Here is a 42,935-nt window from a genome sequence, read left to right as displayed (position 1 = left end):
TTCAACCCTGGGGTATCTCACCCCGGTTGAATACGAGCGACGTCGCTTAGTGCTGAGTGCATAACCCGCTGTCCACGGAGAGCGGGACAGACCATTTTGTGTAGTCGTAAGCTTGATTATTTTAGTTGATTTCTTCTCGCGGTGTAAGACTATTTAGATATCGTGGTATAGGCAAGATCAAAAGGCCAAACCCAATTGCTGACCGACTGATTGTCAGCTGTCTTCTTTCAATAGCCACAGACTGAAGTACTCCAACCAATAGTGGCTCCCGAGCTTCGCGAGACGCAGCTGATCTGTTGCTGGACCTGTAACAAACTATTGAAGAAACCATTTCTAATGGGTCAGGGCGATAGATCAGTTACAATTCGCTCGTAACTCTCCTTCTCACATGCAGACCACTTCAGCCGATCTACAGCCAAACTGGTTATCTAATGGAGTACCTACAGGCATGAAAAATAAATAAGCCGGTCATTGACCGGCTTATTTATTAATTAACTCCTGCTTTTACTTTCTTTATCAATTCAGACTTCAGCAAAGCAACTATTTATTTTAGCTGTTTTTCTCATAGACATCCAAAGTCTTACTCATTATCATCTCAGCTTTTTCTTTACACCGAACAGTCATTTGCTCTACCATGTCCGCAGGAATATCATTCTCAGTTGCAATAAAGTACCCTTCGTACAATATTGATGATAGGTTTTTCCCATCAACTTTCGGCAAATTGAGATGCTCCAAGATATCAACCGCCGCCTTGGAGGAAGCATCTCCATATTTGGCCAATAGAAAATCATAATTTTTCAGAATCATTTTAATTCTTGCAATTCTTTCCTCGTGAAATTTCTCTAGAATCCACGCAACCGCTGACTTTTCGTAACTCGAATGATTAGCACTTTTACTTTTCTTCAACTCGGCATGTGAAATATCCATATTCTCTTGCCATTCAGCGCGATTCAATCCATCAAGAACTTGAATATTTTTTTCTTTACCCTTACGGCCACCAATTAATTTCGGATAAAAAATTAACGCCACCCCTAAAACAATAAATAATAGACCTTTGACGTAACCAGAAATCAACAACAGAACAGCAATTGCAAAAGCAATTCCAGAAAAAATTTTCACAAGTAATCCACCCCTAAAAATTTTAAAAACCATTCGAAGCCCAGATTGAATTTACCAATCAAAGCCAAGAAAAGCCATATATAAACTCGACACAACCAAGGCACTATTGGCAGTACCAAGTATTTTCACTGCACCATCAAATTTTTCGCCCACACCCACTGCCACATTCACAAATTACAGAAATTAGCTAATGAATAACTGTCTAAGATTTTATGGGCCGACCCGCCTTTACTGTTTTTTCAGCCTCTTTATTACCTAATGCAGCACTCTCCTTCCATTCCTGAAGAGCCTTCTTGTGGTTTGGTCTTGAAATTCCAAGACCATACCAATCAAGATTCCCTAACGCATACAATGAATCCGAATCATGTTGAGCCGCGGCCCTCTCGAACCACTTCCGTGCCTGGATAATATTGCTCTGACTCACATGCTTTCCCTTGAGGGCATACTGACCTGCCATATACATAGCAGGGACCAACCCTCCTTCTGCGGCACTTTCTAATAATTCAGTCCCTTTTGAGATATCACGTGGCACTTCACGGCCTTCGAGTAGCAAGGTGGCTTGTGCAGTTTTAGCCCACAAGTCATTTTTATTCACTTCAAATGCCCTATCAATCCAAGTTTGTGCAGCATCAGGATCGTTCACTACCGCATCACCAGCTTGTACACCGACATCAGCAGCTATCAACCAAGCATAAAATCCAAATACGGATGAATCCCCTCGTTGTGCAAAATCCTTGGCCAATGCTCTGGCCTTGATGACTTCACCTTGTTGCCATGCCTGTACCGATTGCGTAATCCCATTACCTGACGATTTTGTTGTTGTCTGAATAGCTTGTTCTGGATTTATGTGGGCTGGTAGCCATATCGTTGCGGCGATAGCCAAAACAACTGCAGGTGCTACAAGAAAGCAGATTGGGCCAAGCAATTTTTTTTGCTGCCAGAGCAGGCTCCATGACTTTTTTGCGGCTTCGGTTGATGGATAGGTTGATTTGAAAATTCGGAGGGTCTGGAACCTATAGATCAGTAAACCAGAGCTAACCAGCAGAAAGCAGACTAACCAAGTAGCGGCCATACCACCCATGATTGCAGCTGCTGCTTCCAGTACCACCGCTGCCCCAACCAACCAAGGCCAAAGGACTCTAGCATTAGCCTTCGCCAGCCAGTGCACTGCAGTTTGTGAACGGGCATGAATACGCTGTGCGAATTCGGATGATACGATTTGATTTCCGCTATTATTCCCGGCTCCATCCAGCGCAAGTTGCTCATGAAGACTAGCTTGTAAAGCATTTCTTAGTGCCTGCTGCACAGGGAGCCGGTTTGGTTTAAAAAATGTGTCCCGATCTACATCCAGCAGTGCTTTTTCCAGAAGGGTTAGATCTCCGGTAAGCAATCGCTCAACCAGATTATCTTGCTCTACCCATTCAATCTGCTTACCAAAAGCAGAAAGGGAAAAGTCTTGCTCTGCGCATCGAATACCAATACGTATAATTTCTAATTGGCCGGTAAAACGCGCATGCAGTTGGAAACAACTGCCTTGCGAAGATCCCTTCAGTTCTTGAAGGGCTTGCTTGTCAAGTGTCTGGGGCAGCATTTCCAGTGGATGTATTTGTTGAATAAGTGGCATCAACGGGTCTGCATCCGGAGGAAGTTCAGCGTTGCTGTGACACTCTACTGCGATATTTCCTGCTGCCAGTATTCCATACTGACCACTACCATCACAGCGCGGGCAGGCATGTGCACCTTTGCCATTGCAGAATTGGCATTCAAGACGTCGAGCCCCATGACAGGTCCGGCATTGGACTCTTCCGTGGCGGTTACATGTGGGACAATCAGTACGACCAAAACTACATGATGGGCATTGACGCTGAACGTTATGATATTCGGTTCTGTATTCGTTATGACTTTGGCCGTCGATATAAACAGTGTGCGTTACGGAAACCTGTTCGGTTGAGGTAATGGTGCCCAACCCTCCGCATTGCATGCAGGAGATGGTGCACGCACCAAAGCACTGTGGGCAGCTTTCCTCTGCACTGCCATGGCAGGAAGAACAAGCAGTTGTGCCTCCATCACAATGGATACAGCGAATGGTGCGATTTCCATTACAGTTATCGCAAGTTCCCAAAGACCAGAACCGTGTACCTCTGACCAGACTAGTGTTGCCATTGACAGCGGTATAACGTGCTTGGGGCTTATTCAGAATATCTTGCGCTGCTTGTGAAGCGCCTTGCAGCAAAGATGGCAACTCAGAAGCCGCGGCCTTTTCCGGCGCGGCATGCTGCTGATCCTGCTCGGTCGGGCTGAAATGACCTGTTATATGTTTGGTCTGAACCTTAGGTGTCAGTCTGTAGTGTGCATTAATCAAGATTGATTGCTGATTGATGCGAGAGGTTTGGAGCTCAACATCGCTCGGCAGAAAGCGAGTGCAGCTAGCCACTAGCTCCTGCGTCTGGTGGAACATGCGTTGGACTAGCGGGTCCTGGGCCAATTTTAGATCTTGGTTTTGGCCCGGTTCAGATGAGCCAGCAAATTGTTGTTCCATCTTGTTTTTCTTCATTATTTTTGCTTGATCAATCCCAAACCATCGAAAGATCAAGAGCAGTTGGGTGTAAGTCCTGTATACCAGAACAGCCTATTGTTTATTGCGCAGGACACTCGGTCTTGGAATCGTCGATATGCTCGGCAATGGGTGACAAGGCTGCTTGCGCTGCCGCTGTCTTCTCTGCGGGGAGGCTGATCGCATACACACCTTGCCCATCCGGGCCATCCACGATGTGACCATCCACCTGCAGCAGCACACGCCGGATCTGCTCTTCACTTACGCCATTGGCAAATCTCACCTTGAGTGCAGGACAACTATTCACCACGACTCCCCGATAGGCTGCCAATCCTTGCTCATCACGGCTCATCAGCCAGGCGATAGAGGTTGTCTGTAGCAATAGAACAGATAGATAGGCAAGCGCATGACGTGTCATGTGTGTCTGCAAACGCACCAGCCAAGCATGACGCTGCTGACTTGGCAGAGCGCGGGCAAATTGAGCAAAGGCATCCGACTGACGCCGCTCCCAATGGCTAAGCGTGCGGTGTGCGTTCAAAATTTCCAGCACACGGGCATCCGCGGCGGCCTCAGGATCTGTTGCCAGCTCCGCCTGCACTTGCTGCTGCTCTTGCGGTTCCAGTGGCCTGCTCAAGGCTTCAAGCAGCAGGTCTGCATGTGACGGCAGCGGGTTTTGCTCATCCTGTGGCTGTTCAGACATCACACACCTCTTCCTTGCCCTGGCTCATCCCCATGCAATGCTTGAGTCGTTGCATTGCCGTCCATACCCGGCTCTTGACGGTTCCAGTGCTGGCGAGGCTCATTGCATCGGCAATCTGGTCGTAACTAAGGTCTTGCAGTACCAGTCGGATCACACCTCCCAGCTTCTGGTTCAGCCTGGAAATGCACTCATACAGTTGGTGTCGTAGCTGGGTTTGCTCTGCAGGGACGATGGGATCAAGGGGTTGTGCCAACAGTGGCAAAGCTGACAAAGCAATCTCGATATCCTGGTTTTCAAAATTGGCAATCAGGTCTGGATGCACACGATTCTTGCGCCAGATGCCAATCAGCTTGCGCGGCGCAATGCGGCGAGCGATAAAGCTGATTAGTTCCGCCCGATAATCCGCCGATGTGGGGGGCGCATCGCAGACAAAACCCTTTACCTTACCCTCTGCCAGTGCCAGCAGGCTTTCAGCGACTGCGTCTGCAGCATCTTCCGCCCGGACAAACGGGTAGGCGCGTGTCAGCACTTGAATGCAGAGCCTGCTGCATTCAGCATGAAACTTTTGTTGTACCTCGGTAGAGGCTGCTGACAAAGTCTGCAGGAAAGCCGTCAGAGACATGTTGATAACCGAAATGAGCAGGCTAAGTATTTAATGATGAGGTATTGAAACAAAATCCAGTTACCGATTCAATATGATAATTAAGTTAAATATTTCATTTTGATGTTTTCTGCCATATACACTACAGCTGCTGATCAATGAAAAATCCTTACTGCACCTTTCTGCTGGCAAGTGCTGTAGCACTGCATTCGCTGAGTAGCTTTGCCAGCCCAGCCACTACCGTACGCAAGATTGCACTGGTGGTGGGCAATGCAAACTACAGTGGTACTGACCGGCTGCAGACCCCAACTGCAGATGCCGACATGGTGGCATCTGCTTTGCGCCAGCGTGGCTTTACTGTGCAAACCAGCATGAACCGGACACTGGCACAATTGCGCCAGGACATCCGCTCTTTCGGCGTACTGGCCCGGCAAGCCGATATCAGTCTGCTCTACTATGCCGGGCATGGCACTGCTGTCGAGAACATCAACTACCTAATCCCGGTGGATCAGTCGCTGGCCCGGCTAAATAGCGCCCTGCTTCGGCAGGATGGCCTGTCCCTGCGCTTTGTCGAGTCAGAAATGCGCGGCCCAAGCAGCAAGGTAAGCGTGCTGGTGATTGATGCCTGCCGCAATACCATGACTCGAGGCGCACCTGGACAAGGGCTGGTCAAGTCCACAGCAGCCAAGGGCATACTGCAGATTTTTTCCACCATGCCAGGGGCACGCGCTCTCGACACGCTTCCTGGTAGCACTCACAGCCCGTTTGCCACCGCCTTTGTCCGTAACCTGGCACAACCTTCACTTGGCCTGAAAGGTATTGCCGAACAGACCCAGCGCGATGTCGATGCCATGACCGGTGGCACGCAGATTCCCTGGATTGCCAGTGGACTGGTGGGTGATGTCCGTTTGCAGGCTGAATCTGTTGCACCACTCGTTAGCCAGGCACCTGCAACAGGACTGGCACATGGACAAACCCGTGGTCAGGCTGAACCTCCCATTCCCGGTTTTTGGCAAACACAGCTAAGCCAGCGCGAACAGGAAATCCGCATTAGCAGCGACATGTTGGATATCAATACCCTGCCACTGCTGCAGGAGCGTGCCCGTAGTGGCGACATCATCGCCCTGACGACGCTGGGCATGGCCTATAGCGACATTCATCCTTATGTGCGAACAAACCGCCAACTGGCTGCCCGCTATCTGCAACAAGCCGCCAACCGCCACTTCCCCATTGCCGAAACCCTGCTCGCCGAATTGCTTTATGACGGTCGGGGGGGCGTACGGCGGGATCTGCACAAAGCCGGCAATCTGTTGAACAGCGCAGCAGCAAGTGGTTATTCCCGCGCGCAGCTAGACCTGATCAGCTTGCAGGGCCTGAGTGGACGTATTGATCCGAAGGCACTGCAGCAAGGTCTGCAGTCTCTGGGGCCGGCAATTCAAGGCTATCAGTCGGCGTCACCACACTAAGTTAATCAATTCAGCCAGCGGGATGGGCTTGATTCGGAGCGCATCTCACGCATGCGGCGGCCAAACTCATTGGCTGCCGTACGCAGCTGGTTCAAATAACGAATCAACAATCCACGCGACAGGCAGGCCCGCACCAGAGGATTTGTGGCCTCCATGTCCAGTTGTCCGTTGGCATCCTGCACTACAGGCAGCAGCAGTTCGATGCTGATGCATACCTTTTCCCGCTCATGCGCCAGGATGAACAGTTTCACCATCTTGCCGACACCGGTTACCGCTTCGCAGCAGCGTACGGCCTGCTCGCGCTCCACCGCATCATCAATCCCCCAGAACCAGAAGGAAAAGCGCATAAACTGCGGGTCCTTGTCCTCATCGAACTGCACCAGATAGTGCCTATCCTCACGTTCATCCCAGAACAACAAGTCCCCATCTTCATCACAAGCCTGGATAATGCTGCATCCCAACGCTTGCAACTCTTCCTGCAAGGTGGCGCGGATGGCGCTGATATAAGTCGCTGCAGTGTGCTCAGTGAAGTTAACCGACATGTGAATTCCTTTTCTTTGAGGGAATGAAAATCCGGATCTTGCTTTGCTTTTGCATGCAGCAAGTCGCCCGGATATCCCTTCTTCGCCGGCAGGTCGCAGAAGGTTCAAATTATTTTTCCCGTTCCGACTGCAGGCCTCTTCCCCCACCGCAGGACATGCTTTCTTGCGCCCCCGCTTCCGGGGAAAACACGATGAAAAGCACCGACTGAAAATAAATTGAAAATTTTTTGAACCGATTCATGCGTCCTTGCGAAGAAGGGCTAACTGCCGAAGAAAAGCGCATCTGCCCGGCAGGCTAAGCAAACTCACAAGAATGGGAAAACGCATGACAAAGCTGAAGTTTCAATTAGTGGCGCTGGCTGTGGCCACCCTCTGCTCCGGATTGGCCATGGCGGCAAACAATGATGGCAGCCAGATCAAACAACTGCTGGACGCCGGCAAACATGCCGAAGCCTACGCCGTGGGTCAGCAACACCCGGAATGGCTGAACAACACGGATGCAGCTTTGTTTTATGGCATCGCAGCACTGGATAGTGGACACGTGCAGGAGGCCCTGACCGTGCTGCGCACCTATGCAGATACCCACCCCAAGCACCGTACCGCCCAGTTTCACTTGGCACGCGCCAGGATGCTGAGTGGTGAACTGGTAGCGGCTGAAGCCGGCTACACCGAGCTGGATGGCAATGCCAGTCCGCAAGAAAAGATCCTGCTGGCAGGCTTTCTCAATGCCCTGCAAAGCCAGAAAGTCTTATACAAGCCGACTCTCAGCGGCTTTGCCGAGCTGGGCCTTGGGCGTGACAGCAATGTAAACACCGGGGTGAATGTCGGCGGCGTGGCGGGACTGCCCAGTGGCTTCGTGGTGGCCCAAGGTGCCTCCAACCAGAAAGTAGCTGACAACTTTGCCACGCTGGGTGGCAACCTGAACGGAACCTATCCGCTCCTGCCCGGTAAGCTGATTGGCTATGCCGGCATCAATACCAATGCACGCTGGAATGAAACCGCCCAGAACCGCCAGTTCGATACTGAGAGCTATGGCATCAACAGTGGCGTGACTTGGCTACACGGGCGCTATGCCTTGCGTGGCGGAATCGACTACAACCGGGTCAATCTGGACAATGCCAATTATCTGTCCACTCCCTCCTTCACTCTGGAAGGACAGTACCAACGCGATGCAGCCAACCGGTTTGCGCTGGCTGCACAGTATGGGCGCCTGTCCTACAACAATGTGCAGGTTTGTGCCGACCTTGCTTGCAGCAGCAACATGGCGTCGGGTGCTGACTGGCTCAATAGCAATCTGAGCACACTGGGCTTTTCTTGGCAGCACAACTTTGCCGGAGCGCTGGAACCACAACTGTCGCTTTCGCTGATTGGTGGTGAAGAGAAGAACCGGCTTGGCCGCGCCGACCTGTCGCGCAATCTTTATGGAATCAACAGCCAGTTCAGTCTGAAACCGACTACCCGCCTGCAACTGACGCTGGGGCTGGGCTATCTGGACAGCCATTATCAAGCGGCTTTTGCAGATGGCCTGAACAGCCGGCAAGACCAGCTCATCTCCCTGAGTACGTCGGCGGCCTATCAGCTCGATACCCACTGGTCCGGCCGGCTGGAATATGGCTATTCCCGCCAGCTTTCAAATATCGGTCTATTTGACTACAGCCGCCACACCCTCGCGGCGAAGCTGCGCTATGCCTTCTGACGCCACGCCGTCAGCAAACTGCTATCGAAAGGAAAACCATGAATTACCATTCTCGTACTGTCATCGCTCTGGCACTGACACTGATCAGCCCTTGGGCATTGAGTGCTTCCCTGCCACAGATCGACACTAACCACGACGTCGTCATTCCAGCTGGACAAAGCATCAGCCCGTTGCAGGCTGGCGAAAAACTGTACTTGTCAGTTCCTGCCAGTGAGATCGACAGTCATGGCAATATCTCCACCAAACTGACCAAATTGCTGAACGTGCTGTTTAAGGGTGGCTTCTTCATGGATGCCAGCAATAACCAAGCCTTGCTAGCTTACGGCAAGCTCGGTACCGGTACTGGCATCAGTAACGCAGCTATCGTGCTGACTCCTGTTGCCAACGCTCCGTTTCCGCAGCTGGCTCCGCTGAATAACAGTGGCGATCGTGTATCAGCCAATGACAGCACTGGCCAGATTCAGTATGGAACACCCATTCACAGCAGTGGCAGCAATAGCGGAAATGGCTCTAGTAACAACAGTAATGGTGGTAACACCAACGGTGGCTCCAGCAATGGCAGCTGGACTCTCAGCTTTGACCCCCACAGCGTCAACAGCAATATTGCTGCCGTTCAGGACAGTAATGGCATCATCACCGGAATCAATGGCCTGACGCAACAGTTGCCGGATGTCACCTCCGGACCAGCCAATGCCACACCGGACAATACCCCCAGCGTGGTGGTGGTGCATGCCGCTGGCTATGTTTCCGGAGGGGCCTACGGCAACAGCAATGTTTCAACCAACATCATCCATGGCAGCAGTGCCGATGCCATCAGCTACCCGCTGGCCGTGGTCAATCAGGCACTGGAGATTCCCTCCTCCGTCACGATCAACAGTGCCGCTGACACCTATAACTACGCCTTGCAGAATCCTGAAAACGGCAGTGCCGGCCATGACCCCGCTACCGGGATTTACTGGGTGTACGCACCAACGCAAAGCAATGCCGCAACAGGCGACCATTTCTTGTTCGGCCCGGCATTGAGCAATATGCCCACCAGTGGTACTGCAACCTATGTATACGCTGGCGGCACGCAACCAACTCTGACCGTAGCCGGCAACAATGCCTACGGCAGCAGCACTGGTGCCAGCTTCGCCGCCAGTAATCTGGTTGCCAATTTCAGTGCACAAACCCTCACCAATACCAACACCATGGTGATGAGTTTCCCAGCCACCAGCAGTACCCCCGCCACAAGTTTCACTATTGCCGCAGGCCAGACCTTTGCCTACGGCAGCAGTGCAAACCTGAATGTGAGTTGCACCGGTGCATGTACTGGCATGGCTGGTGGTGTCATCAATAGCCGCTTTACCGGCAACGGCGCATCCGGACTGGGAGTGGCCATTAACACTTGGGGGTCAAATGGCGTAGCTCCGGTTGCCAATGGGCAGCCAGTGGTCAATATGAATGCATCCGTAGTTGCAGCTTATCGCAAGCAATAATTACGGAGTACCCTGGCCGGGTGGTTTGCATGAACCCGGCCAATCAGATAAACCGAGCACACACCGGATGCTGTGAAGGCCCTTCAGAACATCAATAAACAAGTAGAAGATGTGCAGGTAGAAAATTTATCGCCAGCTAATCGAGAGCACTTAATGAAAGAGATCACTTTTTTTGATGGATACTGCCCGCCAGGGTTTGAGCCAAACACCCGCAACCAGATTTCAAGTATTCCTTCCGGCACCTATCAAATTGTCGGAGTGTGTGGCGGACCCTTTAATGAAATTTTAGTCGCGATCACCAAGGACAAATTCACTTACCTAATTAATGACCGCGAACTAGACTGGACACAGAACCCGCCGGTTATCTGTTGAAAAATAATGAAAAATCCAGTCATCTGACTGGCTTTTCACTCACCGACGCCCATTTTTTCTTTTAATAATCAAATCCGCTATCGCACCTGCAGTCGCCTTATCCTCCAAATCAGAAGCCACAATTACTGTAGTACCCTGCGCGGAGAACTGCACGCCATGTGAATTTCCATAGCCAAATAAATTCTGCGTTGTAAAAGACTGATCAATATCTTTAAAAGCAAGTCGTTTACGCCCACCCGCCCACAGAATACCCTCATCCGTCACCGTGATCGTATGCGTAGTTTTAAAAGCCAATTTAAAAAGAACAATTTCAATAAAAATCGCTACGAACAGTAGCAAAGTCATCCCGCCAGCATAAAGGCCCACAGAAAGAAAACCAACAACAATCATTACCAAAAACAAGACAAGACGAATCCCCATACCAAACCTGAAAGATCTATATTCAATATTAAAAGATCCATCATCCTTATTAATTATATTTATTTTCTTCTTAAAAGTACTTTCCATTACCTTACCTTTCCCATGAATGATTTAAATTATTTATTTTCATCTCTACATACCAGAGCCGACCAGACCGGTGAAATAATTATCAGCCTGTACTAGCCAGCACATCATCAACCACCAAAACCTACTTTACCTCAAAAACCAGATGTTTAAATCTAAAAAACAGGACCTAGCCAATAAATCAAAACCTGTTATATTCAATTGAAAATTGAATACCTAACTTTACTATCCATCAGTGTAAAACCACGCTGCCGAATAGCTTCATTTTGTTTGAACCACGCATTAAATGTCAACAAGAAGCATGCTAAATCTTCATCTCAAGGTGCTCGGCATGAATATAGTAAATACAGAAGCCGACGTCGAGAGTCTGACTATGGTTGACTGCTTCGTCCGAAATCAAACCACAAGTACCACCCCGCAAAGCGGGGTGGTTGGAGAATGAGTGAATACAGAGCAACGTATCCACCCGGGTTTACCTTCATCAATATGCCTACTTTGCTCGCTGACCGGCCAAGATCAGCATTCATCCCACTCGCTGCCAGGCGAGCAGGATGGCACATCGCTACAACGGGCTGCCAAGCCCAACCACACACTTCGCAAAACGCTCCAACCTTTCGGAACACGGTGCCGCCGTGCCGCTGCTTGCGCAGCTCCTCATACGTTTCGGTCGTATCACGTATAAGTCAAACCCTACTCAGTCAGTCTCCCTCTCTCTTTGCTTTGCCTGTGCGGTGCCACCCGACACAGCACAAAGAGAGGCTCCCACGTTAGTAACCAGCTACTGCGCAACGCAGCGCCACTGTCTCCACATTCCCTTAGTCTTTCGACTCCCCGCAGGTTTCCCTGGCCCGATGTTCATAGCGGCTCAGGTACTCAGTTCATGCTTCATCGACTACGAACCACGGCTCAATGCCTATGGCTCTACGTTGCTCCGCACAGCACCCTCGTGGGTGCCGTTACAGGTTTGAGCTATGCATCGACCCCTGATTTCTCAAGGTGCCAGCTGCGCCAAGTTTCCCCTTGCAGCCCTCGTATGTCGCCATACGCTCAGAAGCCATCCTGTGCGGTACAGGTTACGCCCTTCCGGTACGTCCCCCGAGTCGGCCTTGCACCGACTTTCACATAGTTACAGGTCAACAGGCCATTTCCTGCCTGCCGCCGTTTCCGTGTCGCCCAACCTCATACAACTCCACCGGTTGCATGGATTGGGTCGAAGAAGGGAGTTTCACCCTCCAGCTCCCATCGCAGCCGCACCAGCCCTATTAGAGGCATGCAGCTACAGCGTTTGCTCAATTCCAGACTGGCGATCTGGAATCTTCCGGGGTGGCGCCCCGGCGTGTCCTTTCGGACGTGTGTGTTTGCAGTTGGCAGCCTGCTCAGTACGCCCTCCTCGCCCGAAGGCGCACTGGGCAGGCTGCCGTGCGTGCAAATCACCTCGGTTTTCACCGAGTCCATTTCCTGCATTTTTGAATGTTCTGAAGCTGTATAGCGAAAAGTGCTGAAAATCTTGGAACATCATTACGTACGAGTCGTAGCTACCGAATCACATTGCACCGATATACGTTTTCTTCGCTATACAGCGCATCAACAACTGAATGTGAGAACTTGTATGTCTGCTTCAACACCGATTGCACGCAGTAAATCCGCCGCCCTGGCCCGCATCCTGGATAACGTCCCCAAGGGCTATCACCGCTATACCTGCGGCACCGTGGCAGCGCGGAAAGCCGAGGCCCTGGCGCAGAAATTTCATACCTTATATGGCATAGGCTGCTCACCCGCTCAGCGACTCATCCGAAAGGGTAAAGGGCTGGCCAATGTGGTGTTGGTCATGCACTGGCCGGTGGATGCAGAAAAAGTGGAGTGGCTACTGCTGGCCACGGATGGCAAAGGGCTTGAAACGGAAACCTTGCGGGATGTCGGCGATAAACAGCGCTTGAAATGGCTTGGGTATGAATTGGCGCGTCATACCAACCGGGCGAAAGTGATGTGGACGTGGAGACGGACAAAAGAGGAAATGACAGAACTGCATGCGCTGATTGCCATGCAAGCCAACCAGCACAACACTGCGGCAATTTCTGAAACGCTGGAACGCATCGCGAGACAACCTGGATTTCGCGGTGTACGAACGCAGTCGTGGGCACTATGTGAGGCAGCGCTACAGCGTGGATATGATGGCCCCCTGCCGCATCTGTATTTTGTGCAAAAGACCAATCATGGTGAACGGCTGGCGCTGGACTAGCCTGACGGTGCTTCACTGAGCCCCCAAGGCAGGAAAGCATTGTCTTGGGGCTCTGGAGCAAAGCGCATCTGCACTTGAGCGGTATCCGTCTTGTACGCCAGCAGCAGGTGCGTGACACATGGCCATTCTCTGGCTGCAAAAATGGAGTTCACGCACAAATAGGTCAAAGCTGCGGGTTTCAACGGTGACTGACCATTGCGTCTGAAAATCCGCCGGTGAGCACCCTGCTCCAGCCTTGAAATCAGTTACAGCAGTGCTTCGGTGTCGGCTCTGGCACTGCTTGCAACTGAATCAGCAATACACAGGCGAGGCATTGCATCGTCAGATACCAGGATGAATCTGCGGTCAGGGTTGGCTATCTGCTTTGGCTGCCAATTGCTCGGCTTCCTGTAGCAGTGCTGAGGCAGGTACGCCCAGCGCATCTGCAATCTGCCAAAGCGTACCCACAGACATGGCGACATCATTTCGTTCAATGCGCCCCATGGCGTTCCTGTGCAGCAATACAGTCAGCGTGATGATGGCTCAAAGGTGCAGTGAATGCGCTTTCCGGCGCGTAGCACCATATCAACCAGCTTATCAATCGTGAAGTAACTGGTCTGCTGCTGCAGAATCGCTAGTCTTTGTTGAGCGGTGATACCGAGGTTTATCGCCTCGTTTTCCGTTGAGACAAATTGTTTGAGCTCGGCTATCAGTGATTTCTTGATGTCTTCTGAAAGACTAGGGATGCAGGGGTCTGGGCTATGGTGCATAACATTTCCTTTCGACTCACCTCTCCCAACCGTATTGGTTGGTTTGGAGCACCTGATATCCCGATTTTCAAGCGGCAGGGCTGTGTATCTGCTTGTACTTGAGTATGGCTCGCAGCGCGGCATCTGCGTACGACACACCTTCCGCTACTACATCGCTCACGACACAAATTACTTTGTCGCCGCATACATTGAAACTTGCACCTTCTTCTTGCGCGCTCTTGAGTACCCAAAAAAGAGAGTCTGTTTGATGAGCGACCATATGGACCCTGTCGGGAGATTCCGCAAAGATGTACAAGGCTTTCTTATCAGCATGATAGGTGGCAAATGCATGCGCGGGGTCTCCGACTACGGCCACACCATCCAGTTGGTGCATGTGGTACAGCATTTCTAACGTGGTCAGGTCGAGATTATCAATATCGAGTGTGTTTTCCATCGCAAAATTCAGTCCTGAAGTATGTGGCTTGGCCATGCCGTAACCACCAGTGGCTGTTGATGTATCTACAGGCGGGCAGAGGCAAGTTTGGTTGGATGTCTCATTCAATAGTCGATTTTGGACTATTCGATTTTGGACTGCAAGCTGACTGACCAAACTATTTTCAGTCCTGAGATGGAAAAGTCGATTTACACGCGGGAGTACACGCTCTTGCTTGAAGTCCTTCGGACTGCACGTGAGCGCGCTGGGCTTACTCAAGTTGAGCTTGCGTCGAAGCTAGAGGAAACGCAGACGTTCGTCAGTAAGTGTGAGCGTGGCGAGCGACGCCTGGACATTATTGAGGTGCGCAACTGGTGTGGTGCGCTTGGCATCACGCTGGATGAGTTGATTCGTAGCCTGGAGTCGGCTATCTCAGGTGCTCCGGCAAGCTAACAATTTGGCACTAAGAGAAAGAGCTCTCACCATCGCTGCCATTGTCATCGCCAAATGTATGGAACTGACAGTCATGGTGGACTCACTTGTAGCGCACATAAGCAAGCTTGGCTTTTGCGGCCAGTGGTGTCCTCAATGAAAAATGGCCGATTCTAAATACAGACCGGCCATTTGCGTTTTGAAAATACTAAAGATAGCTTTCGGCTACCTGCTATATAGCTCGATAGATCATCACTGTACTGGAGCATCAACTGCTCTTGGTTTTTGCAGAGCAATGCCATCAAAGAAGTAGTCCAGGACATACCTGTCGAACGAATCAAGTCCTTCCACTTGTTCAAGTATCTCGGACTGTATCGCCCTCAGCAACTCAATTGCCGAATGAAGATCTAGCTCTTCGTCCTCGAAATTGACGAGACCAGAAGCGTGAATTTTCTTTGCCAACATACGTGGCAACCCATACTCTTCTAGCTCCATTACGCAAGACGGCAGAAAAGCCTTGGAGAGCCTCGCGATGAACGGAGAGATGTCTATCTTGTGCTCAGGAACGATTTCCATCTGAATGACGTTAACATCACTCAACAATGCAGTCAGTTTGTACGTGGCATTGCGTTCCATCTTGAAGAACTCTTCGATGGTTACATCATACTCGGAAAGTTGATCCAAGAGTTCGGGAATCGAAAAAGCCCAATTCGACGACATGACTCTGACGAACTCAGCAAATTTTGTGTAGGTGGCATCCCAGCCAGCGGGGACCAACTTGATGACTTTGCGGAGTATCCAAGCCCAATACTCGTTAGTGGATGCGTTGAGAGTGGCAAGGCCTCTCCACACCTTTTTATCACTGTTAATAGCCAAAGCGATCTCGGATATCAACTCTGTGTCGCCGGAAATCAACACTCCTTCGCCTCGCAGGCGATCAAACGACTCCCGCCCCAATATCTGCGCCATGTCCTCCTTGTACTGCAGGAGTTTAGCCAACTGCTCTTTGGTGAGTTCCTTCTTGTATTGCTCTTCGTCCACATCTGCGAGCAATTCATCAGGGAAGGTCAATTCCAATTGGGTATCAGCAGGAGAAGGCGGCTCTTCGAGAATGTATATGTTGCCAACAAAATGTCTGAACATCCGACCACCACGACCGATGATGTTTCGGTACGTGAAATCGTTCAGTTTTAGCTTCCCGTTCTTGTTGCTCCAGACGATGACGTTTTCCGCCGATGTATTTACCCCCTCAATGATGGAAGATGTCGACACGAGGGTTTGCAACCCACCTTTCTCCTCCTCGAAAAGTCGAACCTGTATTTGGCTCAGGGAACGGTGAAGCTGACCTGTGTGAAAGCCAACGCCTCGCTTTACCAAAGCGGTCAATTTCCAGTTCGGATGGTAGTTCGCTGCGAGCCACGCGGAGAAAGCCGATAGCAACTCACTGTGTTCCCTTTCTGTGTTTTCGATGAGCAAGGTAGCCACACTATCGACATTCGAATAAGTGCCAGCGTATATCAACGACTTAGTCTCTTGCTTTCCAAGAATCTGCAACAGCGCATCGTTCTTCTTCTGCGCATCCTTGTTGATCTCCTTGTATAGCTCATGCTTTTCAAGGAACACCGTATTGAAATCCAGCCGCAAGAACAGCATATCCTTCGTGAATGGATTGTCATTCAGGTCTGAAATATTGGGAGCCAGATAGTATTTCTGAGTAGCCTTTTGCCCCAGCTTCATCATGGCCTTCAGAAGCGCAGGCGACCGCTCCTTGTCAAAATTCTGGCTCGCCTTGTAGAACTCGTCGACGACCAGCAAATCAAGCTTCTCTATCTTGTCGCAATACTGAATCCCTCGCTCTTGCGGGAAGATGAGTATATTCTTCTCTCCGAGCTCGACCTCCGTTGTCGTGACAATTTTGTATTCGGCAGAAAATTTCTTGCTCAATCTACGCCTGGTTTCATCAGTCAACGCGATGGTAGGAACCAGTATCAGGACGTTATTAGGCTTCTTGACTGCGATGTAGGCATCAATGATCAAGCTTTTGCCAAAGCTTGTCGGAGCGCTGATTGCAAGATTGTCGCCATCCAGAAGGTGCTTCAAGACCAATGACTGTTCGCGGTGCAGCGTGACAGGAGTCTCCTGCCCGATGTCCACCTTGAAGGACTCGAAGATGAATCTATCTTGCCAACTCGACGTCTCAGGGTCGAGATAAGGGAATAGTCCCGACTCCCTTATTAGGTGATTGACGAGCGGGGAATACGGAATCCCTTCTCTAGCGTGCTGGTCGAGCAATCGAATCAGGCGATTTCTAGCCTCTGTGCCGTCGTTGGCTTGAAGCAGGTCATTTATGACCGCACATTCCTCGAAGATTTCCATTGATCTCTAAGCCTTGTGAAACGCCACTTCTTTTGAGAACTGTTCGATCAGCTTTTCTCTGTCTGGAATCGGGAAAAGGATGATGTGAAATTTGACTTCCGCGTATTTCGCGACCGTGCCAGACAGAGAGTCAATCTGCTTTTCAAAATATGAAGACGCCCGTTCGAGATGATATTTCCTGACGCTTTCTCTGTACGCATCATTCATTTCCTTAGTCGAAGCAGTGATGGAACACTCGTGTAACAGAAGGATGGGGACGTGAATTTTCGGCTTGATTTGGTCTATCGAGTGTTTCGCAGCTAGTACATCCTTGATCCTTGCAGCCAACTCTGGATTGGCGACTAGTCTGTCGATGTCTGAAGCATTGGTGATTATGCTGTTTTCCTTTTTTAGCTTGGCGGTGTCCAACGAATTCCCAACGGATTTGACGACTGCTGGAAGCCTCGCGTCTTCGATGCTATTGAAGAACTTCGCCTCCCCGAACCAAAGAGAGAAGTCATCGTCCCCTTCAAGAACGACATGAACGCTGTCAGCTCCCTTCGCGTTATCCTGTGCGTTCTGCTTGTAAAAAATCTTCGGAACCACTGGCAACGCGCCGTAGTGGTGATGCATGATTCCATACAGGACGATTTCAGCCAGTTCGCTGCCCTGCCCTATGTCGCCAGCTTTGTCCGTTAGACGAAGGTTCTTTGCCGATTCCCGCAGCGTCGATCTACTTTGGCCAATGAGCTTTTCCCGCTCTTGAGCCGACAGAGCAGTCAGAGCGACGTTATCCCAGATAAAATTCTCGAACTTCTCATATCGCCACTTCTCATCTTCGAAGTCGTTGACAAGGCTTAGAACCCGCTTGTTCTCGACGGGAGTAAGCGCCGTATCCGAGAAAATCTTCAGGTAGAGGTCATCGACAAGTATTTCGAAGTCCATCGGTTCAATCCAATCAAATGGTCAATCATCTCTTTGTGTCACGCATTTCGGGTAGGAGAAGCCTTCCTTTGTTCCGTCCTGGAGAACCGCACAAAAACACTGAGTACCGAATTTCTCAGGCATAACCTCGAAATAATTGATGCCAGAACCAATTTTTGTTGGATAGCTCGGATGTCTCTTGAACAGTTCTGCAAGGTGAATCGAATCCTCATTCGAAACGATTTCACCAGGAACATAGCGATTCAGCATTTCCTTGAAAAAGGCATGAGCCTGACTTTGATTGTCGAAGCTGATTGTTTCGAGAACCACTGGTTTTGCCCTTGCCATTCCGTCCTCCACTAAGCAAATTTAAAGACCCATCTGGGATATGTTACCCCGAATCGTTCGTCATGGCGTTGTTGCACAAGCTGAGTACACAGGTTACTAGGCAATAGGTTTGTGATTGAACAAACTTTGAAGATGCGGAAACCTGCAGCGAAGCGATATCGAACTAAGAAATGGAAAGCGTATAACGCTAGGCCGAAATCCCAAGGCACCATGAGTGTTAAGTGGCAGCAAATTGGCGCATTGACGCCTGACCCTGACTAGAGGCCCTATATCGACTTTGGCCGACTTACTGCCATTTGTTTTGATGCCCGCAGTCATGGAAGCACTGACCTTGGTACACTCCTTCACCAAGGAGAGCGGACCATGCAGTTGCAAATCGAGAAGTACATAGACGGGGAGTGGTGGCTTGCTGCCACGCTGCACATTGACCAGCCGGCCAAGGGGCTGGCGTCGAGCTGCACGCTGGAGTATCTGCCCGACTATGTTCTTGAGCATCTCGATTGCGGCGACGAAGCCAGTCTGGATTTCCTTCACCCTCTTTCCTTCAACCACTATCGTTGCGATGGGTTGCCTGCTTTTTTCCTGGATTTGCTGCCGAGCGGCTATGGCAGGGATACCCTTCTCGCTTTGCTGAATGGCAGTGCCCGCGATGGTGCGCAGTACGACACCAGTGTGCTGATGCATGGGGCCAGTCAGCCGCCTGGCTGCATGCGCATCCGTGAGGCACATCGGTATTTGGCTGGTACGATGCCACAAGGCTTTGGTGGTTGGTCTGAGGTTGAACTGACTGAGGTCAGCACCAGCTTTGAATCCCTGCTGCAAGCACATGGTGTCTTGCATGCCGTCACCTGCATGCTGGGGCAAGCGCCAAAGCTATGGATGAGCCGTGCCAGGGATGGCCGGTTTTACCCGGACGCCTGTCTGGCCGAAGACGATAGCGTTGAGCGCTTTCTGGTCAAATTTCCGCGCAACCGTGAAGAGCAGGTTTTGCTGGAACATGAGTTTGTCTGGCTGAAACTGGCCAAGACTGCGGGGCTGGACGTGCATGGCCAGCCTTTCATGCTGGGCAGCCTGCTTTTCATCCCGCGCTTTGATTGCGCGTTGGTGCAGGGTCAGTGGCAGCGTCATCATCTGATGAGCATGTACACCCTGCAGGGTGCGCAGCAGCATGGGCTGAAGCTGTTTCATGAGGACGTGCTGACGAGCTGGCAGCCCCATGCCGAGCCGGAAGAATTCCTGCAGCAAGTGGCTGAGTATTTGCGCCGTGACGTGCTGTCCTATTGCCTGAAGGCGGAAGACAACCACGGCCGTAATACCGCCTTTTTGAAACATGGCAGCCGCTTGCAGCTCAGTCCCCTGTTCGACTTCTCCCCGATGTTCCTGACACATGACCCACCTAACCGGCTCACCAGCTGGCGTAGCTTCCCGGTGGGTCAGCATCAACAATGGCCGCTGCTGTTTGACGCATTCCTGCCCGCGCTACTTGGCGAGGCTGCATGCCATACCCTGCGCTCCTCTATGCGTGACTGGTGCCCAACGCTGGCGACAGTGCTGCAGCAGTTCGAGGCACTGGAGCTGGATGAGCGTACCGGTGCTTGTCGCGCCCGTTTTGCGACGGCATTGGCGGCGCTGGACTCGCTGTAAGCACTGAGCACCTGCATCACATCAAAATTCAGTATGGGCACCTCCCTGCTCTGTCTGAACACGTCGGTTACGGCTTGTCTGCCCGAATGAAGTCGACTTCCGGGAAGGTGATGCGCGACAGGATTTCCAGTTTCTTGTCGACTGGCAGTTCACCACGGTATTTCTTCACCACTGCCGACGCTTCCTGATTCACCTGTCCGTTCTGAATGGTCTCGATGCTGGTGATATTGCTGGCATGGCCGGTGATGGTTTCGGCGCTCACCACGCCCAGCACCATCGCGCGGTGCAGGAAAGTGGAGCGGAAGGCATGCATACCGACAATGCGGGCATTCGGGGTTTCGTCGCGCAGCCCGATTTCTTGCAGGAACTCGGTGAACCATTTCATCGCCTTGGGCGAGGCGCGGCCTGCGGCGGTCGGGAAGGCCTGGAACAGCAAGGTGTCGCCCCGTTTCTTGGCTGCTGCCACATAGTCGAGGAAGCCCAGTTCAATCAGTTTGGGATGGATGGGCAGCTTGCGTTTGGAGCCACCGGTTTTGACCGATTTGTCGATACGGGCATCGCCTTCGGATTCGTCAGTAATGTCCATATACCAGGTGCCGGTCTGCGTATCCTGTGTGATATCGACTTGCGGGTTGAGTTGGCACAGCTCATTGACCCGCGCTCCGGTGAACAGGCCCAAATGGGGAAGCCAGTATTTGTGTGCCATGGCCGGGCGTCGGGCAAAGCGTGCCATTTCCGGTCCCTCGAACAGCCGCTTCAGTTCTGCCGATTCAAAGGCACGTTGCCCGCCTTCGGGGTCGCGGCGGGAACCAAGGTATTGCACCCCTTCGGTGGTCAGCGTCATCGGCCAGCCGTGGTCCTGCCACTTGCGGCGGCAGTATTTGATGAACGGTGTCATCACCGCGAGGTAGGTGCCGTCGAACGTCCCCTTGCTCATCTCGCCACGTTGCTGTTTGGCCAGTTCCAGTGGGCGCAGTTTTTCCTGACGGCAGATGTCTTTCCAGCGCGGTGGTAGGGTTTGCACCGCCTCGAAATAGGCTTCAAGGTCAGTTTGCTTAAGCAGGCCGATGGGCTTGTCGCCGATGATGTCGACCAGCAGTGGCATGACCGCCGTCACCTTGCGCAGCATCGCTACCTTGTCCAGCTTCTGGTAGTAGGCCAGATAGCTTTGGGTCACCTCGGACAGCATCGGCGTTTCCAGCCGCTGCGCCATGACTGGTGTCGGTACTTCCTTGCCGTCATAGCGACTGAGCAGTTTCTCGTTGGTGCGGATGGCCATGCGGCCATAGGCCAGTGCCAGGCGGCGCATTTCCGGTTCAATGGCTTTGAGCTGGTAGCGGTAGAGGCGCAGGAATTGTTCCAGCGGGCCACGCAAAAGCTCGTAGTCACCAATGGCTACCGCGCCCTTGAGAATGCGGTTGGCCTCGGTATAGCCAGCCTGGTATTCCTCGACTTCGTCCAGCGTGTAGTGGCCATTTTCGCGGCGCGCTTCATCCCCAGCCAGGCTGGCCGACTCTGCATGCAGACAGATGGCGTCGATGACTTCGGGGGTGAGTGCGTCGATGTGGGTGATGGCTGCGAGTTGCGTACGCGCGTAACGCTCCGCCTGCCGCTGTCGTTTTTCCTCCCACTCGGAGGTCAGACGGGCTTCTTCCGCGCGATGGCGCTCGACAGCCGTGCGGTAGTCCTTGGTGCGTAGCGAAAACGTGATTTCTTTTTTGCCGGGATAGCAAACAAGAACGTCAGTTGGGATACGACGATGAAGATAGTAGGTGCCGGATTGGGGGTGGCGTTGCAGGCCTGTGGGTAACATTGGCATCGTTCATTGAGTTCCGATCCAGAGTATAGGAAGCCAAGAAAAAAACTGAACTCTTATCGCCAATGTGTAGGAGTGTTGTGCAGAACTCAGGGGCAAAAAAGCCTTACGGAACCTGAATTTACTGTAAAAACAACACTCTAGGGGTGTTTGGCGGAGAGGGGGGGATTCGAACCCCCGTTAGGGTATTACCCTAAACACGCTTTCCAGGCGTGCGACTTAAACCACTCATCCACCTCTCCAGATGGCTGCTGCAGTGCTGCAACAGAGAGGGCGATAATACAGGTACTGTGTGCTTTTGGCAAGATCCCAACAAAAAAACTGCAGACCCGGCCAGGCGCTGCGGTGCTTGCTGCGCTGCTGAGCGGCATAGTGCCGGAATTGATAGCCGCGTGCAGCGCATGCAGTAAACTGGCCTACTCCTTGTCCGGATGCAAACTTCATCATGTTACCCATTCTTACTTCCCGCTTGCGGCTGCGCGAATTCAACCTGCAGGATGCACCGCTGGTGCTGGCCCTGCTGACCGACCCGGATTTCATCCGCAATGTGACGGATCGTGGCGTGCATACGCTGGAAGATGCCGGCAACTACATCAGCCGTGGTCCGCTGGCGAGCTATGCACAGCACGGCATCGGGCTGTGGTGCATGGAGCGGCTGGAGGATGGCCAGCCAGTCGGCATGTGCGGGCTGATCCGGCGCGAGGGGCTGGCTGATGTCGATGTGGGCTATACCCTGCTGCCGGCATGGCGTGGGCTGGGTTATGCCAGCGAGGCTGCAACGGCCTGCGTGCAGTATGGTTTGCAGCAACTGCGGCTGCCGCGGGTAGTGGCCTATACCAATGCCGACAATCAGGCATCGGCGCGCGTATTGCAAAAGGCTGGGCTGCATGGCTGCGGACCTTTCGATTTCCCTGGCAGCAGCGCGCCCACCCTGTTATTCAGCAGCGATGCGGCCATGGCACAGTCATAGCGGCCAGCGCTGACGATTTCCTGCAATATTTAGCAACAATTGGCATGATTGTCGGACACTCGGCGGTAACCGGCATGGGCTATCATCGCAACAGGCCGGGCAGTCCGGGGGAGAAGCCGCAGGCACCGCGTTGCGGCAGCTTGTCTGGTTTGCGGCTCTCCGGCCATGTTCAGCCTGGCCCGGCTGCAGCACGCGGCAAGGCCGTGCCTACAGACTTTTTTCCATCTTGATGTGCGCCAACCGGCTCGAATTGCCGGCAGTTTGCATGGAAGGCAACACTACCCGATGTGGATCGTCGAAACTGCATTACGCAGGCCCTACACCTTTATCGTGATGGCGATTGCCATCCTGCTGGCCACCGCATTGGCGCTGTTTCGCACGCCGGTGGATGTATTGCCGGAAATCGACATTCCGGTGATCAGTGTCATCTGGGGCTATAACGGCCTGGCACCGCAGCAGATGGCGGACCGCATCACCCAGTCCCACGAGCGCATTCTCACCACCACGGTGAACGACATCGAGCATATCGAGTCGCAGTCGCTCAACGGTATTGCGGTGATCAAGATCTTTTTCCAGCCCAATGTGAATATCCAGACGGCGATTGCCCAGGTGGTGTCGGTCTCGCAAGCGGTGGTACGCCAGATGCCACCCGGCACCACGGCACCGCTGGTGATCAAGTACACCGCATCCAGCGTGCCGGTGATTCAGCTGGGGATGTCGAGCAAGGAGTTGTCGGAACAGGATGTGTTCGATGCCGCGGTCAACACCCTGCGTCCGCAGCTGGTGACCATTCCCGGCGTGGCCATCCCCTACCCTTATGGTGGCAAGGTGCGGCTGCTATCGGTCGATCTGGACATGGCGGCCATTACCGCCAAGGGCATGACACCAGCCAGCGTGGTGAATGCCATCAGCAGCCAGAACCTGATCCTGCCATCCGGCACCGCCAAGATTGGCGACACTGAATACAATATCGGCCTGAACGGCTCGCCCACCACCATTGCCGGGCTGAATAACTTGCCGGTGCGCAGCAGCAATGGCGCCATCACCTATCTGGGCGAGGTGGCGCATGTGCGCGACGGCTTCTCGCCGCAAACCAATATCGTGCGCCAGAACGGCCAGCGCGGGCTGCTGCTGTCGGTGTACAAGAACGGCGGCGCCTCCACCCTCAGCGTGGTGGACAATCTGAAAAGCCTGCTGCCCACGGTGACGCCCTTGCTGCCCAAGGGCATTGAGGTGTCGCTGCTGGCCGACCAGTCGGTATTCGTGAAAACCGCGGTGGAGGGGGTGGTGCACGAGGCGCTGATTGCCGCCGTGCTCACCGCCATCATGCTGCTGCTATTTCTGGGCAACTGGCGCACTACCTCCATCATTGCCGTGTCGATTCCGCTGTCGATTTTTTCTTCCATCATTCTGCTGCATGCCGTTGGCGAAACCATCAATGTGATGACGCTGGGCGGGCTGGCGCTGGCGGTGGGCATTCTGGTGGACGATGCCACCGTCACCATCGAAAACATCGAACGCCACCTGCACATGGGTTCGGACCTGCACACCGCCATTCTGGAAGGTGCGGGGGAGATTGCCATTCCGGCCTTTGTCTCCACCCTGTGCATCTGCATCGTGTTCGTGCCGATGTTCTTCCTGGAGGGCGTGGCGCGTTACCTGTTTGTGCCGCTGGCCGAGGCGGTGGTGTTTGCCATGCTGGCCTCCTATGTGCTGTCGCGTACCCTGGTGCCCACGCTGGCCCTGCTGCTGATGGGCCACCAGGGTCGCAGCGGCCGGTTCACCCAGTGGATTCACCATGTGCATACCCGCTTCAACCATCACTTTGAAAAGCTGCGCACGGTGTATGTGCTGCTGCTCAGCCATCTGCTGACCCATCGCCGGCGCTTCATGGCAGCCTTTCTCGGCTTCTGCCTGCTGTCCTGCGGCCTGTACCTGCTGCTGGGGCGCGACCTGTTCCCCACCGTGGACACCGGCCAGATCAAGCTGCACATGCGCGCGCCCACCGGCACCCGCATCGAGAATACCGCCAGGCTGGCCGATGGCGTGGACCATGCCCTGCGGGAGATCATTCCGCCGGCCGAGCTGGACACCATCATCGACAATATCGGCCTGCCCTATTCCGGTATCAATCTGTCCTACAGCAACTCCGGCACCATCGGCACGCTGGATGCGGACATCCTGATTTCGCTGAAGCCCGGTCACCGCCCCAGCGCGGATTACATCGACAAGATTCCGCCGCTGCTGGCCAAGCGTTTCCCCGGCGTGGAGTTTTTCTTCCAGCCTGCCGACATCGTCACCCAGATTCTCAATTTCGGCACGCCATCCGCCATCGATGTGCAGATTTACGGCAAGAACATGGCGGAAAACCATGCTTTCGCCGTCAAGCTGGCCGACCGCATCAAGGGCGTGAATGGCGCGGTGGACGTGCATGTCCACCAGCGGCTGGATGCGCCCTCGCTGCAGCTGGAAATGAACCGCTCGCGTTTGCAGAACATGGGCATCAGCGCCAGCGATGTGGCACAGAACCTGCTGCTGCCCTTGTCCGGCAGCCAGCAGACCCAGCCCACCTTCTGGCTGAATCCGGCCAATAGCGTGGTGTACAACATGCAGGCGCAAACCCCGCAATACCGCATCAACACCCTGGACGACCTGATGGGCCTGCCGGTGAATGCGGCAGGCAATAACGGCAGCAGCCCGCAGCAACTGGGCAATCTGGTCAAGGTCAGCCCCGGCCGCGAGGCCGCCATTGTCACCCGCTACAACATCCAGCCGGCAGTGGACATCTATGCCAATGTGCGCGGGCGCGATCTGGGCTCGGCCGCCCGCGATATCCAGCAACTCATCAAGCAGGCGCAGGCCAGCCTGCCCAAGGGCAGCAAGATAAGCATGCGCGGCCAGGTGGAAACCATGCAGTCCTCCTATACCGGCCTGGGTGTCGGCATTCTGGGCGCCATCGTGCTGGTCTACCTGCTGATCGTGGTGAATTTCCAGTCCTGGCTCGACCCCTTCATCATCATCTCCGCCCTGCCGGCGGCGCTGGCCGGCATTGCCTGGATGCTGATCCTGACCGGCACCAATCTGAGCGTACCGGCGCTGACCGGCGCCATCATGACCATGGGGGTGTCCACCGCCAACAGCATTCTGGTGGTGGCCTTTGCCCGCCAGCGCCTGCATGAAGGGCTGCCACCGCTGTCGGCAGCGCTGGAAGCCGGGGCCACCCGTCTGCGTCCGGTGCTGATGACGGCACTGGCCATGATCATCGGCATGATTCCCATGGCCATCGGCATTGGCGATGGCTCGGAGCAGAACGCCCCGCTGGGCCGCGCCGTCATCGGCGGCCTGCTGTTTGCCACCGTGTCCACCCTGGTCTTCGTCCCGGTGGTGTTTGCCAGCTTCCACAGCTGGCTGGCCCAGCGCAAGCCGCAACAAGATGCGGCAGACGGCAACGATCACCCTCCCCACCAACCGGCCCAAGCCTAGGACTTCACCATGACAGAACAGCGCCATGCCTCTCAGGGCGTGCCGGCGTTTCACCAGAACACCGTCGCATCGCTCAACGGCCGCGACAAGGTAGCGCGCCGCGCCCGTACCGTTACCATCATCATCCTGCTGCTGTTGCTGGCCGGCCTCGCCCGCACGCTGCTGGCGCGCCAGGCCGCCGCCGACACGCTGGCACAGGCAGCCAGCCAGAGCGCCATCCAGCAGGTGCGGGTGGTCACGCCACAGCCCAACCGGCATGATGACAAGCTCACCCTGCCCTCCACCCTGCAAGGGCTGACCGAGGCGCAAATCTATGCCCGCACCAGCGGCTATGTGAAACAGTGGTTCAAGGATATTGGCCAACCGGTCAGGAAGGGCGAACTGCTGGCCGTGCTGGACATTCCCGACATCAACAAACAGGTAGACGAAGCGGCAGCCAACCACGAACTGGCGCGCACTGCCTTTGAACGCTGGAGTCGCCTGCGGGCGCAGGATGCGGTATCGCAACAGGAATACGAAGAAAAGTCCGCCGCCTACCAGCAAACCGCTGCCGTATTGAAGCGCCTGCGCGACCAGCAGGATTTCGGCAAGGTGCTTGCCCCGTTTGACGGCATCGTCACCAAGCGCAATGTCGACAACGGCAGCCTGATCAATGCCGGCAATGGCGGCAGCGCCCAGGCGCTGTTTGCCATTGCCCAGGTCGACCAGCTGCATCTGTATGCCTATGTGCCGCAGGACAGGGCCAGCCAGATCCGCGTCGGCGACACGGTGGAGGTCAAACCCAGCGACAGCGGCGAGGCTGCCGTGAAAGGGCGGATAGCCCGCACGGCCGGCGCCATCGACCCGGCCACCCGCACGCTGCAGGTGGAAATCGTGCTGCCCAATACCGGGCACAAACTGCTGCCCGGCCTGTATGTGGAAGCACGCTTCAATCTGCCGGGCAAGCCCAGCCTGACCTTGCCGGCCAACACCCTGCTGTTCGGCCCGGCCGGCAGCCAGGTGGCCACGGTGGACGCCAAGGGCAGGGTCAAGCTGCAAAAAGTGGCGCTGGGCACCGATTACGGCAAGGAGGTGGAAATCAAATCCGGCCTCACCGGCAAGGAGCACGTCATCATCAATCCGGCCGATGCCATCAGCGATGGGCAGCCGGTCAATATCGTGGCCAGCGGCAAGGGCGGGTAAACAGCATGCACGCACCCTCCCCCCTGACCGCCGGCCTGCTGACCAGCCTGAGCCTGTTGCTGGCAGCCTGCTCGGCCATCGGCCCGGACTACCAGCGCCCGGCCCAGCCTGACCTGCCCACGCAGTGGAAAGACCAGGGCACATGGCAGGCGGCCCGCCCGGCCGACCAACTGCCCAAGCAGGCCTGGTGGCAGCAGTTTGGCGACGCCACGCTCAACCGGCTGGAGCAAGACTGCATCGCCCACAATGCCACGCTGGCGCAGGCACTGGCCCGGCTGCAACAGGCACAGGCCCAGGCCGGCCTGCACGCGGCCGCCACCCTGCCCAGCGTGGGCGTGGGCATGAGCGCCAGCCGCAGCCGCATATCGGCCGACCGCCCGCTGTCCAACTACAACTCGCCCAATAGCAGCACTATCCAGAACGATTACAAGCCTACCCTGAGTGTCAGCTATGAATTCGACTGGCTGGGCCGGGTGCGCCGCGATGTGGAAAGCGCCAGCGCCAGTGCCGAACAGAGCCGGGCCGACAGCGAAAACGTGCGCCTGCTACTGACCGCCCAACTGGCCAGTGCCTATTTCCAGCTACGCCAGCTGGATGAGGAAAGCACCCTGCTGCGGCAATCGATCAGCCTGCAAGAAAAAGTGCTGCAACTGACGCGGGTGCGCCATCAGGAGGGCCTGGACAATGCCAGCGCCCTGGCCACCCAGCAAGCCGCCCTGCAAGCCGCCCAGGCGCAGCTCAGCCTGCTGGGCAACCAGCGCCGCCAGCAGGAAGACCTGCTGGCCACCCTGAGCGGCCAGCCTGCCGCCGCCTTCAGCCTGTCGCAGGGCAGCCTGCCCGCGCAGCTGCCCGCCATTGGCGGCGGGCTGCCGGCGCAATTGCTGGAACGACGGCCGGACATTGCCGCCGCCGAACGCGCCATGGCCGCTGCCAATGCCCAGATCGGCGTGGCCAAGGCCGCCTGGTTTCCGCAACTCAACCTGAATCCGGGCTATGTCGGCTATGAATCAAACCGCCTGGGCAATCTGGTATCCGCCCCGGCACTGATCTGGTCGCTGGGCTTGCAGGCCAGCCAGATGCTGTTTGACAACGGCAAGACACAGGCCGCGGTCCGCTACGCCGAGGCCGGCTATCAGGCCACTACCGCCAGCTATCGCCAGACCGTGCTGCAAGCCATCCAGGAAAGCCAGGATGCCCTGTCCACCCTGCATGGCCTGAGCGAGGCCAACGCCAGCCAGCAACAGGCAGTGGACAGCCAGCGCAAGGCATATGAGCTCTCGCTGCTGCGTTATCGCGAAGGGCTGGACAATGCCCTGACCCTGGCCATCAACCAGCAAAACCTGCTGGCAGCGCAGCGTCTGCAATCACAGCTGCGCGGCAGCCAGTTTGTCTGGAGTGTGAGTTTGCTCAAGGCACTGGGTGGAGATTGGCAGGCCACGACAGCCAACTGAAGCCGCCAGCCGCCAAGGCAGCAAAAAACCCCGCAAACCATGGCGGGGTTTTTCTTTTACCGAGCCAGCACAGCCTCAGCCCAGCACGCGCAAGTCCTGCAAGCCGTCTGCTGCCGGCACATCGACATAGCGGACCAGGCCCGGCAAATCATCCGGCAGCGCCTGTTCGGCCTGCGCGCCTTCCAGCAGGGCCAGCACCGGCTGCAACACCACGCGGCGCAGCAGGCCTTCGTCGGTGCTCAGGGCATCCAGTCGCAGGCTGTAGGTCCACTCGTCGCCAAACGGCGATTCGTCGTCCTCCCAGCGCAACAGACGTCCAGCCTGATTCAGCCACGGCTGCCAGCCGGTGGCGGGGAAACCGACGTAGGCGTCGTACTCGAAGCTGAATTCGCAGGTCCAGTGCGCAAGGTGCAGCACCGGCCCCAGCGGCTCGCCCTGGCCGCTTGCGCCAACCCGCGGCACACCGTCGCCCGCCAGACTGATCTGGAAGTTCAGGAAGGCCACGATGGTGTCCTTGCGCTTTTTCTTTTGCAGCAGCGGCAGGCTGCAGCACAGTGCCTGGCGCGACTCGCCGCGCTTTTGCTGTTCGGTCAGCGGCTTGCCCACGGTGCACAGCCCGCTGGCCGGCAAGGCTTGCTGCAAGAGTTCAATCAGCGCCTGTTCCAGTTGCTTGGCGTGGCGCCAGGCGTGCTCTGCTTCCCGTGCGGAGGCATCGGCCTGTGTGTTCTGCATCTTGTCATTCCAGTCTGTTCGGCATGATGGATGCCGGAGTCAAGTGCGGATGATAGCCGGAATTGCCTGCTGCCGTCCGCCGCTTCGCATCAAACCCAGCGCATTTTCTGCTGATGGACATAAAAAAACCGGCCCCAGGGGGCCGGCTTGTTCACTTTGCCTTGGCTGATCAGGCCAGCAGGTGGTTGTTGAGCTCGCGCATGCCGGCAGACAGCATGGCCAGATCCAGCACGCTGAAGGACTGCAGCTCGGCAAACATCTGGTAGCACAGTTCCAGCTCGTTGCGACGCTTGGCCAGCCAGGCATCGGCAAAAGCCTTGTCACCGCTGGCTTCGCTAAGCGCCAGCTTGGCCAGCTTGCGATGCAGGCGATACAGGTCGTCACGCAGCGCAGAGCGGGCCAGCGACTGCCAGCGGTTGTCGCGCGGCAGGCCGGTGATGGCATCGCGCAGCCAGTCCAGTTGCAGATTGCGTCCCAGCTGGAAGTAGTTTTGCGCCACTTCGTCCAGCGACAGTTCGCCACCTTCGCTGATTTCGATGATGTCCATCAGCGGTACGGCAAACTCCAGACGCGCCAGCACGCGGGCCAGTTCCTGCGGCATGTTCGGCAGGCTCAGGCGGGCTTCCAGCTCGGCCACGGCCGGGTACTGTCTGGCATCCACCAGCGCCGGCAGACGTGCCAGCAGGGCCTGCACCTTGCCAGCGTACTGTTCGATCACGGCATTCACCGAGGTGAACGGACGCTTGTTGCGCAGCACCCAGCGGGTGACGCGCTCGATCAGGGTACGCACCAGCACCATCATTTCCATTTGCTGGTCGGCCGGAATCAGGTTGTCCAGCGCTTCGATCTGGCCCCACAGGTTTTCCGCATCAAACACGCGGCTGGCAATCCACCAGGCGCGGGCGATGTCGGCCGCGGAGAACGGCGACTCCTCCTGCAGGCGGAACACGAAGGTGGTGCCCATGCGGTTGATGATCTGGTTGGCCAGCTGGTTGGCGATGATTTCGCGGCGCAGCTGATGCTGTTCCATCTGCTTGCCAAAGCGCTGTTGCAGCGGTTTGGGGAAGTAGTTGACCAGCACCGGCAGGAAGTCGGCATCGTCCGGCACATCGGTGGCCAGAATGGCCTGATCCAGCGAAATCTTGCTGTAGGCCAGCAGGACGGCGATTTCCGGCACGGTCAGACCCTGACGCGCCAGACGGCGTTCGTTGATCTGGGTTTCCGACGGCAGGTATTCGATTTCGCGGTTCAGCTCGCCGGTCTTTTCCATGTGCGAAATCATGCGCGCATGGGTGGACAGCATGGAGGCCGCTTCCAGTCGCTTGATCGCCAGGATCTGGGTTTGCAGCACGTTGTTGCGCAGCACCAGATGGCCCACTTCGTCGGTCATTTCCGCCAGCAGCTCATTACGCTGTTTCAGCGTCATGTCACCAGCCTGCATCACTGCGCCCAGCAGGATCTTGATGTTGACTTCGTGGTCGGAGCAATCCACACCAGCGGAGTTGTCGATGGCGTCGGTGGCGATACGGCCGCCGCACAGCGCAAATTCGACACGGCCCAGCTGGGTGCAGGTCAGGTTACCGCCTTCGGCCACCACGCGGGCTTGCAGCTGGTTGCCATTGACCCGTACCGGGTCGCAGGCGCGGTCGCGGGCGTCGGCATGGCTCTGGGTGGAAGCCTTGATGTAAGTACCGATACCGCCGTTGTACAGCAGGTCGATCTTGGCCTTGAGGATTTCATGGATCAGCTCGTTCGGCGCCATGCTGTCCTTGTCGGTTTCCAGCCACGCCTTGACTTCAGGCGACAGCGGAATGGACTTGGCCGAGCGTTCGAAAATGCCGCCGCCCTTGGAAATCAGCTCGCGGTTGTAATCCGCCCAGCTGGAACGCGGCAGATTGAACAGGCGCGCCCGTTCGGCAAAGCTGGTCTTGGCGTCCGGCGTCGGGTCCAGGAAGATGTGCAGGTGGTTGAACGCGGCCTTCAGGCAGATGTGTTCGGACAGCAGCATGCCGTTACCGAATACGTCGCCAGCCATGTCGCCAATGCCGATCACGGTGAAATCCTGCTCCTGGGTGTTGATGCCCAGATGGCGGAAGTGACGCTTGACCGATTCCCAGGCACCGCGGGCGGTAATGCCCATGCCCTTGTGGTCGTAACCGGCGGAACCACCGGAAGCAAAGGCGTCACCCAGCCAGAAGCCGTAGGATTCGGAAATGCCGTTGGCGATGTCGGAGAAGGTTGCGGTGCCCTTGTCGGCCGCCACCACCAGGTAGGGATCATCCGGGTCCAGACGGCGTACGTCCTTGGGCGGAATGATCTGACCGGTCACCAGGTTGTCAGTCACGTCCAGCAGTGCGGAGATGAAGATCTTGTAGCAGGCGATGCCTTCGGCCAGGAAGGCTTCACGGTCGCTCGGTGCCGGCAGTTGCTTGCCGACAAAACCGCCCTTGGAGCCCATCGGCACGATCACCGAGTTCTTCACCATCTGTGCCTTCACCAGGCCCAGCACTTCGGTACGGAAGTCTTCCATGCGGTCGGACCAGCGCAGGCCACCACGCGCGACCTTGGAGCCGCGCAGATGCACGCCTTCCACCCGCGGGCTGTACACCCAGATTTCAAACATCGGGCGCGGCTGCGGCAGGAAAGGAATCTGGTTGGATTCCAGCTTGAAGGAGATGTAGGACTTGAATTCGCCCGCTGCATCCTTCTGCCAGAAGTTGGTGCGACGGGTCGCCAGAATCACCGCCAGGAAGCCGTTCAGGATACGGTCTTCATCCAGGTTGGCCACATTGTCCAGCAGCTCCTTCACTTCGGCCAGCAGGGCATCGGCGCGGGCGTCGTCGGCATTCACCGGGTCCAGGCGGGCCACGAACAGCGCCACCAGACGACGGGTGATGTCCGGGTAGTTGGCCACGCACTGTTCCAGATAGTTCTGGCTGAAGGTGAGGCCGCCCTGACGCAGATACTTGGCCAGTGCGCGCACCAGCGAGATTTCACGCCAGTCGAGGCCGGCAATCAGCGCCAGACGGTTGAAACCGTCGTTTTCGCAGCGCTTGGCAAACACCTGGGCCAGCAGTTCCTGGAAGTCTTTCTGTACCGCTTCGCTGGACATCTGCTCGAAGAAGGCACCCACGTCCAGGCCGAAATCGCTGATCCATACTGCGGAGCCGTCTTCACGCTCGACACGGTACGGATGCTCGTCGCTCACCTTGACACCCATGTTCTCCAGGATGGGCAGGCTGGCGGACAGGCTCATCGGCTCGCCTTCGCGGAACAGCTTGAGGTTGAATGCCTGGTTGCCACGATGGAAAGGACGGTACAGCTTCATCGCCAGCGGATGACCGGCAGAAACCGACTCCAGCAGTTGCACGTCCAGCACGGCATTGCGCACGGCAAATTCTTCGCGGTAGGCCACCGGGAAGGCCGAACGGTAGCGCTTGAACAGCAGGTTGCCGGCTTCTTCGCCGTGCACTTCCACCAGTTGCTGGTGCATTTCTTCCACCCAGCCACGCACCAGACGGGCGATTTCCGCCTCGATGTCGGATTCGCGGAAGGCCGGCAGCTTGGACGCATTGGTGCGGATGATGTAATGCACGCGCGCCAGCGAGCTGTCGCTGATCTGTACGCTGAACTCGGCCGAGTTGCCATTGAAGGCGGTCATCAGCACTTTTTCGATCTTCAGGCGCACTTCGGTGTTGAAGCTGTCACGCGGCACGTAGACCAGGCTGCTGACATAACGATGGTAGCGGTCCTTGCGCACGAACAGGCGCACGCGCGGGCGTTCCTGCAGGCTGACAATGCCTTCGGCGATCGGGCCCAGTACATCGGCCGGGATTTCAAACAGCTCGTCGCGCGGATAGCTTTCCAGCACGAAACCCAGGGTCTTGGCCTTGTAGCTGTCGTCCACGTAGTCGCAGTTGGCTACCACGCTGGCCACTTTCTGGCGGACCAGCGGAATGTCCTTCGGCGAAGCCTGGTAGGCGCTGGCGGTGTACAGGCCGAGGAAGCGGCGCTCGCCGATCACTTCACCCTTGTCGTTGAAGCGCTTGATGCCGACAAAATCGACATAGGCCGGACGGTGGATGATGGAGCGGGTTTGCGATTTGTTCAGGATGATCAGCTGCGGCAGGTGCGCCAGTTCGCGCAGTTCCTGCGGCAGGGTTTCAAAGCTGGCGGAATATTCCTTGTCGCCCTGGTCGCGCAGGATGCCCAGGCCGGAGTCCTTGACGATCTTCAGGCTGTCCTTGCCATCGCGCTTGACCAGGTCGTAATCGCAATAGCCCATGAACAGGAAGTGATTGCCCGCCATCCAGCCGAGGAAATCCACGGCTTCCTTGGCTTCGGCAGCACGTTCGCCCTTTACCTTGGCCAGGTCCTTGCCGATTTCGCCCAGTACGGCGCGCATTTTCGGTTCATCGCTCACCAGCAGGCGGATGTCGGCGATGATGCGGTTGAGTTCGGCTTCCAGCTTTTGCAGGGTGGCGGCATCGCTGACACGGTCGATCTGCACGTGGATGAAGGATTCCAGCGGCAGGCTGCGGTCCTGCGTGCGGCGGATTTCCTGCAGATTGCCGCTCTTGTCACGGCCAACCGACAGCACCGGGTGCACCAGCAGGTGCAGGTTGATGTTGTGGCGCGACAGCAGCATGGAGATGGAGTCGATCAGGAAAGGCATGTCGTCGTTGACGACTTCAATCACCGAATGGGTGCTCTGCCAGCCATCCCGTTCGAAATCGGGAGTATAGATGCGTACCTTGTGCTGACCGGGGTTACGCTTGCGCGCAAACTCGAAATGGGCCAGCGCGGCACCGAACAGGTCCAGCGAGGAAAACTGGCGCAGGTCGGCATGCTCGGTTTCTTCAAAGTAGATCGGGAAGAAACCGGCGAGTTGTTGTGTCTCCTTGGATGAAAGCTTGCTCTGTGCAACGGCCTGGATATCAGCAATCAGGCTCGCCAGTTCGGTCTTGTTGGTAAGCGACATGGGGCTTCTCTTGTTGTATGCACGGTTTGTGTCGGGGCATTGTAGTAAGCCCGCTACCCGCGGGATTTCCTTAATGCGACACCGACTTACAGAAAGATGGGATGCAGTGCAGCATGAAAAACCCGCCACACGGGCTGGGCTGGTTTTTCTCCCACTTTTCGCCTTATAGCAATGCGACAGCCAATTACACAATGGCTTGCACAGCCTACATTGTATACAATCCGACAATCAATAGATAAGTACATGATTTTGATGACGTTTCACTTTGAATACAAATAGGGGTAAAATGCGCCCCTTCGCAATTTTGGGCTACCCGCCGCAAATGCGACTGATTGTTGGGCTGGACGATTCCTGCCACCATTGCCTGGCGTCTTCACAGGAGGCGCATGCAGGCATAACAACAACAGGTTCCGGCCGTGCTGCCCAGGCAGCCATCCCTTCCACGCCGGGTTTACAAAGTAAGACCATGAGAAAGATCGCACGATCTTTCTTTGCCATGCGAGAAGCAGAGACACATATGAAGAAGGTCATTTTTGCTGCTGCAGTTGCAGTCAGCCTGTCCGGTTTTGCCGCCCATGCCGAAACCATCCGCTTTGGTGTAGACCTCAACTACCCCCCGTTCTCCAAACAGGGTGCCGATGGCAAGCCGGAAGGTTTTGACATCGACATGGCCAATGCACTGTGCAGCGCCATGAAAGTCACCTGCCAGATCGTGCCGCAGGACTGGGATGGTCTGATCCCCGCGCTGAATGCCAACAAGTTCGACGCCATCCTGTCTTCGATGCAGATCACCGAAGAGCGCAAGAAGGCTGTCGACTTCAGCAACAAGTACTACAACATCGCCAGCCGCATCATTGCCAAGAGCAATACCCAGGTCTCCCAGACCTCCTTCAAGGGCAAGAAGATCGGCGTGCTGCGTGCTTCCACCCAGGAAAAGTTTGCCCGTGACTTCTGGGGCAAGAACGGTGCCACCATCGTGGCTTACACCAAGTCGCCGGAATCCTTCCTCGACCTGAAGGCCGGCCGCGTCGACGCAGTTTTCGTTGACGGCGCGGTGGGCGAACAGGAATTCCTCAAGACCGACGGCGGCAAGGGTTATGCCTTTGTCGGCCCCAACTATGCCGACGTGAAATACTTCGGCCTGGGTGCGGGCATCGCCGTGAAAAAGGGCAACCAGGCGCTGACCAGCCGCCTGAACAAGGCCATCGAGCAGATCCGCAAGGATGGCAGCTACAAGAAAGTACAGGACAAGTACTTCCGCTTTGACGTCTACGGCGGCTGATACGGCAAGCCCTGCCGTGTGAAGCTCTCTCCTGCCGGCGGAACCTTCGCCGGCAGGCATCGCCACACATAACAACGACAAGACTCATCCGGAGAAACCATGTTCAAGTCCCTCATGGTGCTGGGCGCGTGCGCGCTCGGCATGACGGCTGCCGCCCACGGCGAAACCCTGCGCTTTGCCACCGACGCCAGTTACCCACCGTTCTCCCAGCAAGGCCCGGACGGCAAGATGAAGGGCTTCGACCCCGATATTGCCCAGGCGCTGTGTTCTGCCATGAAAGTGAGCTGCGAAGTAGTGCCGCAGGATTTCGATGGCATCATCCCTGCCCTGCAGGCGCGCAAGTTCGACGCCATCATCGCCTCGATGAACATCACCGAAGAGCGCAAGAAGGTGGTCAGCTTCTCCAACAAGTACTACAACATGCCCAGCCGGCTGGTCGCCAGACAGGGCAGCCAGATCAACGACGCCTGGTTCAAGGGCAAGAAGATTGGCGTATTGCGTTCTTCCATCCAGGAAAAATACGCCCGTGACAACTGGGTGAAGCTGGGGGCGAAACTGGTGTCCTATGCCAAGGCGCCGGAATCCTTCCTCGACCTGAAGGCCGGCCGCGTGGATGCCAGCTTTGTCGATGCCGCCGTGGGTGAGTCCGACTTCATCAAGACGCCGTCCGGCAAGGGCTATGCCTTTGTCGGGCCGGAATACAACGAGGTGAAATACTTCGGTGAAGGCGCGGCCGTGGCGGTGCGCAAGTCCGACCAGGCCCTGCTGGCCCGCATCAACAAGGCATTGCAGCAGATTCGCGCCGACGGCAGCTACGACAAGATCCAGAAGAAGTACTTCAGCTTCGACATCTACGGCAAATAAACCGTTGCGGTGGTGACGGCAGCCACTGCCGTCACCGTCCCTTCCCGGGAAACACAGGGGTAGTACATGTTTTTACACGGATATCTTCCCAGCATCCTCGATGGAGCGGTGCTGACGCTGAAGCTGGCGGCGGCGGCGCTGGCCGTTTCGGTGCTACTGGGCCTGATTGGTGCCATGTTCAAGATGGCCCCGTCCAAAGCCTTGCGCACACTGGCCGAGCTGTATTCCACCGTGGTGCGCGGCGTGCCCGACCTGGTATGGATGTTTTTGCTGTTCTTCGGCGTGCAGATGCTGCTGAACGATGCCGCCACCGCCATGGGCTGGGCTGCGCCGGACATCGACCCCTTTATCGCCGGGGTGCTGACGCTGGGCTTCATTTTCGGTGCCTACATGACCGAGACCTTTCGCGGCGCCATCATGGCCGTTCCCAAGGGACAGATGGAAGCCGGTGCCGCCTATGGCATGGGACCGCTGCGCATCTTCCTGCGCATCACCTTTCCGCAAATGGTGCGCTTTGCCCTGCCCAGCTTTACCAATAACTGGCTGGTCCTGGTGAAATCCACCGCGCTGGTCTCGGTCATCGGCCTGAATGATGTGATGTATCGCGCCGATGCCGCCAAGTCCAACACCCAGGAGCCGTTTACCGTCTACATGCTGGTGGCGCTGATCTTCCTGGTGATCACCAGCGTGTCCAATATCCTGCTGGGCATGCTGGAGCGCCGTTATTCCACTGGCTTGAAGGAGAACGGCCTGTGATCGACTTTCATCTTATTCTGGAAAAGCTGCCGGCCTTTCTGGGCGGAGCGGATGGCCAGCCACTGCTGAGCACCAGCGACGGCATCGTGATGACCCTGCAACTGCTGGGCGCCTCGCTGCTGCTGGGCATGTTGCTGGCCATTCCGCTGGCACTGGGCCGGGTATCGAAAAACCGCCTGCTGTCCGGCAGCGTCTGGCTGTATACCTATATATTCCGCGGCACGCCTTTGCTGGTACAGCTGTTCATCATCTATTACGGCCTGTCGCAGTTTGATGCCGTGCGTGCCAGCTGGCTGTGGCAATACCTGCAGGATGCCTGGTTCTGCGCCATTCTCGCCTTCACGCTCAACACGGCAGCCTATACCACGGAAATCATCGCCGGACAGATCCGCACCACCCACTGGGGTGAGATCGAAGCCGCCCGCGCCATGGGCATGAGCAAATGGCTGATGATGCGCCGCATCGTGATTCCGTCTGCACTGCGCCGTGCCCTGCCGGCCTACAGCAACGAGGTGATCATGATGATGCAAAGCACGGCAGTGGCCGGCCTGGTGACGCTGGCCGACATCACCGGCGTGGCCCGGCGCATCTACAGCGACACCTATATGGCTTTCGAGCCCTTCTTGGTGGCCGGCGCCATCTATCTGGCACTGACTTTTCTGTTTGTCTGGCTATTCAAGCAGGCAGAGCAACGCTGGCTGGCCTATCTGGCCCCGCGCAAGCATTGACAGCGTGGGCGGCAATGGCGCCGCCCTCTTTCAGCAATGGCCGCCATCCCACTGCGGCAGATGAAACCTTAAGACAAGGGTTGCAAGCATGAAACATACCGACGCGGCACCAGCCACCGACATCAAACTGCGCGTTGCCGACCTGCACAAGAGCTATGGCAACCACGAAGTACTCAAGGGTGTATCGCTGACCGCCCATGCCGGCGACGTCATCAGCATCATCGGCTCCTCCGGCTCGGGCAAGAGTACCTTCCTGCGCTGCATCAACATGCTGGAACACCCCAACAGCGGGCAGATCCAGCTGGGCGGCGAAGAGCTGCAACTGGTGGCCGACAAGAAAACCGGCGCCCTGCGTGCCGCCAGCCACAAGCAGCTGGAACGCATCCGCACCAAACTGGCCATGGTATTCCAGCACTTCAATCTGTGGGCACACATGACGGTGCTGGAAAACATCATCGAGGCCCCCATCCACGTACTGGGCCTCTCCCGCGACGAAGCCATCGCCCGTGCCCGCAAATACCTGGACAAGGTGGGCCTGAAAGATGTGGAAGGCAAATACCCCTCCCATATGTCCGGCGGCCAGCAGCAGCGCGTGGCCATTGCCCGTGCCCTGGCCATGGAACCGGAAGTGATGCTGTTTGACGAACCGACTTCGGCACTGGACCCGGAACTGGTGGGCGAAGTACTGCGGGTGATGCAGGACCTGGCGCGCGAAGGCCGCACCATGGTGGTGGTGACCCACGAAATGGGCTTTGCCCGCGAGGTGTCCAACCACGTGATTTTCCTGCACAAAGGCAAAATCGAAGAGCAAGGCAACCCGAAGCAAGTGCTGGTCAATCCACAAAGCGAGCGGCTTGCACAATTCCTCTCCGGCAGCCTTAAATAAATCGTACAATGCCTGCAGATAGCAGCGTCATGCCAAGCACGGCATGACCTGCTTTTTTGGTATAGTGCTCACTTTTTTTGGAAAACATGGGTCATCCAATGCACGCTGCCAAACCGTTACGCTACGGTTTTCTCCTGCTTCCGCACGCTTCCATGGCCGATTTTGCCATTGCCAGCGAAGTGCTGACCCGGGCCAACCAGCTGGCCGAAAAAAAGCTGTACGAATTCCTGCCGCTCTCCCTCAACGGCCTGCCGGTGGCCATGTCCAACGGCCTGAAACTGCCGGTGGATCTGCCGCTGGCCTATGCGCCCAAGCTGGACGGCCTGTTCGTGCTGGCCGACGACATCACCATTGAAGTCAACCTGGACGAATTCCTCAAAAGCATCAGCGGCCTGCATACCGACAAGCTGCCCATCGCCGGCATTGGCTGCGGCAGCTACTGGATGGCGCGCGCCGGCCTGCTGAACGGCTTTCGCGCCACCATCCACTGGCAGGAAATCAGCCGCTTTACCGAGGAATTTCACGAGGTCATCGTCTCGTCCAATCTGTACGAAATCGACCGCAGCCGCATGAGCTGCGCCGGTGGCGCGGCCACGCTGGACTTCATGCTGTCGCTGGTCGGCAGCCTGCATGGACATGAATTCACCGCGCGCCTGTCGGAAATGTTCAGCATCGAACGGGTACGCCCTGGCAACGAACGCCAGCGCATTCCGCTGGCTACGCGCATCGGCGGCAGCCAGCCCAAGCTGACCGAGGCCGTCAGCCTGATGGAAGCCAATATCGAAGAACCGCTGACCACCGATGACATCGCCTACTACGTCGGCGTGTCGCGCCGTCAGCTGGAACGGCTATTCAAGCAATACCTCAGCACGGTGCCGTCCAAATACTATCTGGAACTGCGCCTGAGCCGGGCACGCCAGTTACTGCAGCAAACCAGCAAGTCCATTGTGCAGATCGGCTTGGCTTGCGGTTTTTCCAGTGGCCCGCACTTCTCCAGCACCTACCGCAATCACTTTGGCATCACCCCCCGCGAAGAACGCGCCCAGCGCACGCAGGTGGTGGTGGAGCCGCGCTGATCCACCCACGCCATACCCACCAAGCCAAAGAGCCGCAATGCGGCTCTTTTTTTGATGTTGGATCCGGCTCAGCCGGCGGCAGGCGCCTGCTCCGGCGCGGTCACCGTCTGAGACAGGGGCAATTCAATACGGAAGCAGGCACCGCTGGCCGGAATGTTTTCAGCGCAGATCAGCCCGCCATATTGCTCGACAATGGTCTGGCAAATCGACAAACCCAGGCCCATGCCGTTCTGCTTGGTCGAAAAGAAGGGATGGAACAGCACTTCCAGCGACTCCGGCGAGATGCCGCGCCCGGTATCGCGTACCTCCAGAATGGCCTTCTTGCCCTCGCGCCGGGTATGAATGATGATATGGCGCTTCATCACCGGCTCATCGCGCAGCGCATCCATGGCATTGGACAGCAAGTTCAGCACCACCTGCTCCATCTGGATGCTGTCGGCCATCACCGCCATCGGGTAGACCGACAGCAACTGCACCATCTCGATGCCACGTTCTTTCAGGTCGTACTCCGCCAGGAACATGCAGTTCCCCACCACCTGATTCAGGTCGATCAGCCGGATTTCCATCGCCCGCTTGCTCACCAGCGCGCGCAAACGCTTGATGATTTCCCCGGCGCGGTCCGCCTGCGCCACCGCCAGCCTGAGTGCCGACTCCACCTGCGGACGGCTGTCTTCGCCAAACTCCAGCAGCTGCAAGGACGCCTGACAGTAATTGGAAATGGCAGTCAGTGGCTGATTCACCTCATGCGCAATGCCGGAGGCCATTTCACCCATGGTATGCAGGCGCGCCACATGCGACAACTTTTCCAGGTGCTCCTTCACCCGCAGCTCGCTAGCCTCCAGGGCCTCGGCCGCACGCTGCCGCACCGGCCCCATATCGCGCAGCGCGCACACCACGCCGGTCAGGCTGCCATTGCGTGAAAACAAGGGGGCAATCGCCCCTTCCACCAGGCGCACATGGCCCTTGGCGGTAGCCAGTTGCATGCGCTCCGGTAGTTCCACGGTGTGGGCCGCACGGTAACACTCGCTGACCGGGTCTTCGGCCAGCTCGGCAGACAGCTCGCCAATCAGCCGGAATACATTCAGGAAAGGCTGGCCGATCACCTCCTCCCGGCTCATGCCCAGCAGGGTCAGCGCCATCGGATTGGCCATCTCGATCTTTTGCTGCGGATCCAGCGTGATCACGCCATCGTGCACCGCGTTCAGGGTGACCGCGGCGCGCTCGCTCTGCAAAAAGATCGCCTCATCCGCCTGGCTTTGCGCCCTCTTCATCGCCTGCCGCTGGCTATAGATCAGCCAGAGCGAAATCACCAGCGACAAGATCAGCCCCTCCCGCAGCAGCAGGCCACCCAGCTTGAAATCACTCAGCAGCACATCCTTGCCGACCCGCAGCACAAAAGGCTGGGATTCGCTCACCAGTGGCAGGCTCAGCTCAAGCCGAGACAAGGCCGGCAGCCAGTACCCGGCATCGCTATGCTTGCCACGGGCATTGAAAATGGTACTGCTGCTGTCCGTCGTCAGAATCGACAAATCCAGCTCTGCCGGCACCCCTTCCGCCGGCGAAATATTCAACAGTTTTTCGCAGTACACCACCAGCGCCACCACACCAACCAGCTGGCCGCGTCCAGCCGCTCCGGCAGCCCCATTCGCACCCAAAAACACCGGCTGCATCAGCAGGTAGACCCGGCCGCCTTCATACAGGTCAAACGGTGCCGATGCCAGCTTGTGGCCACTCTCTATCGCCTTGCGCATCTGCGCGGCAAACCGCGGCTCATGCAACACATCAAAGCCGTATACCGAGCTGGCCGCCGGAATGTCCGGCTCTATCATGGTCACGACCAGATGCTGGTCGCGCACCGGTGCCGGCACCCAGCTACGCCGACCGGCGATATCGAAATCACGGATAAAAAAGGTAGCGCCAAAGCGCTGCTGCATTTCATCCAGAAACGCCTGCCGGTTATCCCGGTTCACATGCTGGAAAAACTCCACGGTATACAACTGGGGATAATGCGAAAGAATCTGGTGAGAAAACGCCTTGAGAACAGGCATGTCGAATTTCTGCCGCGTCATCAGCAGCGCATCCAGGGCGGCCAGCACCGATTCATTCTGATCCAGCTTGCGCGCAATCACGCCATGCGCCAGCCTAGCACTGCGATCAAAATCTTCCTGTATGCGCTGGTACTCCGACATGGCCCACTGGATTCCGACCATGAGCGCCACACCCAGCCACAACAGAACAAACAGGTGCAATCGTTTACGCAGGAATTCGGCCAAGGGAGTCTTTCCGGGCTAGCAACAGGAAAATGCCGCCTGCACGGCGGCCAGAAGAGCAAAGATTGCGTATTGTAACGTCAGCCAGCCATCCGTTACAGCGTAGTACTGCTTAGCCTTCGCTTCTTCAGATGCAATAAAGCCGCCCACAGGCGGCTTATGCAATGACACCAAGACCAGAGCCAGCCCCAATGCAAAAAGCCCAGCTCGGTTGAGCTGGGCTTTTGTAAGGGGAGTCTGGCGGTGTCCTACTTTCACATGGCGAATGCCACACTATCATCGGCGCTAAGGCGTTTCACGGTCCTGTTCGGGATGGGAAGGCG

Annotated in this window: 33 protein-coding genes, 1 tRNA gene and 1 rRNA gene; 17 read left to right on the top strand and 18 right to left on the bottom strand. The window is 56.2% G+C overall.

The features are described 5' to 3' along the window. Window positions 1–549: 549 nt before the first annotated feature. The 4 genes from DFR38_RS18890 to DFR38_RS18875 all read right to left on the bottom strand — a co-directional run bounded on the left by DFR38_RS18890 (window position 550) and on the right by DFR38_RS18875 (window position 4,995). Window positions 550–1,119, bottom strand: coding sequence for a hypothetical protein (locus DFR38_RS18890; RefSeq protein WP_146216021.1), 570 nt, complete (start codon window positions 1,117–1,119; stop codon window positions 550–552). Window positions 1,120–1,321: 202 nt separating this feature from the next. Then, the gene (locus DFR38_RS18885; RefSeq protein WP_082693272.1) at window positions 1,322–3,673 is read right to left on the bottom strand and encodes a tetratricopeptide repeat protein; all 2,352 of its coding nucleotides are present in this window, start codon (window positions 3,671–3,673) and stop codon (window positions 1,322–1,324) included. An 82-nt stretch (window positions 3,674–3,755) separates the two neighbouring features. Beyond that, on the bottom strand, window positions 3,756–4,373 hold the full coding sequence (locus DFR38_RS18880) for a hypothetical protein (protein WP_059284719.1): 618 nt from the start codon (window positions 4,371–4,373) through the stop codon (window positions 3,756–3,758). Next, a complete protein-coding gene (locus DFR38_RS18875) occupies window positions 4,366–4,995 on the bottom strand; it encodes an RNA polymerase sigma factor (protein ID WP_059284718.1) in 630 nt (209 codons plus the stop codon). Before DFR38_RS18875 ends, DFR38_RS18880 begins: the two co-directional genes overlap by 8 nt. A gap of 137 nt (window positions 4,996–5,132) precedes the next feature. On the opposite strand from DFR38_RS18875, the gene DFR38_RS18870 reads away from it, so the two are divergent. Further along, window positions 5,133–6,440, top strand: a complete 1,308-nt coding sequence (locus tag DFR38_RS18870) for a caspase family protein (protein WP_059284717.1) — start codon at window positions 5,133–5,135, stop codon at window positions 6,438–6,440. Window positions 6,441–6,445: 5 nt separating this feature from the next. On the opposite strand, the gene DFR38_RS18865 is transcribed toward DFR38_RS18870, so the two are convergent. Beyond that, entirely contained in the window at window positions 6,446–7,090 is a 645-nt protein-coding gene (locus DFR38_RS18865) for a hypothetical protein (protein ID WP_146216020.1), read from the bottom strand. A 280-nt stretch (window positions 7,091–7,370) separates the two neighbouring features. Between DFR38_RS18865 and DFR38_RS18860 the strand changes: the two genes are divergently transcribed. From DFR38_RS18860 to DFR38_RS21130, 3 genes are all read left to right on the top strand, one after another. Then, window positions 7,371–8,678 carry a hypothetical protein gene (locus DFR38_RS18860; protein WP_146216019.1) on the top strand — a complete coding sequence of 436 codons (1,308 nt, stop codon included), beginning with the start codon at window positions 7,371–7,373 and terminating at the stop codon, window positions 8,676–8,678. 38 nt (window positions 8,679–8,716) lie between these two features. Further along, a complete protein-coding gene (locus DFR38_RS18855; protein WP_110313776.1) occupies window positions 8,717–10,156 on the top strand; it encodes a hypothetical protein in 1,440 nt (479 codons plus the stop codon). Window positions 10,157–10,309: 153 nt separating this feature from the next. Further along, complete coding sequence (locus tag DFR38_RS21130) at window positions 10,310–10,528, top strand: hypothetical protein (RefSeq protein WP_146216018.1); 219 nt, start codon at window positions 10,310–10,312, stop codon at window positions 10,526–10,528. A 39-nt stretch (window positions 10,529–10,567) separates the two neighbouring features. On the opposite strand, the gene DFR38_RS18850 is transcribed toward DFR38_RS21130, so the two are convergent. Further along, complete coding sequence (locus DFR38_RS18850; RefSeq protein ID WP_059284713.1) at window positions 10,568–11,035, bottom strand: hypothetical protein; 468 nt, start codon at window positions 11,033–11,035, stop codon at window positions 10,568–10,570. A 1,504-nt stretch (window positions 11,036–12,539) separates the two neighbouring features. On the opposite strand from DFR38_RS18850, the gene DFR38_RS18845 reads away from it, so the two are divergent. Next, window positions 12,540–13,271: a hypothetical protein gene (locus tag DFR38_RS18845; RefSeq protein ID WP_239688511.1), complete on the top strand. Its 732-nt coding sequence runs from the start codon at window positions 12,540–12,542 to the stop codon at window positions 13,269–13,271. A 345-nt stretch (window positions 13,272–13,616) separates the two neighbouring features. On the opposite strand, the gene DFR38_RS21315 is transcribed toward DFR38_RS18845, so the two are convergent. The 3 genes from DFR38_RS21315 to DFR38_RS18835 form a co-directional block, all read right to left on the bottom strand. Then, window positions 13,617–13,754 carry a helix-turn-helix domain-containing protein gene (locus DFR38_RS21315; RefSeq protein WP_158527769.1) on the bottom strand — a complete coding sequence of 46 codons (138 nt, stop codon included), beginning with the start codon at window positions 13,752–13,754 and terminating at the stop codon, window positions 13,617–13,619. Window positions 13,755–13,777: 23 nt separating this feature from the next. Further along, window positions 13,778–14,020: a hypothetical protein gene (locus tag DFR38_RS18840; protein ID WP_059284710.1), complete on the bottom strand. Its 243-nt coding sequence runs from the start codon at window positions 14,018–14,020 to the stop codon at window positions 13,778–13,780. A gap of 67 nt (window positions 14,021–14,087) precedes the next feature. Continuing rightward, window positions 14,088–14,489: a hypothetical protein gene (locus DFR38_RS18835; protein WP_146216017.1), complete on the bottom strand. Its 402-nt coding sequence runs from the start codon at window positions 14,487–14,489 to the stop codon at window positions 14,088–14,090. A 138-nt stretch (window positions 14,490–14,627) separates the two neighbouring features. On the opposite strand from DFR38_RS18835, the gene DFR38_RS18830 reads away from it, so the two are divergent. After that, window positions 14,628–14,885, top strand: a complete 258-nt coding sequence (locus DFR38_RS18830) for a helix-turn-helix domain-containing protein (RefSeq protein ID WP_059284727.1) — start codon at window positions 14,628–14,630, stop codon at window positions 14,883–14,885. Window positions 14,886–15,116: 231 nt separating this feature from the next. Here DFR38_RS18830 and DFR38_RS18825 read toward each other — a convergent pair whose 3' ends face one another. From DFR38_RS18825 to DFR38_RS18815, 3 genes are read right to left on the bottom strand one after another with little or no spacing between them, the layout of a single operon-like run. Next, window positions 15,117–17,240: a DEAD/DEAH box helicase gene (locus tag DFR38_RS18825; RefSeq protein WP_059284708.1), complete on the bottom strand. Its 2,124-nt coding sequence runs from the start codon at window positions 17,238–17,240 to the stop codon at window positions 15,117–15,119. A 6-nt stretch (window positions 17,241–17,246) separates the two neighbouring features. Next, window positions 17,247–18,164 carry a HamA C-terminal domain-containing protein gene (locus tag DFR38_RS18820; protein WP_059284707.1) on the bottom strand — a complete coding sequence of 306 codons (918 nt, stop codon included), beginning with the start codon at window positions 18,162–18,164 and terminating at the stop codon, window positions 17,247–17,249. A gap of 21 nt (window positions 18,165–18,185) precedes the next feature. Continuing rightward, window positions 18,186–18,491 carry a DCL family protein gene (locus tag DFR38_RS18815; RefSeq protein WP_082693271.1) on the bottom strand — a complete coding sequence of 102 codons (306 nt, stop codon included), beginning with the start codon at window positions 18,489–18,491 and terminating at the stop codon, window positions 18,186–18,188. Between the two features lie 363 nt (window positions 18,492–18,854). On the opposite strand from DFR38_RS18815, the gene DFR38_RS18810 reads away from it, so the two are divergent. Continuing rightward, entirely contained in the window at window positions 18,855–20,135 is a 1,281-nt protein-coding gene (locus tag DFR38_RS18810; protein ID WP_110313775.1) for a HipA domain-containing protein, read from the top strand. 67 nt (window positions 20,136–20,202) lie between these two features. Here the strand turns inward: DFR38_RS18810 and DFR38_RS18805 are convergent, their stop codons facing one another. Then, the gene (locus tag DFR38_RS18805; RefSeq protein ID WP_204377555.1) at window positions 20,203–21,948 is read right to left on the bottom strand and encodes a site-specific integrase; all 1,746 of its coding nucleotides are present in this window, start codon (window positions 21,946–21,948) and stop codon (window positions 20,203–20,205) included. Window positions 21,949–22,102: 154 nt separating this feature from the next. Continuing rightward, window positions 22,103–22,193, bottom strand: a tRNA-Ser gene (locus tag DFR38_RS18800). A gap of 203 nt (window positions 22,194–22,396) precedes the next feature. On the opposite strand from DFR38_RS18800, the gene DFR38_RS18795 reads away from it, so the two are divergent. The 4 genes from DFR38_RS18795 to DFR38_RS18780 all read left to right on the top strand — a co-directional run bounded on the left by DFR38_RS18795 (window position 22,397) and on the right by DFR38_RS18780 (window position 29,037). Beyond that, window positions 22,397–22,921, top strand: a complete 525-nt coding sequence (locus DFR38_RS18795; protein WP_059287203.1) for a GNAT family N-acetyltransferase — start codon at window positions 22,397–22,399, stop codon at window positions 22,919–22,921. A gap of 285 nt (window positions 22,922–23,206) precedes the next feature. Continuing rightward, complete coding sequence (locus tag DFR38_RS18790; protein ID WP_110313774.1) at window positions 23,207–26,404, top strand: efflux RND transporter permease subunit; 3,198 nt, start codon at window positions 23,207–23,209, stop codon at window positions 26,402–26,404. 9 nt (window positions 26,405–26,413) lie between these two features. Next, a complete protein-coding gene (locus DFR38_RS18785) occupies window positions 26,414–27,586 on the top strand; it encodes an efflux RND transporter periplasmic adaptor subunit (protein WP_110313773.1) in 1,173 nt (390 codons plus the stop codon). A gap of 5 nt (window positions 27,587–27,591) precedes the next feature. Continuing rightward, on the top strand, window positions 27,592–29,037 hold the full coding sequence (locus DFR38_RS18780) for an efflux transporter outer membrane subunit (protein WP_211310795.1): 1,446 nt from the start codon (window positions 27,592–27,594) through the stop codon (window positions 29,035–29,037). Window positions 29,038–29,112: 75 nt separating this feature from the next. Here the strand turns inward: DFR38_RS18780 and DFR38_RS18775 are convergent, their stop codons facing one another. Both DFR38_RS18775 and DFR38_RS18770 read right to left on the bottom strand, forming a co-directional pair. Next, window positions 29,113–29,769, bottom strand: coding sequence for a hypothetical protein (locus DFR38_RS18775; RefSeq protein WP_110313772.1), 657 nt, complete (start codon window positions 29,767–29,769; stop codon window positions 29,113–29,115). A gap of 169 nt (window positions 29,770–29,938) precedes the next feature. Continuing rightward, window positions 29,939–34,750: an NAD-glutamate dehydrogenase gene (locus tag DFR38_RS18770; protein ID WP_110313771.1), complete on the bottom strand. Its 4,812-nt coding sequence runs from the start codon at window positions 34,748–34,750 to the stop codon at window positions 29,939–29,941. A 517-nt stretch (window positions 34,751–35,267) separates the two neighbouring features. On the opposite strand from DFR38_RS18770, the gene DFR38_RS18765 reads away from it, so the two are divergent. The 6 genes from DFR38_RS18765 to DFR38_RS18740 all read left to right on the top strand — a co-directional run bounded on the left by DFR38_RS18765 (window position 35,268) and on the right by DFR38_RS18740 (window position 40,342). Further along, complete coding sequence (locus tag DFR38_RS18765; protein ID WP_059286532.1) at window positions 35,268–36,032, top strand: ABC transporter substrate-binding protein; 765 nt, start codon at window positions 35,268–35,270, stop codon at window positions 36,030–36,032. A gap of 99 nt (window positions 36,033–36,131) precedes the next feature. Then, entirely contained in the window at window positions 36,132–36,896 is a 765-nt protein-coding gene (locus tag DFR38_RS18760; RefSeq protein ID WP_059286533.1) for an ABC transporter substrate-binding protein, read from the top strand. A gap of 66 nt (window positions 36,897–36,962) precedes the next feature. Further along, complete coding sequence (locus DFR38_RS18755) at window positions 36,963–37,652, top strand: ABC transporter permease (RefSeq protein WP_059286534.1); 690 nt, start codon at window positions 36,963–36,965, stop codon at window positions 37,650–37,652. Beyond that, complete coding sequence (locus tag DFR38_RS18750) at window positions 37,649–38,380, top strand: ABC transporter permease (RefSeq protein WP_059286535.1); 732 nt, start codon at window positions 37,649–37,651, stop codon at window positions 38,378–38,380. Before DFR38_RS18755 ends, DFR38_RS18750 begins: the two co-directional genes overlap by 4 nt. Before the next feature lie 88 nt (window positions 38,381–38,468). Continuing rightward, entirely contained in the window at window positions 38,469–39,266 is a 798-nt protein-coding gene (locus tag DFR38_RS18745) for an ABC transporter ATP-binding protein (protein WP_059286536.1), read from the top strand. A 152-nt stretch (window positions 39,267–39,418) separates the two neighbouring features. Then, complete coding sequence (locus DFR38_RS18740) at window positions 39,419–40,342, top strand: GlxA family transcriptional regulator (RefSeq protein ID WP_226034258.1); 924 nt, start codon at window positions 39,419–39,421, stop codon at window positions 40,340–40,342. Window positions 40,343–40,410: 68 nt separating this feature from the next. Here the strand turns inward: DFR38_RS18740 and DFR38_RS18735 are convergent, their stop codons facing one another. Further along, window positions 40,411–42,615: an ATP-binding protein gene (locus DFR38_RS18735; RefSeq protein WP_059286538.1), complete on the bottom strand. Its 2,205-nt coding sequence runs from the start codon at window positions 42,613–42,615 to the stop codon at window positions 40,411–40,413. Between the two features lie 232 nt (window positions 42,616–42,847). Next, window positions 42,848–42,935, bottom strand: a 5S ribosomal RNA gene (rrf, locus tag DFR38_RS21940); the annotation flags it as partial.

The organism is Aquitalea magnusonii (genome assembly GCF_003202035.1).
Lineage (GTDB): Bacteria > Pseudomonadota > Gammaproteobacteria > Burkholderiales > Chromobacteriaceae > Aquitalea > Aquitalea magnusonii.
This window is presented reverse-complemented; position numbering and strand designations above follow the sequence as displayed.

What these genes read in the sequence shown, in the direction of transcription:
- DFR38_RS18885 (WP_082693272.1), bottom strand. Translation starts at nt 3,673, where the DNA reads ATGAAGAAAAACAAGATGGAACAACAATTTGCTGGCTCATCTGAACCG.
- DFR38_RS18880 (WP_059284719.1), bottom strand. Translation starts at nt 4,373, where the DNA reads ATGTCTGAACAGCCACAGGATGAGCAAAACCCGCTGCCGTCACATGCA.
- DFR38_RS18875 (WP_059284718.1), bottom strand. Translation starts at nt 4,995, where the DNA reads ATGTCTCTGACGGCTTTCCTGCAGACTTTGTCAGCAGCCTCTACCGAG.
- DFR38_RS18870 (WP_059284717.1), top strand. Translation starts at nt 5,133, where the DNA reads ATGAAAAATCCTTACTGCACCTTTCTGCTGGCAAGTGCTGTAGCACTG.
- DFR38_RS18860 (WP_146216019.1), top strand. Translation starts at nt 7,371, where the DNA reads ATGGCGGCAAACAATGATGGCAGCCAGATCAAACAACTGCTGGACGCC.
- DFR38_RS18855 (WP_110313776.1), top strand. Translation starts at nt 8,717, where the DNA reads ATGAATTACCATTCTCGTACTGTCATCGCTCTGGCACTGACACTGATC.
- DFR38_RS21130 (WP_146216018.1), top strand. Translation starts at nt 10,310, where the DNA reads ATGAAAGAGATCACTTTTTTTGATGGATACTGCCCGCCAGGGTTTGAG.
- DFR38_RS18850 (WP_059284713.1), bottom strand. Translation starts at nt 11,035, where the DNA reads ATGGAAAGTACTTTTAAGAAGAAAATAAATATAATTAATAAGGATGAT.
- DFR38_RS21315 (WP_158527769.1), bottom strand. Translation starts at nt 13,754, where the DNA reads ATGGGGCGCATTGAACGAAATGATGTCGCCATGTCTGTGGGTACGCTT.
- DFR38_RS18840 (WP_059284710.1), bottom strand. Translation starts at nt 14,020, where the DNA reads ATGCACCATAGCCCAGACCCCTGCATCCCTAGTCTTTCAGAAGACATC.
- DFR38_RS18835 (WP_146216017.1), bottom strand. Translation starts at nt 14,489, where the DNA reads ATGGCCAAGCCACATACTTCAGGACTGAATTTTGCGATGGAAAACACA.
- DFR38_RS18830 (WP_059284727.1), top strand. Translation starts at nt 14,628, where the DNA reads ATGGAAAAGTCGATTTACACGCGGGAGTACACGCTCTTGCTTGAAGTC.
- DFR38_RS18825 (WP_059284708.1), bottom strand. Translation starts at nt 17,240, where the DNA reads ATGGAAATCTTCGAGGAATGTGCGGTCATAAATGACCTGCTTCAAGCC.
- DFR38_RS18820 (WP_059284707.1), bottom strand. Translation starts at nt 18,164, where the DNA reads ATGGACTTCGAAATACTTGTCGATGACCTCTACCTGAAGATTTTCTCG.
- DFR38_RS18815 (WP_082693271.1), bottom strand. Translation starts at nt 18,491, where the DNA reads ATGGCAAGGGCAAAACCAGTGGTTCTCGAAACAATCAGCTTCGACAAT.
- DFR38_RS18810 (WP_110313775.1), top strand. Translation starts at nt 18,855, where the DNA reads ATGCAGTTGCAAATCGAGAAGTACATAGACGGGGAGTGGTGGCTTGCT.
- DFR38_RS18805 (WP_204377555.1), bottom strand. Translation starts at nt 21,948, where the DNA reads ATGTTACCCACAGGCCTGCAACGCCACCCCCAATCCGGCACCTACTAT.
- DFR38_RS18795 (WP_059287203.1), top strand. Translation starts at nt 22,397, where the DNA reads ATGTTACCCATTCTTACTTCCCGCTTGCGGCTGCGCGAATTCAACCTG.
- DFR38_RS18790 (WP_110313774.1), top strand. Translation starts at nt 23,207, where the DNA reads ATGTGGATCGTCGAAACTGCATTACGCAGGCCCTACACCTTTATCGTG.
- DFR38_RS18785 (WP_110313773.1), top strand. Translation starts at nt 26,414, where the DNA reads ATGACAGAACAGCGCCATGCCTCTCAGGGCGTGCCGGCGTTTCACCAG.
- DFR38_RS18780 (WP_211310795.1), top strand. Translation starts at nt 27,592, where the DNA reads ATGCACGCACCCTCCCCCCTGACCGCCGGCCTGCTGACCAGCCTGAGC.
- DFR38_RS18775 (WP_110313772.1), bottom strand. Translation starts at nt 29,769, where the DNA reads ATGCAGAACACACAGGCCGATGCCTCCGCACGGGAAGCAGAGCACGCC.
- DFR38_RS18770 (WP_110313771.1), bottom strand. Translation starts at nt 34,750, where the DNA reads ATGTCGCTTACCAACAAGACCGAACTGGCGAGCCTGATTGCTGATATC.
- DFR38_RS18765 (WP_059286532.1), top strand. Translation starts at nt 35,268, where the DNA reads ATGAAGAAGGTCATTTTTGCTGCTGCAGTTGCAGTCAGCCTGTCCGGT.
- DFR38_RS18760 (WP_059286533.1), top strand. Translation starts at nt 36,132, where the DNA reads ATGTTCAAGTCCCTCATGGTGCTGGGCGCGTGCGCGCTCGGCATGACG.
- DFR38_RS18755 (WP_059286534.1), top strand. Translation starts at nt 36,963, where the DNA reads ATGTTTTTACACGGATATCTTCCCAGCATCCTCGATGGAGCGGTGCTG.
- DFR38_RS18745 (WP_059286536.1), top strand. Translation starts at nt 38,469, where the DNA reads ATGAAACATACCGACGCGGCACCAGCCACCGACATCAAACTGCGCGTT.
- DFR38_RS18740 (WP_226034258.1), top strand. Translation starts at nt 39,419, where the DNA reads ATGGCCGATTTTGCCATTGCCAGCGAAGTGCTGACCCGGGCCAACCAG.